Source organism: Paraburkholderia domus, assembly GCF_905220705.1.
Classification (GTDB): Bacteria; Pseudomonadota; Gammaproteobacteria; order Burkholderiales; family Burkholderiaceae; genus Paraburkholderia; species Paraburkholderia domus.
In genome coordinates this window covers 1-57,671 of sequence record NZ_CAJNAT010000025.1, presented here as the reverse complement: position 1 = coordinate 57,671, position 57,671 = coordinate 1, and the positions used below count along the sequence as shown (strand labels likewise).

51 protein-coding genes (1 of these 51 running past the window's edge) are annotated in these 57,671 nt (G+C 61.3%); 35 read left to right on the top strand and 16 right to left on the bottom strand.

From position 1 onward, the window contains the following. From ligK to KHO31_RS29995, 3 genes are all read left to right on the top strand, one after another. Nucleotides 1-223: the final stretch of a 4-carboxy-4-hydroxy-2-oxoadipate aldolase/oxaloacetate decarboxylase gene (gene ligK, locus KHO31_RS30005; RefSeq protein WP_201139046.1), read on the top strand. Its footprint begins 461 nt before the window's first position; the window shows 223 of its 684 coding nt (coding positions 462-684); the start codon falls outside the window, past its left edge; it ends in the stop codon at nt 221-223. Nucleotides 224-236: 13 nt separating this feature from the next. Continuing rightward, nucleotides 237-944 (top strand): substrate-binding domain-containing protein, encoded by a 708-nt coding sequence (locus KHO31_RS30000; RefSeq protein WP_201085311.1) that lies wholly within the window; start codon nt 237-239, stop codon nt 942-944. Nucleotides 945-1,252: 308 nt separating this feature from the next. After that, the gene (locus tag KHO31_RS29995) at nt 1,253-3,022 is read left to right on the top strand and encodes a tannase/feruloyl esterase family alpha/beta hydrolase (protein ID WP_201139045.1); all 1,770 of its coding nucleotides are present in this window, start codon (nt 1,253-1,255) and stop codon (nt 3,020-3,022) included. 102 nt (nt 3,023-3,124) lie between these two features. Here the strand turns inward: KHO31_RS29995 and KHO31_RS29990 are convergent, their stop codons facing one another. Then, a complete protein-coding gene (locus tag KHO31_RS29990; RefSeq protein ID WP_115777973.1) occupies nt 3,125-3,316 on the bottom strand; it encodes a hypothetical protein in 192 nt (63 codons plus the stop codon). A gap of 233 nt (nt 3,317-3,549) precedes the next feature. Between KHO31_RS29990 and KHO31_RS29985 the strand changes: the two genes are divergently transcribed. After that, nucleotides 3,550-5,379, top strand: a complete 1,830-nt coding sequence (locus KHO31_RS29985) for an ABC transporter transmembrane domain-containing protein (RefSeq protein ID WP_201085317.1) — start codon at nt 3,550-3,552, stop codon at nt 5,377-5,379. A gap of 25 nt (nt 5,380-5,404) precedes the next feature. Here the strand turns inward: KHO31_RS29985 and KHO31_RS29980 are convergent, their stop codons facing one another. From KHO31_RS29980 to KHO31_RS29965, 4 genes are all read right to left on the bottom strand, one after another. Further along, entirely contained in the window at nt 5,405-5,848 is a 444-nt protein-coding gene (locus tag KHO31_RS29980) for a cupin domain-containing protein (RefSeq protein ID WP_201085318.1), read from the bottom strand. 222 nt (nt 5,849-6,070) lie between these two features. Then, a complete protein-coding gene (locus KHO31_RS29975; RefSeq protein ID WP_201073578.1) occupies nt 6,071-7,090 on the bottom strand; it encodes a MerR family transcriptional regulator in 1,020 nt (339 codons plus the stop codon). Between the two features lie 110 nt (nt 7,091-7,200). Further along, nucleotides 7,201-7,599: a CopM family metallochaperone gene (gene copM, locus KHO31_RS29970; protein WP_201085319.1), complete on the bottom strand. Its 399-nt coding sequence runs from the start codon at nt 7,597-7,599 to the stop codon at nt 7,201-7,203. Between the two features lie 84 nt (nt 7,600-7,683). Continuing rightward, the gene (locus tag KHO31_RS29965; protein WP_201085320.1) at nt 7,684-7,881 is read right to left on the bottom strand and encodes a heavy-metal-associated domain-containing protein; all 198 of its coding nucleotides are present in this window, start codon (nt 7,879-7,881) and stop codon (nt 7,684-7,686) included. Between the two features lie 303 nt (nt 7,882-8,184). On the opposite strand from KHO31_RS29965, the gene KHO31_RS29960 reads away from it, so the two are divergent. The 10 genes from KHO31_RS29960 to KHO31_RS29915 all read left to right on the top strand — a co-directional run bounded on the left by KHO31_RS29960 (nt 8,185) and on the right by KHO31_RS29915 (nt 16,126). Then, nucleotides 8,185-9,144: an O-fucosyltransferase family protein gene (locus KHO31_RS29960; protein ID WP_201073571.1), complete on the top strand. Its 960-nt coding sequence runs from the start codon at nt 8,185-8,187 to the stop codon at nt 9,142-9,144. A gap of 175 nt (nt 9,145-9,319) precedes the next feature. Then, nucleotides 9,320-9,439, top strand: coding sequence for a potassium ABC transporter ATPase (locus KHO31_RS29955; RefSeq protein ID WP_201073569.1), 120 nt, complete (start codon nt 9,320-9,322; stop codon nt 9,437-9,439). After that, entirely contained in the window at nt 9,436-9,531 is a 96-nt protein-coding gene (gene kdpF, locus KHO31_RS29950; RefSeq protein WP_028193906.1) for a K(+)-transporting ATPase subunit F, read from the top strand. Before KHO31_RS29955 ends, kdpF begins: the two co-directional genes overlap by 4 nt. After that, a complete protein-coding gene (gene kdpA, locus KHO31_RS29945; protein WP_201085321.1) occupies nt 9,528-11,336 on the top strand; it encodes a potassium-transporting ATPase subunit KdpA in 1,809 nt (602 codons plus the stop codon). The genes kdpF and kdpA overlap by 4 nt, the downstream gene beginning before the upstream one ends. Nucleotides 11,337-11,421: 85 nt before the next feature. Continuing rightward, entirely contained in the window at nt 11,422-13,485 is a 2,064-nt protein-coding gene (kdpB, locus tag KHO31_RS29940) for a potassium-transporting ATPase subunit KdpB (protein WP_201085353.1), read from the top strand. Nucleotides 13,486-13,503: 18 nt separating this feature from the next. Beyond that, a complete protein-coding gene (gene kdpC / locus KHO31_RS29935) occupies nt 13,504-14,085 on the top strand; it encodes a potassium-transporting ATPase subunit KdpC (protein WP_201085322.1) in 582 nt (193 codons plus the stop codon). 117 nt (nt 14,086-14,202) lie between these two features. Further along, nucleotides 14,203-14,901, top strand: coding sequence for a response regulator (locus KHO31_RS29930; protein WP_201073564.1), 699 nt, complete (start codon nt 14,203-14,205; stop codon nt 14,899-14,901). Between the two features lie 117 nt (nt 14,902-15,018). Next, on the top strand, nt 15,019-15,234 hold the full coding sequence (locus tag KHO31_RS29925; protein WP_201073562.1) for a hypothetical protein: 216 nt from the start codon (nt 15,019-15,021) through the stop codon (nt 15,232-15,234). Nucleotides 15,235-15,261: 27 nt separating this feature from the next. Continuing rightward, a complete protein-coding gene (locus KHO31_RS29920) occupies nt 15,262-15,588 on the top strand; it encodes a hypothetical protein (RefSeq protein WP_201073560.1) in 327 nt (108 codons plus the stop codon). 121 nt (nt 15,589-15,709) lie between these two features. Next, nucleotides 15,710-16,126, top strand: coding sequence for a universal stress protein (locus KHO31_RS29915; RefSeq protein WP_201085323.1), 417 nt, complete (start codon nt 15,710-15,712; stop codon nt 16,124-16,126). A 1-nt stretch (nt 16,127) separates the two neighbouring features. On the opposite strand, the gene KHO31_RS29910 is transcribed toward KHO31_RS29915, so the two are convergent. Further along, nucleotides 16,128-18,101: an APC family permease gene (locus tag KHO31_RS29910; RefSeq protein ID WP_201073557.1), complete on the bottom strand. Its 1,974-nt coding sequence runs from the start codon at nt 18,099-18,101 to the stop codon at nt 16,128-16,130. 255 nt (nt 18,102-18,356) lie between these two features. After that, on the bottom strand, nt 18,357-18,980 hold the full coding sequence (locus KHO31_RS29905; RefSeq protein WP_201073555.1) for an ABC transporter ATP-binding protein: 624 nt from the start codon (nt 18,978-18,980) through the stop codon (nt 18,357-18,359). 256 nt (nt 18,981-19,236) lie between these two features. Between KHO31_RS29905 and KHO31_RS29900 the strand changes: the two genes are divergently transcribed. Beyond that, nucleotides 19,237-20,598, top strand: a complete 1,362-nt coding sequence (locus KHO31_RS29900; RefSeq protein WP_201073553.1) for an MFS transporter — start codon at nt 19,237-19,239, stop codon at nt 20,596-20,598. Between the two features lie 26 nt (nt 20,599-20,624). On the opposite strand, the gene KHO31_RS29895 is transcribed toward KHO31_RS29900, so the two are convergent. After that, entirely contained in the window at nt 20,625-21,662 is a 1,038-nt protein-coding gene (locus tag KHO31_RS29895) for an AraC family transcriptional regulator (protein WP_201073551.1), read from the bottom strand. A gap of 292 nt (nt 21,663-21,954) precedes the next feature. On the opposite strand from KHO31_RS29895, the gene KHO31_RS29890 reads away from it, so the two are divergent. The 8 genes from KHO31_RS29890 to KHO31_RS29855 all read left to right on the top strand — a co-directional run bounded on the left by KHO31_RS29890 (nt 21,955) and on the right by KHO31_RS29855 (nt 33,050). Beyond that, on the top strand, nt 21,955-22,239 hold the full coding sequence (locus tag KHO31_RS29890; protein ID WP_201073549.1) for a hypothetical protein: 285 nt from the start codon (nt 21,955-21,957) through the stop codon (nt 22,237-22,239). A gap of 718 nt (nt 22,240-22,957) precedes the next feature. Further along, complete coding sequence (locus KHO31_RS29885; RefSeq protein ID WP_201085326.1) at nt 22,958-24,862, top strand: AAA family ATPase; 1,905 nt, start codon at nt 22,958-22,960, stop codon at nt 24,860-24,862. 524 nt (nt 24,863-25,386) lie between these two features. Continuing rightward, nucleotides 25,387-25,938 carry a hypothetical protein gene (locus KHO31_RS29880; protein ID WP_236061596.1) on the top strand — a complete coding sequence of 184 codons (552 nt, stop codon included), beginning with the start codon at nt 25,387-25,389 and terminating at the stop codon, nt 25,936-25,938. Between the two features lie 145 nt (nt 25,939-26,083). Beyond that, nucleotides 26,084-26,911: a helix-turn-helix transcriptional regulator gene (locus KHO31_RS29875; protein WP_211624809.1), complete on the top strand. Its 828-nt coding sequence runs from the start codon at nt 26,084-26,086 to the stop codon at nt 26,909-26,911. Between the two features lie 146 nt (nt 26,912-27,057). Continuing rightward, nucleotides 27,058-28,179 carry a polyamine ABC transporter substrate-binding protein gene (locus KHO31_RS29870; RefSeq protein ID WP_211624807.1) on the top strand — a complete coding sequence of 374 codons (1,122 nt, stop codon included), beginning with the start codon at nt 27,058-27,060 and terminating at the stop codon, nt 28,177-28,179. Nucleotides 28,180-28,284: 105 nt separating this feature from the next. Beyond that, the gene (locus KHO31_RS29865) at nt 28,285-29,826 is read left to right on the top strand and encodes a DUF3138 family protein (protein WP_201085329.1); all 1,542 of its coding nucleotides are present in this window, start codon (nt 28,285-28,287) and stop codon (nt 29,824-29,826) included. Nucleotides 29,827-29,845: 19 nt separating this feature from the next. Continuing rightward, nucleotides 29,846-31,282 carry an amidase gene (locus tag KHO31_RS29860; protein WP_211624805.1) on the top strand — a complete coding sequence of 479 codons (1,437 nt, stop codon included), beginning with the start codon at nt 29,846-29,848 and terminating at the stop codon, nt 31,280-31,282. Nucleotides 31,283-31,313: 31 nt separating this feature from the next. Beyond that, nucleotides 31,314-33,050, top strand: a complete 1,737-nt coding sequence (locus KHO31_RS29855) for an amidohydrolase (RefSeq protein ID WP_211624803.1) — start codon at nt 31,314-31,316, stop codon at nt 33,048-33,050. 10 nt (nt 33,051-33,060) lie between these two features. On the opposite strand, the gene KHO31_RS29850 is transcribed toward KHO31_RS29855, so the two are convergent. The 3 genes from KHO31_RS29850 to KHO31_RS29840 form a co-directional block, all read right to left on the bottom strand. Beyond that, nucleotides 33,061-33,297: a hypothetical protein gene (locus KHO31_RS29850; protein ID WP_201073539.1), complete on the bottom strand. Its 237-nt coding sequence runs from the start codon at nt 33,295-33,297 to the stop codon at nt 33,061-33,063. Nucleotides 33,298-33,392: 95 nt separating this feature from the next. Further along, nucleotides 33,393-34,187 carry a sulfite exporter TauE/SafE family protein gene (locus KHO31_RS29845; protein WP_201073911.1) on the bottom strand — a complete coding sequence of 265 codons (795 nt, stop codon included), beginning with the start codon at nt 34,185-34,187 and terminating at the stop codon, nt 33,393-33,395. Between the two features lie 191 nt (nt 34,188-34,378). Beyond that, nucleotides 34,379-35,563: an acyltransferase family protein gene (locus KHO31_RS29840; RefSeq protein WP_201085332.1), complete on the bottom strand. Its 1,185-nt coding sequence runs from the start codon at nt 35,561-35,563 to the stop codon at nt 34,379-34,381. Between the two features lie 358 nt (nt 35,564-35,921). Here KHO31_RS29840 and KHO31_RS29835 point away from each other — a divergent pair, with 358 nt between their 5' ends. The 5 genes from KHO31_RS29835 to KHO31_RS29815 all read left to right on the top strand — a co-directional run bounded on the left by KHO31_RS29835 (nt 35,922) and on the right by KHO31_RS29815 (nt 42,229). Next, nucleotides 35,922-37,028, top strand: coding sequence for an OpgC domain-containing protein (locus KHO31_RS29835; protein WP_201073535.1), 1,107 nt, complete (start codon nt 35,922-35,924; stop codon nt 37,026-37,028). A gap of 104 nt (nt 37,029-37,132) precedes the next feature. Next, a complete protein-coding gene (locus tag KHO31_RS29830; protein ID WP_236071538.1) occupies nt 37,133-38,725 on the top strand; it encodes a tannase/feruloyl esterase family alpha/beta hydrolase in 1,593 nt (530 codons plus the stop codon). 205 nt (nt 38,726-38,930) lie between these two features. Then, entirely contained in the window at nt 38,931-39,857 is a 927-nt protein-coding gene (locus tag KHO31_RS29825) for an ABC transporter ATP-binding protein (protein WP_201073531.1), read from the top strand. Further along, nucleotides 39,854-40,615, top strand: a complete 762-nt coding sequence (locus KHO31_RS29820) for an ABC transporter permease (protein WP_093633049.1) — start codon at nt 39,854-39,856, stop codon at nt 40,613-40,615. Before KHO31_RS29825 ends, KHO31_RS29820 begins: the two co-directional genes overlap by 4 nt. 225 nt (nt 40,616-40,840) lie before the next feature. Beyond that, nucleotides 40,841-42,229: a purine-cytosine permease family protein gene (locus KHO31_RS29815; protein ID WP_211624799.1), complete on the top strand. Its 1,389-nt coding sequence runs from the start codon at nt 40,841-40,843 to the stop codon at nt 42,227-42,229. A 41-nt stretch (nt 42,230-42,270) separates the two neighbouring features. On the opposite strand, the gene KHO31_RS29810 is transcribed toward KHO31_RS29815, so the two are convergent. Further along, nucleotides 42,271-43,860, bottom strand: a complete 1,590-nt coding sequence (locus KHO31_RS29810) for an IclR family transcriptional regulator (protein WP_211624797.1) — start codon at nt 43,858-43,860, stop codon at nt 42,271-42,273. A 140-nt stretch (nt 43,861-44,000) separates the two neighbouring features. On the opposite strand from KHO31_RS29810, the gene KHO31_RS29805 reads away from it, so the two are divergent. The 7 genes from KHO31_RS29805 (at nt 44,001) to KHO31_RS29775 (ending at nt 52,432) form a co-directional block, all read left to right on the top strand. Beyond that, entirely contained in the window at nt 44,001-45,221 is a 1,221-nt protein-coding gene (locus KHO31_RS29805) for an ABC transporter ATP-binding protein (protein WP_211624795.1), read from the top strand. A 1-nt stretch (nt 45,222) separates the two neighbouring features. Then, complete coding sequence (locus KHO31_RS29800; RefSeq protein WP_211624793.1) at nt 45,223-46,176, top strand: ABC transporter permease; 954 nt, start codon at nt 45,223-45,225, stop codon at nt 46,174-46,176. Next, nucleotides 46,173-46,988, top strand: a complete 816-nt coding sequence (locus KHO31_RS29795) for an ABC transporter permease (RefSeq protein WP_211624791.1) — start codon at nt 46,173-46,175, stop codon at nt 46,986-46,988. Before KHO31_RS29800 ends, KHO31_RS29795 begins: the two co-directional genes overlap by 4 nt. A gap of 43 nt (nt 46,989-47,031) precedes the next feature. Further along, nucleotides 47,032-48,069, top strand: a complete 1,038-nt coding sequence (locus KHO31_RS29790) for an extracellular solute-binding protein (RefSeq protein WP_211624789.1) — start codon at nt 47,032-47,034, stop codon at nt 48,067-48,069. A 166-nt stretch (nt 48,070-48,235) separates the two neighbouring features. Next, entirely contained in the window at nt 48,236-49,672 is a 1,437-nt protein-coding gene (locus KHO31_RS29785) for an amidase (protein WP_211624787.1), read from the top strand. 24 nt (nt 49,673-49,696) lie between these two features. Then, nucleotides 49,697-51,085 carry an aspartate aminotransferase family protein gene (locus tag KHO31_RS29780; protein WP_211624785.1) on the top strand — a complete coding sequence of 463 codons (1,389 nt, stop codon included), beginning with the start codon at nt 49,697-49,699 and terminating at the stop codon, nt 51,083-51,085. Nucleotides 51,086-51,289: 204 nt separating this feature from the next. Next, on the top strand, nt 51,290-52,432 hold the full coding sequence (locus KHO31_RS29775; protein WP_211624783.1) for a porin: 1,143 nt from the start codon (nt 51,290-51,292) through the stop codon (nt 52,430-52,432). Nucleotides 52,433-52,608: 176 nt separating this feature from the next. On the opposite strand, the gene KHO31_RS29770 is transcribed toward KHO31_RS29775, so the two are convergent. The 4 genes from KHO31_RS29770 to KHO31_RS29755 all read right to left on the bottom strand — a co-directional run bounded on the left by KHO31_RS29770 (nt 52,609) and on the right by KHO31_RS29755 (nt 57,453). Next, nucleotides 52,609-53,481 (bottom strand): helix-turn-helix transcriptional regulator, encoded by an 873-nt coding sequence (locus KHO31_RS29770; RefSeq protein ID WP_211624781.1) that lies wholly within the window; start codon nt 53,479-53,481, stop codon nt 52,609-52,611. A gap of 125 nt (nt 53,482-53,606) precedes the next feature. After that, a complete protein-coding gene (gene speB, locus KHO31_RS29765; RefSeq protein ID WP_211624778.1) occupies nt 53,607-54,578 on the bottom strand; it encodes an agmatinase in 972 nt (323 codons plus the stop codon). Between the two features lie 808 nt (nt 54,579-55,386). Further along, on the bottom strand, nt 55,387-56,556 hold the full coding sequence (locus KHO31_RS29760) for an IS91 family transposase (RefSeq protein ID WP_211624776.1): 1,170 nt from the start codon (nt 56,554-56,556) through the stop codon (nt 55,387-55,389). A gap of 21 nt (nt 56,557-56,577) precedes the next feature. Continuing rightward, nucleotides 56,578-57,453 (bottom strand): site-specific integrase, encoded by an 876-nt coding sequence (locus tag KHO31_RS29755; RefSeq protein ID WP_211624774.1) that lies wholly within the window; start codon nt 57,451-57,453, stop codon nt 56,578-56,580. Nucleotides 57,454-57,671: the final 218 nt, after the last annotated feature.

Sequence of the window (57,671 nt, the reverse complement as noted above, 5' to 3'; positions counted from 1 at the left end):
ATGCGCGGGTGCGCTGGTGAATCCCGGCGATGTCGTCGTCGCCGACGACGATGGCGTGGTCGTGGTGCCGGCAGCGTCGGCGCCGGAGGTTCTTGAAAGGGCGCTTGCACGCGAAGCCAACGAAGCCAGCAAGCGCGCCAAGCTTGCCTCCGGCGTGCTCGGCCTGGATATGTACAACATGCGCGAGCCTTTGCGACAGGCCGGCCTGCGCTATATCGACTGAAAGGGCAGTCGACATGGTCATCGATCAAACCATGAGCCAGGCAATTAGCGGTATCTCCTCGATGGCGACCCGCAATGTGCTGGCCGACCTGGTCAAACAATACGCGCGGCATTCGCAGCGCCTGGTGTCGATCGAATCGGTCGGCGGGGTCGAGGCGGCCCGGCGCGTTCAGGACGGCGAGCCGTTCGATATGGTCGTGCTGGCGGCGGATGCGATCGATCGGCTGGCGATAGCCGGCCGGATCGTTCCGGGCAGTCGTGCAGACCTGGCCCGCTCGGGCGTGGCGGTTGCCGTGGCAGCCGGGGCTACGCAACCCGGGATCGGTAGTGAAGCGGCGGTTCGCGACGCGGTTCTGGCCGCGCGCAGCATTGGCTACTCCACGGGGCCCAGCGGTTCGCATCTGTCGCGCCTGTTCGAGCGCTGGGGCATCGTCGAGTCGATCACGCCGCGCATTGTGCAGGCTCCGCCCGGCGTTCCAGTGGGCTCGCTGATTGCGAGCGGGGATGTCGAGCTAGGGTTCCAGCAATTGAGCGAGTTGATCCACTTGCCGGGCATCGATGTCATTGGGTCACTACCGGCTGATATCCAGGCCGTGACTGTTTTCTCGGCTGCGGTCTGCACGGAGTCCAGGCACGCTGGCGACGCACAGGCACTGATCTCATTCCTGGCCTCGCCCCAGACGGATTCGGTCAAGCTTGCGCACGGGATGGAGCCGGCGTGAGGTAAGCCAAGGCACGAGGCATTGCAGTAAGGTGTGTTGCCATGGTTTATTGTGTGAATAATTAGAATTACTAATGTAACGAAAAAATCTATTGAAAGCATGTACGCGTCGTGCCATGAGATGACGTTGATGTCGAGCATCGAAGGACGCGCTTTGAGAGCCGGAGCATGCCAAAAAAGGAGGCATAAAGCCATCATATAAATAACGAATGTTAATCAACTGAACCGTCATCGCGGAAGCGTCGTGTGCTAACGGCGTACAGCGACGGTTTTGATATCCGACAGAAGAGATAAGTTAAGGAGGCAAGAATGAAAACTCGGCATCCCCTCGGGTTGCTCGCGCGCACACGTGCACGCGCAGGCTCGCTGCTGGCAGTGTTCGCCGTCTGCGTGACGGCGGCCATTGTCGCCGCTTGCGGTAGCGGCAGCGTCGGTTCCGCCGACGCGACCCCAACCGCGCTATCCGTCGTTGCACCGGTCGTCGATTGTTCCAAGCTGGCTTCGCTGGACATCACCGACATCGGCGGTGCGGGCAGTTCGATTACGTCGGCTACCGTCACTAGTGCCACCATCAATGGCGCCGCCGTCAGCTTTTGCACGGTGAAGGGCGCGCTTGCACCCTCGAATACCTTCGAGGTGGCCCTGCCTGTCAGTACCTATACGCAACGTTTCGCGGAACTGGGCTGCGGCGGCCTGTGCGGCAACCTGAGCGATCCAACGCAGCAAAGCTCCTTTAGTTTCAGCTATACCTGCCCGCTGGTGCAGAAGGGCGGCTTCGTGACGGCTGCCACCGACATGGGCCATTCCGGCCAGGATTCCAGTTGGACCACGGATACGCAAAAGCAGGCTGACTTCGCCTACCGCGGCCAGCACATCACGACGCTCGCGGCGAAGAAGCTGATTCAGGCCTATTACGGGCAGGCGCAGAAGTATTCGTACTTTGTGGGTTGCTCTGACGGTGGCCGCGAAGCCCTGATGGCTGCGCAGCGCTACCCGGCCGACTACAACGGCATCGTCGCCGGCGCCCCAGCCGCACACTTCCAGATCCAGAACTCGCTGTATCACGGCTGGAGCGTGGAATCGAACAGCACCACCGGCACGAGCACGGGCAATGCCGTGCTCTATGCCGACAAGGTTGCCGTGCTGCACAAGGCGGTCGTTGCTGCCTGCGGCGGTCAGCCCGGCGTGCCTGACGGCCTGCTGACCGATCCGCGCATGTGCAATTTCGACGCGGCATCGATCCAGTGCCCGAACGGCGCGACGAACACCAGCAGTTGCCTGACCGCGGCCGAAGTCGCCACCGCCAGCAAGATCTACGGTGGCCCGACGGATGCCACTACCGGTGAACGCATGCTGGGCGGTTCGCCGCAACTGGGTTCGGAAATCAACTGGATCGGCGTCGAAGTGCCGACCACGAACTCGACGGCCGCGCCCGTGCCTGTGACCGGTCTGTTCAGCTACTCGATCGTGACCGGTGCTTACAACCTGATCTTCACGGGTTCACCGAGCATGCCGAACATCGACACCTTCGGCTATCGGGACGCGAGCTTCTATCCGAACTTCCTGCAGGCTAACCACCCGCTCATGGATGCGACCAGCCCCGACCTGTCCGCTTTCCAGAAAGCGGGCGGCAAGCTGATCCTGTGGCACGGCTGGGCCGACCAGCACATCTCGCCGCTCTTCACGATCAACTACTACGAGGCCATGCAAAACACGATGGGCGCGTCGAACGTGGACGCATTCGCGCGGTTGTACCTCGTGCCGGGCGTTGGCCACTGCGGCGGCGGCGAGGGCTTCCCCAATATCGACCTGGTGACGCAGATCACGGGCTGGGTCGAGCAGGGCAGCGCGCCGAATGCCGTCATGACGTATCAGACCAATTCGGCGAATGCCGTGACCGCCTCGCGCCCGGTGTACCCGTATCCGGCAGTGCCGCAGTACACCGGTACCGGCGACTGGCACGACGGCGCCAACTATACCCAGGGCGCACCGCTGTATAACGCACCGACGCCCACCTGGGCCGGCATTAGCTTCTACTCGCCGTACACGGCGAAGACGCAGGGTGTCGCGGCCCCGTAAGCGGATTGCTGCTAACGGGCTGAGTGGCCGGCTCTTCGGGGCCGGCCTGCCTCTCACGCGCAATCGCCGTGAGTCTGGAGAAAGCAGGGGTAAGCTCGCCGCCTAGCGACGCCCGCTACGGCCCCACACGTAACGCACCCAACGTTGCCACCTGCTCCGCTGCGGAGCGATAGCGTTGCGCGATGCCTGCTCTTCGCGATCGCGCTCGACGCTCTTTTGCACCTGTTCGTGGATCTGGCGCAGCGTCAAGCCACCGGGACCTTTCACTTTGTCGGGGTCGGAGTCGTCTGTCATGGGAATGGCCTCGTCCGGATGAGTCGACTCGATCTTGATACAGATGGACAGTTGCGGCAAGCATGCGGAAGCAGTCTTCCACACAGCGTGTTCTGGATAGACGGCGGTCCTTCACGACGGTGCGTGGCGACACAGAAGCATGCATGGATCGACACCACGCTTTTACGTGAGCCGCCCTCGAATCCGCAGGACTGGCACAATCTGGATGACCTCCGATTCGCTTGGGAATCTTCATGCCAGACGCTGTCCCGCTTTCACCACCCACGTCGCCTTCGTCACGTGTTGGCCCACTGTTCGCCCTGTTTCCCTTTCTGCGTCCCTATGCCGGCCGCTGGGCGCTCGCGTTCCTCGCACTGGTCACGTCCGCGGGCGCCACCCTGGTGTTGCCGGTCGCGTTCAAATACCTGATCGATCGTGGCTTCGCGGGGGGCGACCGGGCGCACATCGATCGCTATTTCCTCGCGCTATTCGTCGTTTCGCTGGTACTGGCCGGCGCGACGGCGCTGCGCTTCTACCTCGTGTCCTGGCTGGGCGAGCGGGTCACGGCTGACTTGCGGCGCGCGGTCTACGACCACGTGCTAGGGATGAGTCCGCAGTTTTTCGAAACCACGCAGACCGGCGAGGTGCTGTCACGCCTCACCGCCGACACCACCTTGATCCAGACGGTGGTGGGCACCAGCCTGTCGCTGGGATTGCGCAACTTCTTCCTGCTGACCGGCGGCGTGACGATGCTGGCGGTGACGAGCCCTGTGCTATCCGGCTACATCATCGCCACGCTGGTCGTGGTGGTCGCGCCCATCGTGATTTTCGGCCGGCGCGTGCGGCGGCTCTCGCGCGCGAGCCAGGACAAGATCGCGAACACGAGCGCGCTGGCGGGCGAGGTGCTCAATGCCATGCCGACCGTGCAGTCGTATACGCAGGAGCCGTATGAGGCGCGGCGGTTTGCCGGCGCGGTGGAAGCGGCCTTTGAGACAGCGCTCACGCGCATTCGCGCGCGCGCCTGGTTGACCGCCGTGGTGATCGTGCTGGTGTTCACCGCGATCGTGTTCGTGTTGTGGCTCGGAGCGCAAGCGGTGCTGGCCGGGCGCATGACGGCGGGCCAATTGTCCCAGTTCATCCTCTACGCGGTGTTCACGGCCGGGGCCGTGGGAGCCGTTGCCGAAGTGTGGGGCGATCTGCAGCGCGCTGCCGGTGCCACCGAACGGTTGCTGCAGCTGCTGGCGGCGCGCTCGCCGGTGGTGCAGGCCGGGACCACGGTCGCGCTGCCTGTGCGAGGGGAGGGCATCCGCTTCGACAACGTCAGTTTCTCGTATCCATCGCGCCCAGGCATTGCTGCGCTTTCCTCACTCTCGCTCGATGTCCGTCCGGGTGAACATGTCGCATTGGTCGGCCCATCCGGCGCGGGCAAGACTACGCTGTTCCAACTGCTGCTGCGTTTTTACGATCCGCAGTCCGGCAGCATTCTGATCAACGGCGTCCCGACGCGCGACGTGCCGCTCGTCGATTTGCGCAAGGAAATCGGCGTCGTGCTGCAGGAATCGGTGATCTTTTCAGGGAGCGTGCTGGACAACATCCGCTACGGCGCGCCGGAAGCCACACTGGCGGAGGTCCAACGGGCTGCCGACATGGCCGCTGCGGCCGGCTTCATTGAAGAGCTGCCGCAGGGCTACGATACGTTTCTCGGCGAGCGCGGCGTGCGACTGTCGGGCGGACAGCGTCAGCGCATTGCGATCGCTCGCGCGATCCTGAAGAATCCGCCCATCCTGCTGCTGGACGAAGCGACCAGCGCGCTCGATGCCGCCAGCGAACGGCTGGTACAAAAGGCGCTCGACAATGCCGCGCAGAACCGCACGACACTGGTCATTGCGCACCGCCTCGCGACGGTGCAACAGGCCGATCGCATTGTCGTGCTGGAACAAGGACGCATCGTCGCGCAGGGCCGTCACGCCGAGCTTCTTCTGAGCTCGCCGCTCTATGCCCAGCTTGCCGCCTTGCAGTTCGGCGAGCAGTTGGCGCCGACGGTGCGAGGAGGCGCTTTGAGCGATCCTGTTGGGTCAGCGTGAAGAAGCGATTCTGGCCGCAAACCTTTCATTGCGGTGGCGCTGGCACGAGCCCATAACTGGTCATGACGCCGATCATCTTCTCGCGGTCGGGCGGGCCGCCTGCATTGACGATTGCGCCGACATCGCGAAAATACTGAGCACCAATGTCCGGCGTAAGGACGATCAACGCGCGGGCTGTGTCAGCGTGCGGATTGCTAAAGTGATGGACAGATCCTCGTGGGGTGAACACCCACTCGCCTGGTGTCAGGTCTCGGACTACCCCATCCACCGAGTATCGAAGCATGCCCTCGAGGACATATGCGCATTCTTCGTTACTGGTGTGGCTGTGTGGCGGCGGAACCTGTGAGTTAGAGGGCACGGTCAATTCGAAAACACCCATCCCGCCTGTCACCGTTCCATCGATCAGGTACCGAATGCTCAGCTGACCAACTTTTATGGGCTCGCCTGTCGCCTCGCCGCTGAGAGTCATTTTTAACCCCTTCAGGTGAAGAATTCTTTTCAGTCCTGCGACCGCAGGGAACTCAATGCAAGCTGGATTATGCGCCTCCTGGGAGCGTGTAGCGTCAAGTAGAAAAGGGTGGTGGGCATTAAGCGGTCGATGATATCCGTGAGGATGATGAGAACCGTGGCGCATATTTCGATGTGAAGTTCGTGCGCATAGCCCCCACGGCGAATCATCAACCGCACCGCATCATTGCGGCTGCGTCGCCTGCAGCGCCTCGCGGAGGTACGCGAGCATTTCCAGGTCGATCCCCGTGCCCGCCAGTATTTCGGGCTCGTTCTCGTAGGCTGCCTGGAGTTTCCGGTGAGTCTCCGGGTTCGTACCGACATACGAGTTGAACAGATCCATCCAGCGCTGCGCGAGCTTTTGAACCGCCGGGTCATCAACGGCCAGGCGGTTCTCCATGGCGCGCCGGACTTCCGCGACGAGCCCCGGCCATTCAGACACGTAGCGCTCGTCCCCGTCACGCATGCGCTGCAGTTCCTGTGGCGACAGATATTTCGCGTAGAGCGCGAACTTCGAATGCCTGACGGCGCGTGTCATGTAGGCCAGCATCTCAGTCGTGATGCCGCTCTTCACCTGCAACGCCGGTTCGTTGCGGTGCATGGTGTCGAGCTTCGAAAGCAGGCGCGGATCGCCACCGGTGTAATCAGCCACCAGCGACATCCAGCGGCTCGCCAACGCCTGGGCTTCCTTACTTTCGACGGGCGTGCCGCGATCCATCAGTGCATGCACCGCCTGAATCAGTGCCGGCCAATCGGCCGCCCCGGCAAGCTTGTTCGACCGAAGCTGGCTCTGTTCGTCCTGCGTAAGATATTTATCTTGCATGGTCATCAACTCCAACGTGGTTAGCCAGTCAGCAAGATCGGGTTCTTCTCCCGTCAACAACTGGCCACGCAAACGATGAAGCCTGTCGCGCAGGTCGGTTGCACGATCGATCCGTCGAGTCAGCGCTGCTATCTGCTGCTCGATGACCGTCGAGAGGGTGGAGTCCGGTCTTGCCAGCAAGGCCCCGATGTCGGCCAACGACAGATCCAGCTGCCGCATCGCCTGGATCTGATGCAGCCTGGCGATGTCGTCGCGGTTGTAGAGCCGGTAGCCCGCATCGGAGCGGGCAGAAGGCGTGAGCAATCCGATCGCGTCATAGTGATGAAGCGTGCGTACCGTAATGCCGGATCGCCTGGCTAGTTCACCTACTTTCAGCAGCATCGAAATCGCTCCTTTCTTCATGCCTGCATGGAGACTAGAACCTTACGTTGCGTGAGGGTCAAGCGCGGCGTTAAAACCTCAAAGACTCAAAGCGGTGCGGTTGCCCGTGGTCACTTCACACCGTGCTTCGCCTGCCAGCGCTGCATGAACGCGATCTCATCGTGTTGCGCCTTGATGATGTTTCGGGCCAAGCGTTTCAACTCGGGATCTTTACCGTATTTCAATTGCACCTGCGCCATTTCGACCGCGCCTTGATGATGCGGAATCATGTGGGCCACGAAGTCCTTGTCGGCATCGCCCGTGTAGGGCGGCGATTCCATGTCTTGCATCATTTTCTCGTCGACGGCCTTGAACGCTTTCGTCGATGCGCTCGCCCCGGCGTCGGCTGAACCGGACATGTTCATGCCGGGCATCGACGCACCCTGCTGGGCGTAGACGGGTGCAGCCGCGAGAGCAAACGTAATGCCGCTGAAAAGGCAAAGGGCACGGAATGCGCGAAGGTTTTTCATATCAGGTTTTCCGTTGGGGAAAAAGTTATTTCAGACGAACAGGGCGCCCCGCTCGATCGACAGACACAGCCTGATGCGATCGGGTTAGCCCTTGAGCGAAGGATGAAAGCCCGCCGCCTCGATGGCCTCAATGACGCGTGCGGGCGAAAGCGTCGAGGTGACCGTCACGATTTTAACGGGAACGTCGACATCGACCCGCGCCGCGGGGTCGAGGCCAGTCACTGCACGAGTAATGGCGTTGGCGCAGCCGCCGCATGACATATCCAGGATTTCGAGTTCCATTTCTTACCTTCGATGAGAAATCAGAACTCAAGCGTGGACGTTCCCACGGTGGGAAGGTCAAGCGTTTACGCCGATGTTCATGCTGCCGCCAACCGTAGCAATGGGATTCATCAATGCGCTGAACGTCGGGTATCCACGCATCCATCCGAGGAAAGCCTTACCGGTCTTTTGTGCGATAGCTCACGAAGACAAGCCAAACTTACTTGGCCAAACCTTTTGAGATGTTATGCTGGGCCGTTCCTTCCTTCGCGGAAAACAGGTGCGTGCCATTTCAAAGAATACCTAATTAATTAGGAGTCGGGCATGTTGAGAAGGGTGGTCGATCGGGCGAAACAGATCCGACGCAGCGAGGGATTCAAGCATTCCGTGGCCATGCCGCGCCGGATTTCGCTTCATGCCAAGCAGCGTTTGAACAAGGGCGTGTTTTCCATCGAGATTCAGGAGAACTCCGGGTTTTTCTCCGTGATGCAGATGGTCCTGTTTATACTGATGTATTGCGACGAGAAATGCCTCACCCCATGCATTAGCGCTCGCGGTGGGCTGTATGGCGACGCCGAAGGAAAACTGGACTGGTTCTCGGCTTGCTTCGAGTCTGTGCATACCGCACCGGGAGCCGCGCTCACGCATAAGGTAAGAACGTCGACAGTTCGCGATCTGGTCCAACTGGGCTTTCGTCAGCGCTATGAAGCCAAGCTTCAACTCGACAGCGCAAGCGAACTCTTCTTCGCGTACTATCGGCCGGCCACGCATATATATGAAGAGGTCGAGTCGATCTGCCGGAAGCTCGGGCTTGGCACGTCGACGCTTGGCGCGCATTTCAGAGGGACCGACAAGGCGCTGGAAGCCGTGCCGGTTTCATGGAGAAGCTTTTGCCAGCAGGTGGAATCGACGCTGGCAGACAACCCGCACTTGACCCGTATTTTCATCTCGAGCGACGAACAGGCGTTTATCGATTTTTTTATCGCCTGGCCATTCAGCAAACCGGTCAAGGTGGCACCGGCAAAACTGCTCGCATGCGGCAGCACGCCTGTCCATTTCAGCGGCTATCCGGGACTCGAAATCGGCCACGAGGCGCTGGTTTCCAGCCTGCTTCTAGCCAATTGCGGGTTTCTTGTGAAGACGCCGTCCTATCTGTCGGCATGGTCGAAGATATTCAATCCCTCCCTACCGGTGAGGCTCGTATCGCCCCCGCGTCCGGACGCCTTCTGGTTCCCCGATAGCCAGCTGTGGCTCGAACAGGCCGCGCACGATAAAGCGGCATAAGTCCCGGCCGTTTTTAAACGGCAGTTCGAATACCTGAAAGTCTCCCGGCAAGACCATGCCGCCGCGTTAGTCCGGTGGCCTCCCGCATCACGTCCATCGTTTTTACGAAACTCCGCAAAGTATTAACGCTGCGTTTACGCGGATTTTCCTAAATTTCACGGTGCAGGAGTCCCTCGTGGGAGACCAGACCATGGATCTGCTTTACCTCATCGCAATCATTGCGTTCAGCGGCCTCGTCGCGGCCTTCGTGATTGGCTGCGACAAGCTTCGCCGCGCGCCCGGAGGCCGTCCATGACCACCTGGATGACCTGGCTCGCGGCGGCCTCGACGCTGATTCTGTTTGCTTACCTCGTGTACGCCTTGCTGCGCGCGGAGGCTCTCGAATGAACTTCAATAACCTGTTTCAGCCCGGCTTGTACATCGTCGTGCTGATCGCGCTCGCCATACCGCTCAGCCGTTATATGACGGCTGTGGTGGACGGTTCTTCGGTCGTCGTGCGCCGGATAGGGCGGCCGATCGAAACCGCGCTCTACAAGCTCGCCGGGGTCGACCCCGGCGCCGAAATGTCGTGGAAGCACTATGCGCTGGCCGTGCTGGTGTTCAACACGCTCGGCGTGCTCGCGGTGTATGGATTTCTGCGTTTGCAGCAATGGTTGCCCGCGAACCCGCAGGGCTTCGGCCCGATGACGCCCGACGCCGCCTTCAACACGGCAATCAGCTTCGTGACCAACACGAACTGGCAGGACTACACGCCGGAATCGACCGTCAGCTATCTGACGCAGATGGCCGCGCTGACAGTGCAAAACTTCTTTTCGGCCGCCACCGGCATTGCCGTCGTGGTCGTGTTGATTCGTGGTTTCGCACGCCATACTACGGCGACGATCGGCAATTTCTGGGTCGATCTGACGCGTATCACGCTGTATATCCTCATGCCGCTCGCGACGGTCATCGCGCTCGTCTTCATCAGTCAGGGCATGATTCAGAACTTCAAGTCGTACGAAGACGTGCCGACGCTGCAGGTGACGACCTATCAAACTCCGAAGACCGATGCCCAGGGCAACCCCGTCAAGGACGCCAAGGGCAATCCTGTGATGGTGGACAACAAGGCCGACAAGCAGACCCTCGCCATGGGGCCGGTCGCGTCGCAGGAGGCGATCAAGATGCTCGGTACGAACGGCGGCGGCTTTTTCAACGCCAATTCCGCGCATCCGTACGAGAACCCGACGCCGTTCTCCAACTTCGTGCAGATGATAGCGATGCTCGTTATCCCGGCTGCGTTGTGTCTGGTGTTCGGCCGGGTGGTGGGCGACCAGCGCCAGGGTTATGCGGTGCTCGCGGCGATGACGATCGCTTTCGCGGTTGCCTGCTGGGGCGAGATTTCGTCCGAGCAGAACGGTAATCCGCTGTTTGCGTCGCTGCATGTGGATCAAACCGCGTCGGCCACGCAACCGGGCGGCAACATGGAAGGCAAGGAAACCCGTTTTGGCATCGCGCAGTCCGGCATCTTCACTGTGGCGACCACCGCGGCATCATGCGGCGCCGTTGTCAACACGCACGATTCGCTGACGCCTATGGGCGGCTTCGTTCCGCTCCTGCTGATCGAACTCGGCGAGGTGATCTTCGGCGGGGTTGGCTCGGGTCTGTACGGCATGCTCGTGTTCGCGTTGCTCGCGGTATTCGTGGCCGGCCTGATGATCGGGCGAACGCCGGAATACATCGGCAAGAAGATCGAGTCGTACGAGATGAAGATGGTGTCGATAGCCGTGCTGCTCACACCGCTGCTCGTGCTGGTCGGTGCCTCGATCGCCGTGCTGACGGCAGCCGGTGTGGCGGGTATCGCCAATCCCGGTCCGCATGGATTCTCCGAGATCCTCTATGCCTACAGTTCGGCCGCCAATAATAACGGTAGCGCGTTCGCGGGCCTCTCGGTCAATACGCCGTTCTACAACGGGACGCTGGCCGTCGTCATGTGGTTCGGCCGCTTCGGCTCGATTGTGCCGGTGCTGGCGATCGCCGGATCGCTGGCAGCAAAAAAACGCATCTCCGCTACCGCCGGCACGCTGCCGACGCATGGCCCGCTGTTCGTCGTGCTGTTGCTCGGCACGGTGGTGCTGGTCGGCGCACTGACTTACGTGCCGGCGCTGGCGCTCGGCCCCGTCGTTGAACATCTGATCATGGTCGCGGGACATTGACTGAGAGGACAGCATGACTAACGGACTCCAACCGCCGGTTCATCAGCCTGGCAACATCGGTCAGGCACGCAACGCCGCGCGCTCGATGTTCGACCCGGCGATTGCGCGGCCGGCGCTCGTCGATTCGTTCAGGAAGCTCACGCCACGCCATCAGCTGCGTAACCCGGTGATGTTCTGCGTGTACGTCGGCAGCATTCTGACGACCATTCTATGGATCGCGGCGCTGGGGGGGCAGGCCGAGGCGCCCGCCGGTTTCATTCTCGCGATCGCGCTCTGGCTGTGGTTTACCGTGCTGTTCGCCAACTTCGCGGAGGCGCTGGCCGAGGGTCGCTCGAAGGCGCAAGCGGCTTCGCTGCGCAGCGCGAAGCACAACGTGATGGCGAAGAAGCTTCAGGAGGCGCATCCCAAGTCGCCGATCCTCATGACGACCGCGACTGATCTGCGCCGTGGCGACGTCGTACTGGTCGAAACCGGCGACGTGATCCCGGCGGACGGCGAGGTGATCGAAGGCGTCGCCTCGGTCGACGAGTCGGCGATCACGGGAGAATCCGCGCCGGTGATCCGCGAATCGGGCGGCGATTTTTCGTCGGTGACGGGCGGTACGCGCGTGCTGTCGGACTGGATCGTCGTGCGGGTCAGCGTGAATCCTGGCGAGGCCTTTCTCGACCGGATGATCGCGATGGTGGAAGGCGCGAAGCGTCAGAAGACGCCGAATGAAATCGCCTTGACGATCCTGCTGGTCGCGTTGACGCTCGTGCTGCTGTTCGCTACCGCGACACTGCTACCGTTCTCGATGTTCTCGGTCGAAGCCGCGAAAGCAGGGCACGTGGTCACGATTACGGCGCTCGTCGCGCTGCTGGTGTGCCTGATTCCGACGACCATCGGCGGGCTGTTGTCGGCGATTGGCGTGGCCGGTATGAGCCGGATGATGCAGGCGAACGTGATCGCCACCTCGGGCCGCGCCGTGGAAGCGGCCGGTGACGTCGACGTGCTGCTGCTCGACAAGACCGGCACGATCACGCTCGGTAACCGCCAGGCTTCGGCTTTTACGCCGGCACCGGGCGTCACGGAGGAACAGCTTGCCGATGCCGCGCAGTTGTCTTCACTGGCGGACGAAACACCGGAAGGTCGCAGCATCGTCGTGCTCGCGAAGCAGCGCTTCAATATCCGCGAACGCGACATGCACGCGTTGCAGGCAACCTTCCTGGCCTTTAGCGCACAGTCGCGCATGAGTGGTGTCGATCTGCCCGACCGTGAGATTCGCAAGGGCGCATCCGATGCGATCAAACACTATGTCGAGGCACACGGCGGCCGTTTCCCCGCGGAGCTGACGGCTGCGGTGACGGAAATCGCCCGGCGCGGCAGCACACCGCTGGTCGTCGCGCAGCAGGCTCGCGGCGAGAGCGGTGCACGCTGCCTGGGCGTGATCGAGTTGAAGGATATCGTCAAGGGTGGCATCAAGGAGCGCTTCGCAGAACTGCGCAAGATGGGCATCAAGACCATCATGGTGACGGGCGATAACCGGCTGACGGCAGCGGCAATTGCAGCAGAAGCAGGCGTGGACGATTTCCTCGCCGAGGTGACGCCTGAGGCGAAGCTCGCCACGATCCGCACGCATCAGTCCGAAGGGCGGCTTGTGGCGATGACCGGCGACGGCACCAACGACGCCCCGGCGCTTGCGCAAGCGGACGTGGCGGTGGCAATGAATACCGGCACGCAGGCGGCGAAAGAAGCCGGCAACATGGTCGACCTCGATTCGAATCCGACCAAGCTGATCGAGATCGTCGAGATCGGCAAGCAGATGCTGATGACGCGCGGCTCGCTCACCACGTTCTCGATTGCCAACGACGTCGCCAAGTACTTCGCGATCATCCCGGCGGCGTTCGCGACCACCTATCCGCAACTGCGTGTGCTCGACGTGATGCATTTGAGCTCGCCATCGTCGGCGATTCTGTCGGCGGTGATTTTCAATGCGCTGATTATCGTCGCGCTGATCCCGCTTGCGCTCAAGGGCGTGAAGTACCGGCCGCTGGGCGCGGCTTCGCTGTTGCGCCGCAATCTGCTGGTCTACGGGCTGGGCGGCATTCTGCTGCCGTTCCCGTTCATCAAGCTGATCGATATGGTGCTGAACGTGTTCGGCTGGGTCTGACCCAATAGAGTGAACATCATGAAAACGCTGCTTCGACCACTACTTGTCCTGTTTATCCTGATGACCGTGATCACCGGGGTGATCTATCCGATCGTCGTGACCGGAATCGGTCATGCCGCTTTCGCGGCACAAGCGAACGGCAGTCTGCTCGAGCGGAACGGTAAGGTGGCCGGCTCCGCGCTGATCGGCCAGCAGTTCGATGCGCCGTACTATTTCTGGGGGCGCCTGTCGGCCACCACGCCGCAGCCCTATAACGCGCAGAACTCGGGTGGTTCGAACCTCGGCCCGACCAATCCCGCGCTTGCCGACGAAATCAAAGGCCGTCTCGACGCGTTGAAAGCGGCGGGTAACGACATGTCGCAACCGGTGCCGGTGGATCTGGTGACGTCGTCAGGCAGCGGCCTCGACCCCGAGATCAGTCCGGCGGCTGCCGCCTATCAGGCAGCGCGTGTGGCGAAGGCTCGCGGCCTGCCGATCGATCAGGTGACCGATCTTGTCGCGCGTAATACGTCGGGGCGGCAGTTCGGCATCTTCGGCGAGGCACGCGTGAATGTGCTGAAGCTCAACCTGGCTCTGGACGATCTCAAGCCGATGCATTGAACCCGTTGTTGCTTTGCCGGCGCGCGCATGACGCGCGCTGCTGGTCCGATAATCTATGGAGACCCCGCCCGGACGTTGGCCGCTACCTCAACGGGGTGCTGCCGACGTGGCACATTCATGAGCGATCCCACCGTAAAAGTCGTTGTGATCGACGCTGACAAAGCCATCCGCCGCTTCGTTCGTACAAGCCTTGAAGCGGCCGGCATGAGTGTCTTCGAAGCGCAGACTGGCGCACAGGGCCTTGCGCAGGCTGCGACGCGGCTGGCGGATCTCGCCATCGTCGACCTGAGTTTGCCCGACATGGACGGTATCGAGGTGATCCGCGAGTTGCGTGGCTGGTCCGCGATGCCGGTGATCGTGCTGTCGGCGCGAAGCCGTGAGGAAGACAAGGTTGCCGCGCTCGATGCAGGTGCCGACGATTACCTCACCAAACCATTCGGCTTACCCGAGCTTAGCGCGCGGATCCGTGCGCATTTGCGCAGGCAGGCCAACGGCGACAGGGTCGGCGTGCCTCGGGTTCAATTCGGCCTTGTCACGATCGATCTCGGCGAGCGCAGGGTCGAGCGCGGCAGCCGGATCGTTCATCTCAGCCCCACCGAATATCGTCTTCTCTCCGCGCTGGTGCGCCATCCGGGGCGCGTCTTGACGCATGAGCAGCTGCTCGGCGAGGTATGGGGCCCCTTGCAAACCGGCAACCACCACTATCTGCGAATCTACATGGGGCATCTGCGCCACAAGCTCGAACGCGATCCGGCACATCCTGAGCACATCGTCACCGAAGCCGGCGTGGGCTACCGGCTGGTCGGCGTGCGGTGAATTTCACAGGATTTTTATATCGTCGGCCGTAATCGTTTCCCGGCCTTTATGGCGTCGTCCGTAGAGTTTGAGGCTGGCGTTCCGCCGTAAAAAGATCTGTGATTGGCTGGAGGGTGTATGGCTTTCAAACAAACGAAGGGAAACGTGACCGTCGAGGCTTGCGTATTTCCCGCACCGGGCAACATGTTCAAAGGCGCACTGCGCGTGACGACCACCCGGCATGACAGGCAGATCCAGCAGGTTACCGGACGTGGCTGCGGCCGGCCGATGCGTGATTCAAGCGAAGCGCTGGCATTGGCCGAGGCCGAAGCGCGCCGCATGCTCGGGGTTTGAGATTCCATGGCCCCATCAAGATCCGCCATGATGTTTAGAGGGATGTGCAAGGTCGTTGCCATCGCCTTCATCACCAATCAGGTTCTCACGACTATTTTTACGTACGTCGCGCAGCAACTTGATGCAGCGGTGCCGCATGACACGATCTGGCTTTTCAGTTGCGTGACATGCGGGCTGCTGACCCTGTGGCTGCAATCCGATGCACGGCGTGCGTTCGGGTTCGCGCGTGAGAAGGGTTTCGTGAAGAAGAGCGGCGACAGGACGCCGGGTCTGCAGATTGCCGAGGATTGCCCGAAGCGGTGGCTGGTGATTTTGCATATCGAGCTGAATCCCGCTGCAATACAGGCATCGTGACGCTGCTTTGCGCCGCCGTGGAATTCATCCGTGCGCTGTCAAACAATGCAGTCGATTTTTACGCGACATTAACGCCACATTGGCTAAGCTTGAAGTACAAGGTAACCGCCCGGAGTTCTCAATGATACGAATGCTGATCCCTGTTCTCGACCACGGCGGCGCGATAGAAGCCGCGCGCTACGCGGCGTTCATGTTTCTGGAACGCGGCATCACCGAAGTCGACTTGCTGGAAGTGCTCGAGCCCGTCGATCAGGGGCGCGCGGCAGCCTTCCATAGTCGAAGCGCATTGGTGCGCCAGGAAAAACAGGCCATGCTGAAGGCGTTGATCGAAGTCCGCACCGTTCTCGAAGAAGCCGGCGTGCCGTACCACTGGAAACGGGTATTCGGCCATCGTACGAAAGCGATCGCTGACTACGCGGCGACCACCCAGCCCGACGTCATGGTGATCGATGCCAGCCATATGGGCTTTTTCCGCAGACTCGCCATGCTAGCCTCGCTGTCAAGGCGCACGGTTACGCCCGTGACGATGGTTCACTGAATCACCCCACGTTCATCGGCAGCAGCACCATCTGTTTGCCTTCCTGATGCAGACGCGTTTGAATTTCCAGTGGCGTGTGATTGTGCAGCCATCGGGTCAGGATATTCACCCGTTTGAAAATCAGTTTGCTGGCGAAGCAAACGCTGTTCGGAAATTCCTCCATCGTAGCCCCGGCCAGCTTGATGAATTCGTCGACGGGGTCGGTGCCAAAATCGATCCGGTATTCGGCAGCTATGCCATGCCGGCGGCAGAACGCAACGTAATAGTCGAGCGATGCTGAAATCGTTTGCCGCAATTGCTCCAGGTGCTCCGTGCCTTCGTAGCTTTGCGCGTCCACTTCACCGACCGCGAGAAATATCACATTCTTGAAATGGTCGGGAAACAGGCGGTTCACCCACAACAGCGCATGCATGCTGGCCCCGCGGTGTTTGCCGACGAGCAGAATAGCGGTCGGCTGGGACGGGTCCGGTTTGAGGGGCGTCTCCATGTCGCCGACCGCGGGCGGCGCGCCGGCAAAGAGTGCGTCCTCCTTCGCTATCAGTGTGCGGGTTTCGCTGTAATGCCGTTTGATGGCGAAGCACAGCGCCACCACCGCGCCGGTCACCAGTACGGTGAGCCAGCCGCCCGCCGTAAATTTTTCGATCAGCGTAATCACCAGCACGGTGCTGGTGACCGACAGCCCAAGCGCGGATAGCGCAAAGTGCGTCAGCCAGTTTTCGCCGTCACTGCGATGGCGCCACCAGTAAATGCACAGGCCGAGCAGGGAGAGGCTGAAGGTCAGAAAAACATTGATGCTGTACAGCACCACCAGGATCGACACGTCGCCGTGCGTCCAGATGAGAATGGCAAGGCTTGCGAGCCCCATTACGACGATGCCGTTCTGTCTGACCAGGCGCGCGGACAGATCGCGGAAATGACGCGGCACCCACGAATCCGACGCCATGTTCGACAGCACGGCTGGCCCGTCCAGAAAGCCGGTCTGTGCGCCCACCAGTAGCAGACCTGCCTCGAAGGCCAGCACGGCGGCAAGCACCGCATGCCTTGCGAACGCCGAGCCGAGCCCGAGATGATCGATGACGCTGCCGAATACCACCGCATTGAGCGTCTGACCTTCCACCGCCTGGGCGTGCCACAACATGTACAGCAGGATGATGCCGCCGGCCGTGAACGCGAGCGACGTGGACATATAAAACATCGTCGTCCTGCCGTTCGGTACGCGCGGTTCAGCCAGCATGTTGACGTTGTTCGACACGGCTTCGAGGCCCGTGTACGTGCCGCCGCCCAGCGAAAACGCCCGCATGAGCAACGCCGCCACCACGAGAGGGCCGACAGCGTGCGACATGCCGCGTGCTTCGCCGATGGCGCCCGGCACGACGGCGGCCAGGTGATCGCCATGCACTGCTACGCCGTACACGATCAGGCCGAGATGCAGCACTACGAAGCCGAGGAAGATCGGCAGCAACACCATGATCGACTCGCGCATGCCGCGAAAGTTGAGACCTGTCATCAGGACGATGAGCGTGAGTTCGGTTGTGAGCTTGACGGCCTGCGCGCTCACCGGCAGCAAGCTGAAGAATGCATCGACGCCGCTTGCGAGCGACGTGGCGATGGTCAGCACGTAATCGACCAGCAGCGCGGCGCCGGAAACCAAGCCAGGGTGCGGGCCAAGTAACGCTGTCGCGACGCGATAGCCGCCGCCACCCGTAGGAAACAGCTGGATGACCTGGTTATACCCGAGCGCGATGATGAAGACCGTCGCAGCGGTAGCCACGGCGAGAAACAATGCAAGTGAGGTGTGTTGGCCGAGCGCCAGGAAGGCTTCTTCTGGCCCGTAGCATGACGATGACAGCCCGTCGGCACCGAGGCCTACCCAGGCCAGCAGTGGCGTGACAGCGATCGCGTGGCGAGTCCGGGGATCGAGCGGATCCAGCGGCTTGCCGACAATCAAACGCCAAAAGTTAGCGAAGACGGCCATGTCCCCTCCAAACCTGGTCAGACGCTGCCGGCGTGAAAGCCGTTTTCGACAGTTCGACAGTTCGACGGTTTGGCGCCGCAGTGGCCCGGGCCCAAGGCGAATGACAATCAGCGACCGCTGCTGCGATCATTGGCAACCGACTACGAAAATGTAGGGCAGTTTTGCGCGCTGTGCCAGTGGACGATACCCGGGGATGATGTCGTCATGGAATCGAAAGATTGTGGCTTGCGCAAGACCGCGTCGCGCGGAAATCTTCTAGCCGCGCGCACCCAGATCCGCAAAGCCGATGGTTCTCGCCTCGCAAGCTTGTGTGAAGGCGGTGTCGTAGCTTGAGAAAAGGACTGTGCGGGTTGCGGCCAGCGTTCTGAACAGGTCGACCAGAACCCCGCGCGCCGAGGCGTCGAGTCCACCGACCGGTTCATCCGCGATCACGACTTTCGTCTCGCCTAGTACGGCCCCGGTCAGGAAGATTTTCTTGCGTGTGCCAAACGACATCTGCTCGAAGCGCTTGTCGAGATGCGGTTCGAGTCCGAAGCGCCTGGCAAGCTCGAGCGCGTCGCTGCCGACCGTTGTCTTTCTCTCCGACGCCACACGATTCAGATAATCACGACCGGTCTGGTCCGGATACGTCATGCAGTCTTCGGGCACATACGTGAGCACGGATTTCGCCTCGAGCGGCGCAGTGCGCAGCGAATGACCGCCGAGCCAGACTTCGCCGGCGTCGGGTTCGATCGTGCCGGCGAGGATGCCAAGCAAGGTCGACTTGCCGCTGCCGGATTCATCGTTGAGCGCCACGCATCCTGCAGCCGTGTCGTAATGCAATCCCTGAAAGATGGTGCGTTCGCTATAGCGCTTGCTGAGGTTCTCGAATCGAAGCATGGAGTGCGGAGTGTGTCAGCCGAAGAATGTGCCGCGCGACGCTCACGCAGACTGCGATCAGCACGATGCCGGGCGGCGAGGATTCTTCGGCAAGTTGGCGGTGTGCAAGTGTAGCAGCGCGCTCGGGTGCGCTCCCGGCGTCCGGCAATGACACCACCCTCACACCACCCGCCACGCGAACATCTGCTTGCGAGTGTAAAGTTGCGCATCCTGGCGCCGTTAAAGAAAAGAGCTTTACCTCGATTCTGTCAATCTATTGAAACCATCAGCGTCCCCCCGTAAAACGCAATCCACGCAAACTGCTGCCCACAAAGCGGCCCAGCCGTCCCGCGCCGAACTCAGGCGTATCGTCACGGCAATTGTTATCGGTAACGGTTTCGTGGCGTACGACTTCACTGTCTACAGCTTTTCCGCCGTCATCATCGGTAATTTGTTCTTTCCATCGAGCAATCCCGTGTCGTCGCTGCTACTCTCGCTCGCCACCTTCGGCGCGGGTTTCGTGATGCGCCCGCTCGGCGCGATCATGATCGGCCACATCGCCGACAGCCGCGGCCGCAAAGCCGGCCTCACGGTATCGCTCGCACTGATGACGCTAGGCACATGGCTGATCGCGTGCCTGCCGGGCTATGCGTCGATCGGCCCTGCCGCGACGGTGTTGATGGTGCTCGCGCGCCTGATGCAGGGACTCGCGGCAGGCGGGGAGATCGGGCCGGCGTCGGCTTCGCTGATGGAGTCAGTCGCCTACCGGCATCGCTGTTTCATGGTGAGCTGGCGCGGTGCGAGCCAGGGCGCGGCCGCCTTCGCCGCCGCGCTGGTCGGGGCGGGCACGACGGCGCTGTTGTCGCCGGCTGCCATGCATGACTGGGGATGGCGCATTCCGTTCGTGCTGGGCGGCCTGATCGGACCGGTCGGCTGGTATTTGCGTCGCCGGATGCCGGTGGCCGAGCCGCTGCAGCGTGCGCGGCTCAGCCCGAGGCGCATGTTCACAGAATACCCACGTCCGTTCGTCTGCGGCCTCCTGATGATGGCGGCGCCTTCGGTGGGCATTTACCTCACCGTCTTCTATATGCCGGCCTACCTGGTTCGTACGCTGCATCGGCCGGCCGCGATCAGCCTGTTGACGGCCTGCCTGTCAGGCCTTGTGATTCTCGTGGTGACGCCACTCGTGGCGCGCGCGGCCGACCGCTTCGCGAGTCGCAAGACGCTGCAGTACGCGGCGCTTGTGGCGTCGCTGGCGGCCGCCTGGCCGGCATTCTGGGCGCTGACCCACGGTGTGGGCGACGTTGCCGCGCTCGTCATCATCACGGCGTACGTGGCGCTTGCAGTCAACAACGCCGGTCCGAGTTCCGTGCTGATGATGGAAGCGTTGCCAGTGCATCGGCGCGCGGCCGGGCTTGCGGTGATTTACAGCTTCGGCGTTGTTCTGTTCGGCGGATTTTCGCCGTTCCTCGTGACGTGGCTGATCAACGTAACGGGCGATCCGATGGTTCCGGCGTGGTATCTGATGGCCGCGACCCTGCTCACGCTCGTCGCGTTGATGGCATTTCCCGAGGCAGATGCTCCCGAGGCAGATGCGAGGGATGCGCGCGTTGCCGGTGTTTCGCAGCCGCCGGCTTAAACGCTTACCGCGCGCTTACCCCGCGCTTACTCCGCGTTGTGCTGCCGCAGATCCCACGCGCGCACCCGCATGTCCTGCGGGCTCATGTCGAAGGTGCGGCGAAATGCGCGGGTGAAATCGGACGCGCTCTGGAAACCCAGTCCATAGGCGATTTCCGTCACCTGAAGATGCGGGAAACGGACTAGTTCGTCCGCCGCTTCCCGCAACCGGCGATTGCGGATGTAAGCGCCGAGCCCGCCGTCGTGCTCGAACCAGCGATAGATGGTCGCGCGTTTCAGTTGTAACGCCTGAACCACGCTGGTCGGCGTGAGGTCGCTCTGATGCAGGTTGGCTTCGATGTAGCGCCGCACCTGTCCCATCACGGCAGCCTGTATCGCCGCGCGGCCCGTGCCGGTCAGACGCGCCTCCTTGCGGAAGGCGGCGACCAGCAGTTGGGCGCCGGCATGGAGTGCCTCCGTCGCGGCGGCGGGGTCGAGCGTGGGGATTTCCCGGGCGACTGCTGAGAGGTGATCCAGCACGAGGCCGGTCAGCGGCGAACCCTGCTGGACAATCCTGCCGTGAATCGCCGCGCCGTCGCGCAGTTCCTCGTCCACGATCGCGGACGGTACGAACAGGCTCAGAAGCCGGCATTCGGGCCGTTCAGCCCGGAACGGCTGGTTCAGGTCGAACGCGACGATGCCCTGCACCGAAGCCGGCGCGCTGCGTTTCTTGTGCATGCCCGTCACATGGCCGATTTCGCCTTCCACGAACAGTTGAAAGACGTAATCGCGCCGCGAGTCTGTGGAAACGCGCGCGACCGACCGTTCCAGCCGCAGCGCTTGCGTGCTGCAGTCCGTAAACACCATTCCGCCGACTGCATATAGATCGATCTCACCGCGAAATCCCCCGGCGATCTGCTCCTTCGACGGCGGCGCGTCGACCACATGCCCCACGCGCTGGCGCCACGCCAGAAACTGTTCCCCGGCTGCGAGCGCATGCGTGCTGAAGCGGCTCGTGGAGATGGCGGAGCGCGATTCGGCTGCGGCTGCGGCGGCCAGGTGGGGCGGCAATGTGCGCTGATTCATGGATCGGTTACTGCGAACTAGGAATGCGGTTCCGGCGGGGAAGCCGCGGTAACCAAGTATTTAACACGCCGTCGTCCAAATTGAGACGTATGGTAAAGCCAAACAAAAAACCTGCGGTATCGTCGGATGATTAGATGCAGATCGCTTTCGTCGACGGCGCAATGAGTCCAGTTATAACAGGCCCCGTTCTGAAATCGCAACTGCGCGCAGAAAGAGCGCCGTTCCGGCATTCGCGGCGCAATGAGTGAGAGGGTCCAAGCTTTGCCGGCTGGTCAGGCACGGGGTATGAAAGATGAACGGCACGAACAGGCAACCGACCGCCCAGCGCGGCGGGCGGCATCCGTCCAGTCTGGTGGATAGCCAACTGGAGCATCTTGAGAACATGGTTCAGTACGTGACGCGTGGGGACGCGGTTAGCGTGCTGGTCCCGCTAGACCATGAGTATTGGGAAAAACGCATTCGCGCGCTGGAAGAGACTTACGAGTTGATTGCCAGCCAACGCAAACGCGTCATCAAGCTTCTCGACCGGCTCGGGAGTGAAGCGCAGATGAAGCCGGGGCGGCGTACCGCTGCCTGAGTCTTAATCTGTCGAAGGGAAGAGTTGCAAAGATCGGGGGTAGTTGCAGGAGAGCAGACTGATGTCACGAGGCATCGGCAATAAAAAGAAGGACCTGAGAGTGCGGCAATGATGCGGACGGGCACATAGAGGCCCGCCGCACAGCCGCGAAAACGTTGGGCGCCTTGCCCATCGGACGTTTGGGGGCGTAGTGGTACGCGCCTCTGAACTTGGCCGAGCGACCGGTCGAGGATTGCCACGAAAGTGTTGTCCTTGCCGGGCGCTCGCTCGGCTAACCACTTGTGTCACGCCTTACATCAGCCTATCGCCACCAGCCTGGATTGATGGGCGACTTCAATATTCCGCGAATTACTGCAATTTTGACCGCTTTCAAATAGGGTGCGGTTGCTTTCAGGTATGCAGAATACGTAGTGAATATAGCGCTGATAAACTGTGCGCCGGAGCAGCGGGCATCGCCTTCAAGGCGCTGATCGCTCCCTGAAATTCGACGATATGGATCGCCGGATAGACGGTAGAAACAGGCCTTTTCTGCAATTTGGAAAGCGTGGCCCCCTGGCATACTGACCGGTGTGCGGGCTGCTAAAAGGGACGTATGGTTGGGTGTCCTTCTTTCCGTGCATGCATGGTGTCGCGTCAGCCGATTCCCTCCCGCCAGCCTCTACCACCTGATTTTGACCAGTATTGAGGGCCTGCCTTGGCCCGTTTTTGGAAGTGACTCATGAAGCCGGGAAAGAATTCGCTTGGGAAAAGACGCGTGCGCAAGATCGCCATTGGGGTCAGTGCGGTAGTCATCGCGGTGGTGCTCGCACTGAGCGCCTGGTTTTATCAGCAGCACGACGGGCAGGCAAAGCCGGCGCTTACCGGCATCGCGAGTCAGATGCGTCACGATCCTTCTGCGTGGACGCGCGAAGAGAAAGACGCATCGCAAATGTTGCGTGACATTCGCGACGCCAACGTGACCGCGATCGGCGTAAGCCCCAACGCGATTCTGGTGTCGAAGCGCGATGGCGCGAAATACTTCGTCACCGACCATAACGCGACGTTTTCGCACGCGCTGTTGCTTGGCGAACCCAAAGCTGACCAGGCTGCCTCTTATCAGCTCGTATGGCTGCCCGATGCCGACATCCGGACCGGCGGGTCCCGCTGGGTGACGGTGTTCAACCAGGTGCGCGACGCGATCAGCTTGCTGCTGCCGCTGTTGCTGATCGGCGGCATGGTGTGGTTCATGCGCCGCGAGATGCAAGGCGGCGCGTCGCTTCTCAGCAAGGCACCCACACTGCGTTTCGACGACGTGATTGGCGCGGGTGAGGCGAAGGCCGCGCTCGCGGACATTCGTGGCTATTTGTCCGATCCGAAGCAATTCACGTCGATGGGCGTACGCGCACCGTGCGGCATTCTGATGGTCGGCGGCCCAGGCGTCGGCAAGACGCGGCTCGCACAGGCGCTCGCCGGCGAATGCGGCGCGAACTTCATTTCGATTACCGGCAGCTATTTCAGTGCGAAGTACTACGGCGTCGGCATCCAGAAGGTCAAACACCTGTTCGAACTCGCGCGCAAGAACGCCCCCACCGTCATCTTCATCGACGAAGCCGACGGCCTCGCCAAGCGCACGGATACCGGCGGCGGTCCCGTCGAAGCCGAGAGCAATCGCATCATCAACCAGCTGCTGGCGGAAATGGATGGCTTTGCTTCCAATGAAGGCGTCATCATCGTCGCGGCCACCAATCATCCCGACAATCTGGACGAGGCGTTGCGCCGGCCGGGCCGGTTCGATCGCACCGTGCAGGTCCGTTTGCCCGACCGTGAAGACCGCGCGAAAATTTTCCGCTTCTATGCGCAGAAGCTGAAGTCGAAGGCCGCCGATATCGACTACGACCAACTCGCTCGCTTGACCACGGGCCTTTCTCCGGCAACGGTCGCGATGGTCGTGAATCAGGCGGGGCTGGTCGCACGCAAAGCCGGCGAGACGGAGATCGCTTCGAAGCATTTCATGGAGGCGATCAAGATAGCGCGCATCGGCGACGTGAGCGGCGCCGAGCGGGCGCTGAGCGAGGACGAACGCACGCGCATCGCGGTGCACGAGGCGGGGCACGGTCTCGTTGCCGCGCTGCTTGGCACCGGCGTACTGGAAGAGGTCACGATCTTGCCGCGTGGCGGCGCTTTAGGTGTTGCGCTCATCACGAAGGCGCAGGACAAACACCTGTACCGCGAAACTGAAATCCGCAACGAAATTCAGGTCCTGCTCGGCGGACGCAACGCCGAAATTCTCACGTTCTCCGAAGCGTCGAGCGGCGCTGCGTCGGACCTGCAGGAAGCGTCGCGCATCAGCCTCGACATGGTATCGAAGTTCGGCTTCAACCGCGACGGCGATCTGTTCAGCCTCGCGGCGCTGCCGTCACAGTACGCGGGCCTGCAATTGAAGAGCGCCATCGAGCACGCCAACGTACTGCTCAAAGAGTTGAACGAGTTGTGCTATGGATTGCTGCATGCCTACGAGCCCGTGCTGCGCGCCATTGCCGGCGAGTTGCTCGAACAGGAAACCGTTCCTGGCGAAACGGTTTACCGCTTGGTCAAGGAGCACAAGAGCGCGTTGCAGATCGTCCACGAGCCGGCTGCTGCCTGATCCGCCTTGCGCCAGGAGCGTGCGAAGACGCGCGGCGGTTTTCCTTGTTGCACTGATTGGACGCGCGGGAAACAGCAGCGCCGTCGTTATAATCCGCCGCGCTTTTGTCCGATTTTTCCGGGTACGCGGCCTATACTGAATCTCGCAGCGCAATCTTAATGCGCCGCCGACTCACGAAGTCAGCCAATGCGCGGATTTCCGTGCGACTCCTCCGCACGTATCCGCCGGCACCGGGCTACCGATCATTTTGCCCGGTGAAGCAATTCACCAATCACTATCTTCAACTATCGGCTTCCCGGCATCGCTCGCCTGCGCTGCTCGAATCGCCGACGACACCGCGCCGTATTTCCACTGGACGCAATCCGGTTGACGGGCTTCGTCCTTTTATCGCTGGCTCCGCGAACAGCGTCGGCCGTGAATGGCTGTACCTGTTCGATCGCTTTGAATGGCTCACTCAATTCAGTTAGGTAGCCGAAGTGTATGAATTGAATTGAGCGTCTGATTTGCTTACTAAGGAGATGAACATGAATAGCAAGCGTATAAGCGTTCTGTCGGCCACGGCTTTGGCACTTCTGGCACTCAGTGGCGCGGCAAAAGCCGCCGATAGGTGCTCGCTCGCGACGCTGAACGGCGCGTACGGGTTCAGCGCACAAGGAAAACTGATTGGATTGCTGGATTCCTCAAATGGCGTGCATCCGTTTGTCACACAACAGCTACTTAACGACGTTGCTCTCGTGACTTTCGACGGGTCGGGCCACTTTGCGCGGATCGACACCGGTACCGTTGGCGGCGCACCCAAGGGCGGCCAGACTGATTTCGTCGGAAATCAGAGTGGCTACTACACGATGAAATCCAATTGCACCGGAACGATGACGATCCAGTACGACAGCGGGGTGGTGCTCCTCCTCGAAATGGTCGTGACCGATGATGCCAGAGTGATCAAGGCCGTGATCATCTCCGAGACGCTCCCGAGCGCGGGACCCACCGTCGACGGCACGCCCTGCCAGGCACCCTGCGCCGAGGCGGTTGAGGTCAGTCTCGAGGGGCGGAAGGTCGTGTCCTTCGGGTTCCGTTAACTGGCGCATGGATTTCTATAAGGGCTTTCAAGGCGAAGTGAGGCCGCGAACCGTGGCGTGACACGAAAGAGGGGGTGCGAAAACACGCAAAGACGCCGACTTTTTGATGAGGTAGTGTGCTCCGATCACAAGAATCGAGACGGACATGATCGAATCGCACCACGCTTTGCCTGTTCGCGCGCCGCTGGTTCAGGTCGAGCCGAAGGCCTTGGGTGACCTCGTCCACGCCGTTGGCACGGCGGACTTCTTGCCGAGCCTGAGCGCGTTTCTGGAGCGCAGCGTCTTCGCCGACGCCGTGCATCTGGAGCGCGTGCGGCTCACGCCGGGCTTCGGCAAGGGCTATGTCGCCGAGTGGCTCGGCAGCGGCGGTCCCACGCGCATTCCGATGATCGTTCAGTTGATGGAGCTTTACTACGAGCGCTACTACGAACGGGATCCGTTGATCGCGTCGATGCGTGGAATCGTTGGCACCCAGTTGATTCAACGCGACGTTTGCGCGATCGCCGACGAAGATTTCCGCCGTGCCCTGTACGACGTCGCGGATGCGAGGCAAGAATGCTTCCTCGTGCGCGGCTCGCGCAACGTCCAGTATTCGCTGGCATTGATCCGTACACACGAGCGGCCCACGTTTTCTTTCGCCGAGCTTACCTTGCTGCGGCAAATGGGCGAATTCCTGTTCCCCTTGTGTGAGTTGCACGCGAGTACGGCGGCCGTGCGGCGCTGCACCTCGCCAGACTCCGCGATCAAGCCGGCCTCGGGTTTCGAGGAGCGGCTCGCCTCGAGCGAGATTCACCTGTCGCGGCGCGAGCATGAGATCTGCAAGCTTTTGCTGGCCGGCAAAACCGTGCCGGAAGCGGCGACGCGTCTGGAGTTACGCGTCTCGACGGCCGAGTCGTATGTCAAACGTGCCTTCGCCAAACTCGGCTTGCGCACCAAGGGTGAACTGTTCGCCTGGGCGCACGGCGAGGTCTGAGCCTCGCGTTTACCCGCGCGCCGATCTGCAGTTTGGCCCCCCTCAGGCAGGGCAGACCGGCGGTTTTCCTCCGGATACAGTCGCTTCAACGCTTCTGCACCGACGGTGCGAGGCGCTTGAGACGCATCCATTCGGAGGAAACGTAGATGGCAACAGCAGCATCGGGGCGCTGGCTCAAACGCGTTCTTGCAGCACTGGCGATGGGCGGGGCGGCTTACTACAGTACGCCGTCCGTGCAAGCCGACGAGCAGGTTGTCAACGTGTACAACTGGGGCAATTCGATCGGCAAGGACACGGTCGCGAATTTCCAGAAGGCAACCGGCATCAAAGTCGTGTACCAGGAGTTCGATTCCAACGAAACGCTCCAGGCGAAACTGCTGTCGGGCAGTTCCGGTTTCGACGTGGTGGTGCCGTCCGACGCATTCTGGGCGCGCCAGGTACAGGCCGGCATCTTCCAGAAGATCGACGCGTCGAAGCTCCCTAACGCCGCCCATCTGGACCCCGAGATCATGAAGATTCTCGCGGCGGAAGATCCTGGCCATCAGTACGGCATGCCCTGGTCGTGGGGCACGGACGGGCTCGGCATCAACGTCGAAAAAGTGGCTGCCGCGCTCGGCGCCAGTGCGCCGCTGAATAGCTGGGACCTGCTGTTCGATCCACGCAATGCGCAGAAGCTGAAAAGCTGCGGCATATCGATGATCGATTCTCCCGCCGACGCATTTGGTCTCGCGCTGCTCTATCTGAAGAAGGACCCGAACAGCCATAATCCGGCCGACTATCAGCAGGCTTATGAGCTGCTCAAAAGTATTCGCCCGTATATAGCGCAGTTCAATTCGAGCAGCTATATCAACGATCTGGCGAACGGCGACATCTGTATCGCGTTCGGGTGGTCGGGCGACATCAACACCGCGCGCCTTGCCGCCCTCGACGCGAAGAAGTCCTATCACATCAAATATGTCATTCCAGATACGGGTGCTCCAATCTGGTTCGACATGATGGCCGTTCCGAAAGACGCACCGCATCCAGAAGCCGCATTGAAATGGATCAATTTCGTGTTGTCCGAAAAGGAAAGTGCCAACCTCACCAACGACACGGCTTATCCGACGGCGATACCGGGCGCGAAACCGCTGATCAGACCTGTGGTGCTGGCCGATCCTTCGGTCTATCCGCCGCCGGAGGTCTTCAAGAAGCTGTTCTCCGTGCAGCCGCTGCCTACCGATCTCCAGCGCCTCGAAAACCGGCTCTGGAGCAAGCTCAAGATCGATTGATCTCCCGCTGATCTCCCGCTGATCTCTCTCTGATTTCACCGACCAGCAGTGCCGTCCCGCGTGCGAACGCGGCGGGACGCGCTCGCCCTGGAATAGGCCCACACCATGAAACTCACTCGTGTTGCAGCGTTATGTCTGCTCGCGTTCAATAGCGTCGCCGTGCTGGCGGCAACGCCGGCAAGCGGCAGATCCGACGCGGCGCAACTGGACGCGTTGAAGGCTCAAGTCACCGCGCTTCAATCGCAAGTCGATGCACTGCGCGCAAGCATCACCACCGTGTCCGCGGCCGCACCTGCTCCCGCGGCCTCCACGCCCGCCACGCCCGCCGCGCCGCCCATGGCCCTGACGAACGACGACGCGGCACAGATGCGCCAGCAGTTGAACAACATGACGCTCAAGGTCGATTCGCTCGAAGAAGCCGCGACGACGGGGCCGCTTGCGGGCCTGTCGATCACCGGCTATCTCGACCCGGTCTATCTGTACAACCGTGCCCAGCATTCGTCGGGCTTCATGTTCGTCAATCACGATCCGGGTGTCTACGACTACTACAACAGCACAATCGGCGACATCTATCTCGACATCAAAAAGACTTTCGGCGTGGGCCCAATGGCGCCCGCCGCCGAAATCGTGATCCAGCCAAACCGCGGCTTCGGTTCGGTTCTGAGCAACGAGCGCGGCGGCCTCGGCAACAACATCCTGACGCAAGCAGATGTCACCGTGCCGCTCAATGCGACCACCACGTTTGCCACCGGCTTGATGACAAGTCTCGCCGGCTACGAAGGGCAGCCTTCGAACCAGATGTTCACGCTGACCCACGGGCTGCTGTACGACTTCAGCGAGCCGGGCAACATGGTCGGCATCGGGTTGAAGGGCGCTAACTCGACCTACAACCATCTCTGGCAGGTGCTGTTCGGCAACGAGCAACTGCGCACCTCCGGGGCGATCGTCAACGCCGCGAACAACACCACCAAGAGCAACTGGACCCCCACGCTGACCGCGCGTTTCGACGACGTTCTGTCGACTGCGCTCGATATAGGCATTTCCGGAACCATCGGGCGGCAAACGCTGTTCTCGTTGTGCCCGGACAGCGGCGGCTATGGATATCAGTGCAATGCATCGTCGCCGTTCGGCATGTATCGCTACGTGGAAAGCGATCTGACCTACACGCGCGACAAGCTGCAGTTGAACGCGCAGCTTGACTATGGCGAGTTGCAGAAGGGCGCCTGGAACGGCGGGACGGCGCGCTGGTACGGCTTCTCGCTGCTCGGGCATCGCAAGTGGACCTCCGACTGGCTCGGCCATATGGGCGCGACGTTGCGCTTCGACTATCTGAACGACACCGCCAACGGCGGCGGTGGCAGCAACATTCTGTACGGCGCCACGGGCGGCAATCCGGCGGTCAACGGCACGAGCGGCTTCGGCGTCGATCCTGCCTGCCTGCAACGATCGGCAAGCAACGGCAGCGAATGCAAAGGCAGCGCGCACTACGACATCACGGCCGATCTGCTGTTCTACCCGACCGCTCAGATCATCGTGAAGTTCGAATACCGGCACGACCAGGCAAGTCACGCGGTATTCCTCAACAGCGACGGCAGCTATTCGCGCAGCAACGATATCGCAGCAGCGCAATTCATCTACTCGTTCTAATTCTTTCTACGCAACGCTTATGAATCGAGAACTTTGCTACCTGTCAGCCACCGATGCGATTCGCCGCTTTCGAGCGGGCACGCTCTCGCCGGTGGATTTGATGTCGAGCGTACTGGAGGCCGCTTATGAACAGCAGGCCACCGCCAATGCGACGACCGTGATCCATGCTGACGCCGCGTTGGAACGTGCGCACCTTGCCGCACAGCGCTACCGTGAAGGCAACGTGCGGCCGCTGGAAGGTATTCCGGTGGCCATCAAGGACGAAAGCGCGGTGGCCGGATGGACCATCACCAATGGGTCGACGGTGCGGGAGTACGTCGCCGATAAAAATCATCCGATGGTCGACCGGCTCGTCGACGCCGGCGCGATTCCGCACGTGCAGACCACGACGCCTGAATTTTCCTGTCTTGGTCAAACATGGAGCCGCCGTTGGGGCGTGACACGCAATCCGTGGAACCTGCACTACACCTGCTCCGGTTCGAGTGGCGGCACCGCGGCGGCGCTCGCCGCCGGCTGCGCGCCCATCGGCACGGGCAGCGACATGGCGGGCTCGATCCGCTTGCCGGCTGCGTTTCAAGGGCTATACGGATACAGGCCGCCGCTTGGGCGCGTACCGACCGCGGCCGGAGACGAACTCTTCGCGTTCGCTACTGAAGGGCCGCTGGCGCGCAGCTTCGACGATCTGGTTGCAATGCAGAACGCTATCGCCGGGCCGCATCCTGCTACCTACGCGGCGTTGCCCGCCGCACCGTTGCCCACGCAATACGACGACCTGAGCGGCTGGAAAATCGCCTTCAGCGCGACGCTCGGCAGTCCCGCCATCAGCGCCGATGTCGAAGCGAATTTGCATCATGCGCTCGATGGCTTGCGCCGCCGCGGCGCGATCATCGAACCTGTCACGATCGATTGGGATCTCAAGGCGATAGGCGACACCTTGATCGAAGGTATCTTCGGCATTTACTTCGGCGACCACTTCCGTTCATTACCGGGCGATGCATATGGACAACTGAACTCGTATGTACGGATGTTGTGGGACAAATATCGTGATCGCCGTGCTTCGCTCACACCTGCCGCTCAATGCGCCGCGAAACTACAGCAGGACATGCACGCGAAAGTCTGGTCTCAGGGCTATCGCGCGTTGTTGTGTCCCACTTCATTTACGACGGCACTGCGTGCCGATTTCGATCCGTCCGTCGAGCCGGAAGTCGAGATTGCAGGCAGGTCGGTCGAGAGCTATCTCGGCTGGGCCGCCACACCGCCGTTCAATCTTCTCAGCCGGTCTCCCGTGATCTCCGTGCCGACCGGCTTCGGCGCAAATCACGTGCCGACGGGCATGCAAATCGTCGCGCCTGCGTATCAGGACGAAGTCGCTTTCCAGATCGCCGCCAATCATGCGGCTGCCGACCATTCTGGCCTGTACACCAGCGTGTTTCCGGATTTTCGCAGCGCGCCGTGAGCCGCTTTCACGTGATCGCAGAAGGAAAACTATGAATCAGCACACAGTGAGCATGAATACAGAGGCAGCCGATTATGTGTTCGTCAACGCACGCGTCTACACAGTCGATCAGCAGAAGCCGTGGGCCGAGGCTGTTGCCGTGCGCGGCGATCGAATCATTTGCGTCGGCGATGAAAGCGCGGTGAGCGCGTTCATTGGAGAGCGGACCCGATGCATCGACGTCGGCCAGAGGTTGATGCTGCCGGGTTTTGTCGAATCGCATTGGCATTTTTCGACGACCGCTTTCGCGTTTCAGGCGTTCGTGAACTTCGAAGACCCTCAGAAGGTGCTCGACGCATTGCGCGACTATGTGATCGGCCATCCGCATGAGAAAGCGATCAGCGGCATGGGCTGGGTCCAGGCCACCATGCCCGCGCATATGCTGCGGAAGGAGACGCTCGACGAGATCTGTCCCGACCGCCCCGTCTGCCTGCTCTCTACCGATTTCCACACCATGTGGGCCAATTCGAAAGCGCTGGAGATCGCCGGTATCGATCGGGACACGCCGGTGGCGGAAGAGGGCGCGAGCTGGTTCGAGAAGGACCCGGTGAGCGGCGAACCGACCGGCCTCGTCGTGGACGGCGCGGCCTATTCGCTGCTGATGCGCAGATTGAGCGACGCCGGCTATTTTCCGCAAGGCATCGACCTTTATCTGCAATCGTTTTCTGTCTGGCAGGAAAAGCTCGCTGCGGCGGGCATCACGACGGTTTTCGACGCGGGCTTTCTCGACCCGAGCGGCGATCAATCGCTACTCTATGAGACTTTGCAGCAGATGGAACGCGAAGACCGCCTCAAATTACGGGTGGTCGGCAGCTATGCGGCGCTGGGCGCGGTGACCGATCCGGTCGCGACGCTGCTCGATTACCGCTCGCGTTATCACTCGCCCTTGGTGAAAGCACAGGTGCTCAAGCTATTCATCGACGGCACCGAAATGAACCATACAGCGTATCTGTTGGCGCCGTACGCGGATCAGCCGCATACGTGCGGCGACACGACGATGCCGGAGGAGGATTTCAGGCGGCTGCTGCTCGAAGCGGACCGGCACGGCATCGACGTGATGATGCATTGCGTGGGTGACGCCGCGGTGCGGCTCGCATTGGATGGTCTGGAGCAGGTGAATGCGACGAATCCGTCGCGCGAACGGCGCCACGTGATTACCCACGCATTCCTGACCCATCCCGACGATATTCCGCGCTTCCGGCGGCTCGGCGTGCTCGCCAACACCCAATTGCAATGGGGCGTGGTGGATGCGTATAGCGAGTTGATTCGGGAATACTACGGCGAAGAGCGCTGGAGCAATATGTACAAGTTCCGCACCTTCATCGATCAGGGCGTGACGGTTTCGATCGGTATGGATGGACTGGCGTGTCAGTGCCGTTGCCAGCATCGGCCAGTCGAGCATATCGAATCGGGGCACACGCGTCAGTTAGCGGGCGAAGCCGATGCGCCGGTGTTACCGGACCGCAATGAACGCTTGAGCATTCCGCAACTGATTGCGGCTTACACGATCAATGGGGCGTACCAGTTGCGCATGGAACACGAGATCGGATCGGTCACATGTGGCAAGCGGGCTGACTTGATCGTGCTGGAGAGCGATCTGTTTGAAGTTGCACCGCACGACATCGGCCGCATGAACGTGGCGCTGACGATGATGAACGGTGCAGTCACTCATGGTTCGGTGGACGCTCTGGCCGTATCACAGCCCTCCTGGCCACGACGTCCGCGCTAGCGGGCCGTGGTTATGCAAAGTCGGAGGGGCCGGGCGGCGGCACGCCGGGAGGCGTGTCGGTTTCGCCCAGGGCGTCGTTGGACTTTTCTTCAGGCGGTGGCGTCGTTCCCTTTTTTGGCAACGGCTGATCGAGACCCGGTTCGACCGGCGTGGGAACGGCGTCGCCGATGGGCTTGGATACCTCGGTAGGCGGGCTGCCCGGATCTTCATCCGGCTTGGAGTCTTGCTCGTTCGGGGGATTTGCCATGATTGCCGGGACGGCTCTCCGGTTGATTGCTGTAGGCAATGACCAGCAATGCGCGTTCCACGACTTGGATTGACCGGCGTGCCCCGCCCCAACGCCTATAAAACCCCGGATTTCCAAACCATCTGCGCAGCGGCTGCCAGAACGAACACCAGAACCAGAACGCGAAACGCCGCGGGCGGCAACCTGTCTCTAAGCGGCCGCACTAATATCATTCCCACGATCACCGGCACACTCGCGCAAGCCGAAATGGCCAGATCGCTCAAGCTGGCATGCGCGCCGCCGCTAAACGTGGCGACCAACGTGATAATCGAAACGACGAGAATGATGGCGATCTGCTTCGTAAAGACTTTCCCCGTGGCGCCCGTGGCGATCAGATACATCGCCAGTAATGGCCCCGGCACCGAAGCGATGCTCTCCATCACCGCCGCACCGAATCCCAACACGAACCCTGCCGGCTTGGCCCATGCCGGTGACAGCGTAAGCCGCGGCGAAAGCAACAGGAGCAGCGCCGCAACGATCAGCAATATGCCCGCGGCAGCCTGTGCGCGATGGGGCGCCAGCGAGATCAATACGCTCACGCCGACGATGTTGCCGATCACCGTGCCGATCAACGGCGCGGCAATGCGCCGGATTGTCGGCAGCATGTCGCCGCCTTCCAGCGCCTGTGGAATATTGCCGAGAATGATCGGCATCGACAGCAATAGAACGGCCTCCTTGATCGGCATGAACTGGCTGAGAATCGGCATCGCCACCAGCGGCACGCCGATACTGACCACGCCCTTGACCATCCCGCCCAGCAACAGCGCCGCAATAATGCCAAGCAGCGCGTAGAGGCTGAGCGCCTGCAGGCCCGCGCCAAGCACGCCGTTGAGGAAACTGAAATGAACCATCATTGAAGTCCGCGAGCCAACCGCGCGGACCAGATGGACCGGAATTCGCGCGGGCAGTGGCTTGTTTTTATCGTTCGGCCTGTTCAATGCCCGCGTGTTGCGCAAGGGTCGAAGCGGCCGGCTAAGTGAGGCCGCATGATACCGTGCCCTTACTCAAGCCGCATGAAAGCAGAACGTAATGATTGATTCCTTCAAACGACATCTGAAGCGGCGCTTTCATCTCTCAACGCGGGCTCGTTGCGAGCGGCAAACGTGGCCGGCGTTTGCGTAGCCGCGGGAGTTGCGGTGTCCACCGGTGCGCGCCGCGTTTTCAAGCGAAGAATCGGTGCCTCGATCAGCCGCCAGGACAGCACGGCCATCGCCAGCGAAATTGCAAACGACGCGGCAATACCGGCGATGTGCGCCCATAGCGGCACGGTGCCGCCGAAGAACGCGGTGGCGTGGTGGTTGCGGGTCAGGTCGGGAATCAGATTGTGATAGAGATAAAAGCCGTAACTGATGCGCCCGAAGCTCACCAGCCAGCCGGTTTCAAGCAGACCGATCACTGCCGCGTTGCGGCAGCACGCAATTGAACACACAAGCGCCGCGATAGAGACGCCATACAAGGCACTGACCGTCGTGAAGGCAAGCGAACTGTCCAACTGACTCCACCTTGGCTCAGTCGCACAAAACCCCACCAGGCAAACACTCAACACCAGAAGCGTCATGCCATGCCCGAGCATGACTCGCAAGCGGCTCTCTTCTCCTGCGATCATCAAGCCGCCAATCCCGCCCAACGCCAGCAGCCAGAAGTTGGTCAGCGGATGCGTATAAATCGTGATTTCCTGCCACTGTGCCGCTCGCATCGCCAGCAGCGAAACCAGTCCAACCGCGACGATCGTGAGGCACACCGCGCGATGCCGCCGCGCCGCAACCAGCAGCAATAACGGCGCAAACACGAGATAAAACTGCTCTTCGATCGCGAGACTCCAGAGATGCGAGTAACGCCCCGGCCAGTAATGGAGTACCGAGCCGATCCAGAGGTTCGACAGATAAGCGAAATGGTATGGCATGCCGCCAGCCAGTTCGGGACTCGCCATCCCGAGTGCCATCAGCACGCACATCACCACCAGCATCAGGTAGTAAATCGGAAATATGCGCAGCGTGCGGCGAAACAGGAAGCGCTTCAGCTCCGCGCCGAACCGGCTGCCGTTTCTTTCGATGCGCGTGCGTTGCGCGGACAGAATGCCGATGATCAGAAAGCCGCTCAGCGCGAAGAAGGTCCACACGCCGAGATGGCCAATCTCGCCGATGTCACCGAATAGGCGGTGCTGAAAAAATACCATTAGGACTGCAATCGCGCGCAATCCGTCGAAGCCGGCAATCCTGTTGTTCATGTGGTCGTCTTCCAGTGCGGGTCCATCCTACGATGAAAAAAAGCGAAAGAAATCGCGCATCACAATCGGCTATTTTTTTCCGCAGCCCTTACCGATCGTGCTCACGCCGGACGCATTAAAAGCCGCAAAACTTGCCGCGAATCGAAGGTGCGATGACTCAGTATTACTGCATGCCGACATCTGAATTTCAGATTGCTGGCGCCCCACATGCATTTAAAGGGCGGTTGTCAGCGCGCGTCGACCTGCTGCACGGTATCGATGGGAACGTTTTATTGTTATGGAGTTCCTACGGTAAACAACGGTACATAGCCGCTTTTCACAGCGCATTGCATGCACGCGCCACTTTGCGAGAACCTGAATGGACACGCGCCGCGGACGCTCGATCGAAGTGGATTTCTTTCGCGGCGTCGTGCTGATTGTCATCGTGCTGGACCACATTCCCGGCAGCACGCTGTCGCATCTGATGTTGCACACGTATGCCTTGTGCGACTCGGCCGAAGTGTTCGTGTTCCTCGGCGGCTATGCGTCGGCGGCAGCGTATACGGCGGTGCTCGCGGGCCGCGGCGAGAGTGCGGCGAAGATGCGCTTCGTCTGGCGCTGCTGGGAGATTTACCGTGCCTATCTATTGACGGCTGTATTGACGCTGCTGTCCGGCGCCGTCCTCGCGCAATTGCATCTGAACCCCCCGATGGTCGACCTTAGCGGCTGGCAGCCGTTCGTGGTTCAGCCACTGCGCGCGGCGTTCGATATTGCCGTGCTGCGACGCCAGCCGTATCTGTCGAGCGTGCTGCCCATGTACGTGGTCTTCGCGTTATGCGTGCCGTTCGTGGTGCCGCTGGCGCGCCGTTCGTCGCTCGCGGCGCTGGGCCTGAGCGTGTCGATCTGGGCACTGGCCCGGCCGCTGGCCGGACTATTCAGCATTGACGACGTGGCCGACTGGGCTTTTAATCCGTTTGCATGGCAACTGATGTTTGTGCTCGGTATTCTGTGCCGGGTGCAACCCGTCAGCGAGCGCTTTCACGCGACCCGCACCGCGCGCTGGTTCACGCGCGCCGCGGTGGTTGCGGTGCTGGCATTTGCCATTGTCAAACTCTTTGTGCTGACGCAGCCGCTGCCTGGCGTGCTTAAACAGAATCTTTCCGTGGAACGTGTGATCAACTTCGTCGTCATTGCCTGGCTTGCTGCGCAGTTCGTGCGCCAGGGCCACGTCGCACGGCTTGCAGAGCGGTTGCCGGCTGTGGTGACGGTCGGCCGTACCGGGCTCGTGTGTTTTGTCGCCGGCACACTGGTGTCGTTGATTGTCGATACGGCGACGCCGCATACGTTCCACGGTTTTCGCGGCACGCTGGTCGGACTCGGTGGCGATCTGGTCGCCATCGGCTTGGTGCTGATGATCGCGCGCGGCTGGAACGACTGGAAAGGGCAGCCGCAGCGCACGGCTGCCAACGGCGCGGGTTACGGATGAGGGCGCGTGTGCGCCATAAGCGTTATCGGCGCCATGCGCGTTCTACGCGAGGTTCACGCACGATCGCCACGGTCGTCACGGTTGTCGGTTCGGCGCTATGGCTGATGAGCGCCTCGGACGCATTTGCCGCGCCCAAGGAAGATCCGCTCGCCATGCATTGCGCGGAATTCGCGGGCGCCGTATTACCCCCTGAACTGATTGCCTTGCCGACTGCGGGTGTGCAGATCGAAAGCGCGGCAATGGTGGCCGCCACGGCGCCCGGCAATCAGCAAGGCGGCGAATATTGCCGCATCACAGGCCGCATCAAGGCGCTCAGGGCCAGCACGCCCGATATCCGCTTCGACCTGAATCTGCCGCGCCGCTGGAACGGCCGCGCGCTGCAGATCGGCGGCGGGGGCTATAACGGCGTGGTGGTGAGCGGCACGGGTGTGATGCCGTTTTCTCCGGATCGCGCACCGCTCGCGCAAGGCTATGCGACCTTCGGTGACGACTCCGGGCATGTGGGCGATTCGTCGCTCGCGGTCTTCGGCCTCGTCGACGAAGCGGTGACGAATTTCGGCTACGCGCATCTGAAGAAAACGCACGACGCCGCGCTCGCCCTCATTGCGCGCGCTTACGGCCGGCCGCCGCAACGGATGTATTTCGCCGGTGGCTCGACGGGCGGGCGTGAAGGCTACACGGTGATGCAGCGCTATCCCGACGATTACGACGGTGTGATCGCCAATTCGCCCGCGCTCAACTTTACCGGCGTGCGTTTGATGGGGGTGAAGATCGGCCAGGCGGAATTTGCAACGCCGGGCGGTTTCATTCCACCGCTGTTGCTCGAGCACGTGGTTCAACGCACGCTGGCGATCTGCGACCGGCTCGACGGCGCGGCGGACGGCATCATCAGCGACGTCGCCGGCTGCCGGGAACACGAAGCGGAAATCATCGCCTCGTTGCGCTGTGCCGGACGGGCGCCCTCGCACGACGAATGCCTCACCGATGCGCAATTCTCCACCTTGCTGGTGATGCGCGATGGCCTGTCGTTGCCGTACACGCTGGCGTGGGGCGTCACGGGCTATCGCGGCTACAACGTCTTTCAGGGTACGCATCTGAGCGGCATGCTCGGGCTGGCGCATCAACCCGAGCGCCTGCCGGTGCCGACTTTCTTTGCCAACGGCTACCTGTTCGCGCAGGGCGACGGCTACATTCGCTATTTCGTGACGCGTGACGCGGAATTCGACTCGCTCAGGTTCGACCCGCTGCATCCCGGCAAATATCGTGCACAGCTTGTCGCGCTGTCACAGACGATCGGCGCGATGAACCCCGACCTCGCACGCTACATCGCGCGCGGCGGCAAGCTCATCACGCTGCAAGGCCTCGCCGACGAAGTCATCAGCCCGAACCAGACGATCGCCTACTACGAAGCGCTGATCGATCGCTTCGGCATCGACCAGGTCGATGCGTTCATGCGGCTGTACATGGTGCCGGGCTTTCAACATGGCAGCGGAGTGTTCATCCCGTCCGTGGACCTGCTGGGCGCGCTCGATAATTGGGTCACACGCGGCGTGGCGCCCGAAACCTTGACCGCTACGGATATCGCGGCAGCAACCAATGGACGCTCGCGTCCGTTGTGCCGTTACCCGCTGTTTCCCCGCTATGGCGGTAAGGGTAATGTGAATCTCGCCAGCAGCTTTGCATGCGCCGAACCGTGACGGAAGCGGCAGTTCCGGCCAGCCCCCAGTTGATGTCGAAAGGCCTGTACGCCATCGCCGATGGGGCCTGATCGGCGCACGAGGCGTTCCTGAGGTCTGGAGCTTGTGCTGCACGCTTTCGTACTTTCAATTACATTGCGGGTGCGGTCGCGCATTCGCACCGCCTCCTTCCAATCAAATACCGGTGTCTGCCATCGTCGAATCCATGCAGCCAATCGTTTCGGTCACGAATCTGTCGAAAACCTATGCCACGGGTTTTCATGCACTCAAAAACATCAATCTGGCGATCAACCGCGGAGAAATCTTCGCCTTGCTTGGGCCCAACGGGGCGGGCAAAACCACCCTGATCAGCATCATCTGCGGCATCGTCAAGGCCAGCGTTGGCAGCGTGACGGTGGACGGCCGCGACATCGCGACGGACTATCGCGGCGCGCGCTCTCTGATTGGCCTCGTGCCGCAGGAGCTCACCACCGACTCGTTCGAAACCGTCTGGGCGACCGTCTCGTTCAGCCGCGGGCTGTTCGGCAAGCCGAAAAACCCCGCTTACATCGAAAAGGTGTTGCGCGATCTGTCGCTGTGGGACAAACGCAATAACAAGATCATTACGCTGTCGGGCGGCATGAAGCGCCGCGTGCTGATCGCGAAGGCGCTCTCGCACGAACCGCGCGTGCTGTTTCTCGACGAACCCACGGCGGGTGTCGACGTCGAATTGCGCCGCGATATGTGGAAGCTGGTGCGCTCGCTCACCGCCAACGGCGTGACGATCATTCTCACCACGCACTATATTGACGAAGCCGAAGAGATGGCCGACCGCATCGGCGTGATCAATGCGGGCGAAATCATGCTGGTGGAAGAGAAGACGGAGTTGATGCGCAAACTCGGCAAGAAGCAGTTGACGCTGCAACTGGAGAGTTCGCTCGCGGAGGTGCCTGCGGCGCTGACCGGATATGGGCTGGATGTCGCCAAGGGTGGCAACGAGTTGATCTACACCTATGAAGGCGAGGGCGGGCGCACCGATATCATCGCGCTGCTCAAAGCGCTCGACGACGCGGGCATCCGCTTCAAAGACCTGCATACGACGCAAAGTTCGCTCGAGGACATCTTCGTCAGCCTGCTTCGAGGTAACCAATGAATATCTATGCAATTCGCGCGATCTATAAGTTCGAGATGGCGCGCACCTGGCGCACGCTGATGCAGAGCATCATCGCGCCGGTGATTTCGACTTCGCTTTACTTCGTCGTGTTCGGCGCGGCAATCGGTTCGCGTATCAAGGAAGTGGACGGCATCAGTTACGGCGCGTTCATCGTGCCGGGTTTGATCATGTTGTCGCTGCTGTCGCAAAGCATTTCGAACGCGTCGTTCGGCATTTACTTTCCGCGCTTTACCGGCACGATCTACGAGTTGCTGTCGGCACCGGTGTCGTATCTGGAGATCGTCGTGAGTTATGTGGGCGCGGCGGCCACCAAATCCATTCTGCTCGGGTTGATCATTCTGGCTACCGCCGGGCTGTTCGTGCCGCTGCAAGTGCAGCACCCGTTCTGGATGATTCTGTTTCTGGTGCTGACCGCGGTCACGTTCAGTCTGCTCGGTTTCATTATCGGCATCTGGGCGGATAGCTTCGAGAAGTTGCAACTCGTGCCGCTTCTGATCATCACGCCGCTCACATTCCTCGGCGGCAGCTTCTATGCGGTCAATATGCTGCCGCCGTTCTGGAAGGTGGTGACGCTGTTCAATCCGATCGTCTATCTGGTTAGCGGATTTCGCTGGAGCTTTTATGGGCTCGCCGATGTGGATGTCGGTGTCAGCCTGGGGATGACCGCGCTGTTTCTGGCCGTGTTTCTCGTGATCGTGGCGTGGATCTTCAAGACCGGCTATCGGCTCAAGAGCTGATATGTGCTCTTCAAAACCGGTCGGCACGCCGACCGCGTTCACGCCGATCTCCTCCACGGCATAACCGCCTTCCCAATCGTTGAGCCGCTACGCCACTCTATGCATCGCTGCAAAAATATAGGTAAAACCAATTCAATGGAAAGCTAATTTGTTCTTTCCGAGGCTTTTTTGTCGTTGAACAGTCGGGCTGTGAATCCCATTCGACGAACCTCGAGGAACAAGGCGATGAATCAGGAAGATACGATTGGCCGTCTGGAACAAAGCACGATCCAACCCATTCCTGCCGCCGAGCGGCACGGCAAGGCAAGCGATCTGTTCACGATCTGGTTCGGCTCGAACATCATGTTGCTTACCATCGTCACCGGTGCGTTGGCCGTTACGGTGTTCAAACAGCCATTCTGGTGGGGCGTGCTAGGAATCGTGATCGGCACGCTGGTAGGGGCGGTTTTTATGGCCTTGCACTCGGCGCAAGGGCCGCAACTGGGCGTCCCTCAAATGGTGCAAACGCGTGGCCAGTTCGGCTCGATCGGCTCGCTACTGGTGGTGGGCCTCGTGGTCATCATGTATCTGGGCTTCTTTGCGTCGAATCTCGTACTCGGCGGCCAGGCGTTGCGCAGCCTGACACCTGCCGTCAGCGTGAATGATGGCGTGATCGGCGTGGGCATACTCAGTCTGGTGGCGACGATCTTCGGCTACAAACTGATTCACGCCTATACGCGTTTGATGACCTGGTGTTCCGGCGCGGTGCTGGTGCTCGCCTTTGTGTGGATCATCTTCGTGCATGGCCTGCCGGCTGATTTCTTCGCGAAGAACAGCGCGAATCTGACGGGTTTTCTCGGCACAATCTCGGTCGCCGCGCTCTGGCAAATCGCGTATGCGCCTTACGTGTCCGACTATTCACGCTACATGCCGGCCGACACTGGCTCACGCGTCGCGTTCTGGGCGAGTTACTGGGGCTGCTCGCTCGGCTCCATTTTCCCGATGGTGCTGGGCGCCGTGATCGGGCTGATGGTTGCAGATGGAGATGTCGTCAACGGCCTCACCACGCTTACCCATGGCATTAGCACGCTGGTGGTGATCGTGCTGTCGATCGGCATTGCCGCAACCAACGCGATGAATCTGTATTGCGGCGCGCTTTCCACCATCACGATTCTGCAGACGTTGTTTCCCTCGTGGTCCGGCAAAGCTCGAGCGCGTGCCGTCACTGCCTTGGTGCTGTTTGGCATTTCTCTGACGATTGCGTTGTTCGGTCAAAGCAATTTCCTCGCGGCGTACACGAACTTCATTCTGTTGCTGCTCTACGTGCTGGTACCCTGGACGGCGGTGAATCTGATCGATTACTACCTCGTTTGTCACGGCCAATACGACGTCGACTCTTTTTTCCGGCAGGACGGCGGCATTTATGGACGCTTTAACGGTATTGCGATTTTCTCGTACCTGTTCGGCATTGTCGTGCAACTGCCCTTCGTCGCAACCGACCTGTACACCGGGCCGATCGCGAAGAAGCTGGACGGTGCGGATATTTCATGGGTTGTCGGTCTTGCGTTGACCTCGCTGGTTTACTACGTGGGTTGCAAACGGTTTTCCCGCGCGTCGGCTCGCGCGGTAGCCTGATCGTTTCCCCACTGCTGACCGCCGCCGTGAAGACGGTTCTCTCAGGAAAACATCGAACGCGTGTAAGACAGCAAGCGCGGCACGATTTCCTCTTCCAGACGCGCCACCGTCCAGTCGCGCTTCGGAGCAGACACGACCATTGCGCCGAGCACCTGGCCGTCGGCCTCGACGATCGGTGCGGCGACGTTGACTTCAAACATGATCGATTGCTGGTCGGTGAACGCAAAGCCCTTTTCGCGCGCGGCGACGATGGCTTGTTGCAGCGTGTTTTTGTCGGTAATCGTGAACGGCGTGATCGGCTTGGGCGAGCTGTTCGCGAGCACGGTATCGAGCCGCTTATCGTCCAGCGTCGAAAGAATCGCGAGGCCGCCCGAGGTGCTGAGTGCGGGTAGCCGGCGCCCGACGAACGCAGTGTGGTAGTCAGCGTGCGGATGGCTTTGTACGTGCAATAAGTGAACGATGTCGTTTTCCGCCAGTATGCAAAACGAACAACGCAGGCCACAGTGGTCACGAAGCTGAACCAGACGTGGCCATATCGTCTTGATGATGCGGTTGCTCATCTGAAAGTTGAACAGCATGTCGAGCGTCTTCACGGTCAGCCGGAAGGTTTTGTGCCGCGCATCTTTCTCGACGTAACCGCATGCCATCAGCGTGTCGACGATTCGCTGGACGGTTGCGACCGGGAGCCCGGTCAAGCGGTGCAGGGCGGTCAGCGTAGGGACCGAGTTGGCGGGCGTGAACGCTTCCAGCACCCGGAAGCCGCGCGCGACCGACGCGATGAACAACGGATCGTCCTCGTCTTCTTCGGGGGCCGCCAACGCGTCCTTGCCTTCGGCCGGGCGCGATACCGCGCGCGACCATGTCTGGATCCTGAGATTGGAAAGCGCGCGCGCGGTGGCCAGCACGGGCTGCACAAACTGGCTGACCAGATCGTCCTCGCTCACTTCGCCAAGCCACCCCGATACCGATACCGCAGCGAGACACTCGCCGTCCGCGTCGAGCACGGCAGCGCTGATCGTCGTCAGGTCATTGACTGTGCTGCCGGTTTCGAGGACATAACCCCGCGCCGCTGCGTCCGCCAGCGAGCGTTCGCAGCTAGCCCGTTCGTCGGGCGTCAAGACAGGATCGGAGACCTCCGCTAACTCCGCGATCCGCTCAATCAGAACCTCGGCAGGCAGGCGTGACAGCATCGCGCGTCCGGGTGCGTAAGCGAGTGCCGGCAAGTGTTCGCCGATCGGCGCCATAGCGCGTGAATCGGCGGCAGACGGCACGCGCGCGATGTTGACGATGTCCGCTCCCTGCATCACCCATAGGTCCGCGCGCAGATGCGTGCGCGCGCTCAGGTCGACCAGTTCGGGCATGGCCAGATCGATCAGGTGATTCGTGCTGATGAAGGTGTGCGCGATGCACGCACTTCGGTACGTCAGCGACAGCGCCGACGAAACCTCGTCGCGTTGCAGATACCCGCAGCGCACGAGCGTATGCGTGATGCGTTGCGCGCTGCTGCGGTTCATGCCGGTCAGTGCTGCGATTTCAGCAATGCGCAGATCCGGCGCCGCCGGGCCAAACGCCTCGAGCACCGTCAGCGCTTTGTCGAGTGCTGCGATCCGGGAACGATGGTCTTCACTCATTAGGGGTTCCTCTAGGCGCGGCAAAAAGTCATTGACATCGACTTTTGGTCGAACAATGATTGCGTTAATCGATTAACAGTAATAGTAATCGTATTGCGGTAAAACGTCAAGTGTTCACAGCAAAGCCAAGGAGCAACACAGTGTCGACGTCCATCAACAGGGTCAACGAACCGGCCGCGCATCCAGGCGTGCGGATCATCGGCGGCTCCCACGCCGGCAGCCATCCGGCGCCGGCTGTCGGCGCGGCAAGCGCGTCCAATGTGCATGGCACGCCCATTATCGACGTGCGCGCCGCCCACAAGATCTATCCCGGCGACGCGTCCGGGGTTGCCCACGCACTGAAAGGCGTGTCGGTATCGATCAACGACAACGAGTTCTTCACGCTGCTGGGACCGTCAGGGTGTGGCAAGACGACACTGTTGCGCCTCCTCGCCGGGTTCGAGCAGCCTTCATCTGGCGAAATTCTGCTGGCCGGTGAGCCCGTTCATGCATTGCCGCCGTATCGCCGCCCGATCAATACGGTGTTCCAGCACTACGCGCTGTTTCCGAACATGACGGTGGCGCAGAACGTCGCGTTCGGACTGCGCATGCTCAAGCGCAGTCCGAGCGAGGTCAAGCAGCGCGTCGCCGACATGCTGGCGCTCGTCAAGATGGAAAAATTCGCCGACCGGCGCGCCAACCAGCTCTCGGGCGGGCAGCAGCAGCGCATCGCACTGGCCCGGGCGCTCGCGCCGCAGCCTCGCGTGCTGCTGCTCGACGAACCGTTGTCCGCGCTCGACCTGAAGCTGCGCCAGGCGATGCGGCTCGAACTGAAGAGCTTGCAGGAAAAGACCGGCATCACGTTTGTCTTCGTCACGCACGATCAGGAAGAGGCACTGGCGATGAGTGATCGCATTGCCGTGATGTCGGAAGGGCTCGTCCAACAGATTGGCACACCTGAAGACATCTATGACCGGCCCGCTACGCGCTTCGTTGCCGACTTCATCGGAGAAAACAACATGCTCGCCGGCCGTATTGCGGAACAGGGCGCGGGATTTGTGCGAGTCGCGGTGCCGGACGTTGGCGATTTCGTAGCGGACCAGCAAGACGGTTACGCACCAGGCGATCCGGTCACGGTGGCGATCCGTCCCGAGCGGCTTTCCTTTGCGACGGGATCGGTATCAGTCGGTCCGCGGATCAAAGGCGAGATTGCCGCCACGGTCTATCTTGGGACCGACACGGCCTGTCACGTGCGGCTCGGTAACGGACAGCGCATCGTGGTCCGCGACATGACGGCCGGCCGCGCCGCTCATCGTCCGCAAGTCGGCCAGCCGGTCTGGCTCGACGTCGCCGTCAACGCCGTCAACCTGCTGAGGGACTGAGATGCTGCAGCCAGACCTTCCCCAATCGATTCCGCTGATTGCCGAGCCCGGACCCCTGGCGCGCCGTGAACGGCGCCTGCAACTCGCCAGTTTGCTGCCGGCGCCGCTGATGATCGCGCTGTTCCTGGTCGCGCCGCTGCTACTGGTGGTTGCTTATTCCTTTATGGAGGCGAATGGCTACGGCGGCGTGCTGCACAAGTTCAGCCTCGACGCGTACATCCAGTTGCTGTTCGAACGCAATCTCGACGATAGCCTGAGCTTCACCGACGCGTATCTGATGATCGCGCTGCGTTCGATATCCGTAGCCGGCATGACGACGCTGATCACCATGCTGGTCGGCTTTCCGGTTGCGGTGTATATCGCGTTGCAGCCCGCTGCCCGGCGTAACCGGCTCATCCTGTGGATCACGATTCCGTTCTGGACCAACCTGCTGGTGCGCACCTATGCGTGGATCCTGCTGCTGCGCGATACGGGCGTAGTCAACGGCGTGCTGCAGGCGCTCGGGATCATTCACCATCCCGTCTCCATGCTCTACACCGATGGCGCGGTGCTGGTGGGCCTCGTCTATACCTACGCGCCGTTCATGGTGCTGCCGATCTACTCGAGTGTCGAGAAGATGGACATTCGCCTGATCGAGGCCGCGCATGACCTGTACGCGTCGAAAACCCAGGCGCTGCTGCGTGTCGTGTTGCCGGCGGCGGCGCCGGGCATCATCGCAGGCTGCATGCTGACGTTCATTCCCTGCCTCGGCGCGATGATCGCCCCCGAATTGCTAGGCGGCGGCAAGAAGCTGATGCTCGGCAATCTCATCTACCGGCAGTTCACCGAGGCGCGCGATTGGCCGTTCGGTTCGGTATTCGCCGTGGTGCTGCTGATCGCCATCGTCACAGCCGCCGCGTTGATTACGCTGATCCGATCCAGTCTTACCGCATCTCGTGCACGGAGGCCGCAATGAGTTTCCTTCGACGGCCAACCGTATTCAGCGCCAACCATTTCAGCGGCTTCGGCGCGATTACCGGGGCCTTTTACCTGTACCTGTATGCGCCGATCGTCGCGCTGGTGGTCCTGTCGTTCAACGGCAGTACGTCGGCCACCGTCTGGAAGTCGTTCAGCCTGCAGTGGTATGAGGTGGTGCTCCAGAATGCGGCGTTGCGCGATGCAGCCCAGAACAGCGTCGTGATCGCGCTGACAGCGGCGTCGCTCTCGACGATGCTCGCGACGATGGCCGCGCTTGCCATCGCGCGCCGGCAGCGCACCCGTACCACCGCGATGTCCGAGCGGCTCATCATGCTGCCACTCGTGCTGCCCGAGATCGTGGTTGGCGTGGCGACCTTGGGATTCTTTAGTGCGATCGGCCTCTCGCTCGGTGCGGGCAATCTGATCATCGCGCACACGGTGTTCTGCATTCCGTTCGCGTATCTGCCGATCCGCGCGCGTCTTCAAGGGATGGACACACGGCTCGAACAGGCGGCGATGGATCTCTATGCACGCGAATGGGCCACATTGCGCTTTGTGACGCTGCCGCTGTTGATGCCGGGCATCGTGTCGGGTCTGATGCTCGCCTTCGTCGTCTCGCTCGATAACTTCATCATTTCAGTGCTCGTCGCGCAGGCCGGTTCAACCACCTTGCCGATTTTCATTTTCAGCCTGATGCGCATGGGCGTCACACCCGACGTCAACGCCGCATCGACCATCATTCTCGCGGTCTCGGTGGCGCTGGTCGTTGCCGCGCACCTGATCGGCAAGGGCGGCCGTAAGCGTTCGTAGTCCATTTCCACACGTCAAGACATCACACCCCAACGGAGAGGTCATGAAGAAATTCCTGCGCACCACCGGTGTCGTTCTCGCCTGCGTTGCCCCGTCGATCGCTGCCCATGCAGCAGGCACGTTGAATCTGTACAACTGGTCCGGCTATATCGCGCCGGATCTGATTGCCCAGTTCCAGAAGCAGACCGGCATCAAGGTCAACATCGACAACTACGATTCCGAAGAGACGTTGCTGGCGAAGCTCAAGCAGGGCGGGGCGGGCTATGACATCGCCGTGACCAACCAGGCAATGATCCCGGTGTTCGTGCGCGAAGGCCTGATCGAGAAAATCGATGCGGCAAACATTCCCGGCTACAACAACATCACCGCGCGCTTTCGCAAGCCGCAATGGGATCCGACCGGCGAATACTCGGTTCCCTATCTGTGGGGCACGATGAACTTTGCCGTCGACACCAGCGTATATAGCGGCGACATCAACACGCTGAAAGTGCTGTTCAATCCGCCCGCGCAACTGCAGGGGAAGATCAATATGTTCGACTCGGCGGACGATGCCATCTCTCTGGCGGCGATCGAAGCCGGTGTGCCGGCGTGCAGCGAAGATCCCAAGCAGATGCAGAAGGTGCTGAACGTACTCAAGCAACAGAAACCCTTCGTGAAGACGTATAGCTCGAAGGCCGGTGCGATTCGCGAATCGATGGTCTCCGGCGAAATTGCGATGTCGGCGATATGGAGCGGCACGGCGCAGCGAGCGGGCGAGCTCAAGCATTCGATCCGCTATGCGTACCCGAAGGAAGGTTCGCTTGCGTGGGTCGACAACATCGTCGTGCCTAAGGGCGCGCCGGATATCGACAATGCGAAGAAGTTCATTGCCTTCCTGCTCACGCCGAAGGCGGCAGCCATGAATACCAACTTCCTCAAGTATCAGAACGCGGTAGACGGCTCCGACACCTTTGTCGCCGACGATGTGAAGCGGGCTCCGGAACTGACTCCGCCGGCAGGCGCCAAGCTGGTGTTCAAAGAGACCTGCTCGACTGCGGCGATCCGTTTGCACGACCGGGTCTGGACGGACCTCCTCAAGTAAGACATCGGGTATTGACAACAACACTGCATGGCATTGGCTCCGTGCGCGCAATCGCGTTATTGCGTTATTGCGCGGGGCCCGCAAACATGCACGCTATCCGGAAGGAGCGGCGCCCGTTAGCGGCGCATCCGTTTCTTTGCGAATTTTATGGAGCAAGTGATCAACTATGAGCGTCGATTCCACCCTTATCGATCGATCTGCCTGCGAGGTGGTCGACATGCTGCGTCGCGAAGCAGTCAGTCCGCACGATCTGCTCGACACGTTGGCCGCGCAGGTGGAACGCGTCGAGCCGCATGTCAACGCGTTGCCGACGGTGTGCTGGGAGCGCGCGCATGAGCATGCCGACGTACTGCTGCGCAAGCCGGTCGCCGAGCGCGGGGTGTTGTGCGGGCTGCCGGTGCCGATCAAGGATCTCTCTGCTGTCGACGGTGTGCGCACGACCTACGGATCCCGGGTATACGAAGACTTCGTGCCGGACACGACGGACGTGACGCCCGCGCGTATCGAAGCGAGCGGCGGTATTGTCTACGCGAAATCCAACTCGCCGGAATTCGGTGCTGGTGGTCATACGTACAACGACGTACTGGGCTTGACGCGTAACCCGTGGAAGTTGTCGCGCTCCGCCGGCGGGTCGTCGGGTGGTGCGGCGGCCGCGCTCGCATCGGGCACGGCGTGGGTCGCGCACGGCTCGGACCTTGCCGGCTCGCTGCGCACGCCGGCTGCGTTCTGCGGCGTGGTGGGCCTGCGGCCGACGCCGGGACGCGTGGCAACCGGTCCGGCGCGCGATCCGTTCGACACGCTATCGGTCCAGGGACCCATGGCGCGCAATGTGGCCGACACCGCGTTGCTACTCGACGCGATGTGCGGTTTCGAACGTCGCGCGCCGTTGTCGATGTCCGCGCCGGCCACCACTTTTCTCGATCACGCGCGACGCCCACGGCTACCGGCGCGCGTTGCATATAGCGCTGGACTCGGCATCGCCGAGCCCGAGGTGGACATCCGCGCGATCTGTGACTCGGCAATGGACCGGCTCGCCGCCCAGGGCATCGGCATCGAGCAGCCGCGCATCGATCTTTCGGCTGGCGTGAAGGCATTTCATGTGCTGCGCGGCGTGTTGTACGCGACGAACCATGCCGACGTGCTCGCTAAGCACCGCGAACTGCTGAACCCGAACGTCATCGGCAACATCGAGTACGGGTTGTCGCTCGACGGCCCGTCGATTGCCGATGCGCGGCGCACGCGAGGTGAACTGTCTCACGGCATGACGGCGTTACTCCAGACGTACGACGTGGTGATCTGTCCGGCTTCGATCGTTCCTGCCTTTCCCGTCGAACAGAAGTTCGTGGCGAGCGCGGCGGGCCGACAGTTCGATACCTATTTCGACTGGCTCGCGATCACATACGGCCTGACCCTGCTCGGACTTCCCGTGATCACGATTCCATGCGGCATGACCCGCGATGGCTTGCCCGTCGGCATTCAGATCGTGGGCAGCGCGCGCGGCGAAGCAGCCTTGTTGTCGGTCGCGGCCGCGATCGAAGCGATCATCGGCACGTGGGCCACCTGCGAGCGCGAACTGGACGTGCTCGTGCGTGCGAACGCCTGACTTTCAACCCTACAGGAGCAAGACATGACATTCCAATCCGGGACGAACTCGGCGCGCGACGTCGCGAATTATCTGCATCCCTATACGAATCTCGCCGTGCACGAGCAGGAAGGGCCACTCGTCATCACGCGCGGTGACGGTTGCTACGTGTACGACGAAGCAGGCAACCGCTATCTGGAGAGCCTGTCGGGCCTGTTCTGTGCGTCATTGGGTTTCAGCGAAAGGCGTCTTGCGGATGCGGCGGATCGCCAGATGCGCAAGCTGCCGTTCTATCACGCGTTCGGCCAGAAATCGACGGACGTGGGCATCGAACTCGCGGAAAAGCTGATATCGATGGCACCCGTGCCGATGTCGAAAGTGTTCTTCGCCAATTCCGGCTCCGAGGCGAACGATACCGCGATCAAGCTGGTCTGGTACTACCAGAACGCCGTGGGCAAGCCGCGCAAGAAGAAGATCATCTCGCGCGAGAAGGCGTATCACGGTGTGACGGTCGCCGCAGCGAGTCTCACGGGCTTGCCCTATGCGCATCGCGAGTTCGATCTGCCGATCGAGCGCATCGTGCACGCGGACTGCCCGCATTACTACCGCGCGGCGCAACCCGGCGAAAGCGAAGAGGACTATGCGACGCGCTGCGCCGACGCGCTGGAACAATTGATCCTGAAAGAAGGCCCGGATGAAGTCGGCGCGTTCTTCGCAGAACCGGTGATGGGATCGGCTGGCGTAATCGTCCCGCCGCGCACCTACTTCGAGAAAGTGCAGAAGGTGCTGAAAAAATACGACGTACTGTTCATCGCCGACGAGGTGATCTGCGCGTTTGCTCGCACCGGCAATATGTTCGGCAGCCAGACGTACGACCTGCAACCGGACATGATCACGCTAGCCAAGCAACTGTCTGCCGGTTATCAGCCGATCTCCGCGCTGATGATCAACGACCGGATCTATCGGGCGCTGGTGGAGCAGAGCAGGAAGGTGGGCACCTTTGGCCACGGCTATACCTACACCGGTCATCCGGTAGCGGCTGCCGTCGCCCTCGAAACGCTCCGGATGTATGAAGAACTCGATATCGTCGCGCGCGTGCGCGAACTCATGCCTGTTTTTCACGCCCATCTGCAACGGCTGGGCGAGCACCCGTTGATCGGCGAGGCACGCGGCGTTGGCTTGCTGGGCGGTCTTGAAGTGTCGATGAATAAGGCTCGTCGCGAAGCGTTCGCCCCGGCCGCGGGCGTCGCCGCCTATGCGGCCAGGCGCGCGCTGGCACACGGTGTGATCACGCGCGGCCTGAACGACACGGTGACGCTGTGTCCGCCGCTCATCATCACGCGCGAGGAACTCGACGAGATGTTCGACGGCATCGGCCGGGCACTGGACGATACCTATGCATGGGCAAACCAGCAAGGTTTGATGGCCGCATGAGCCGATCCGTTCGCCCTCACGTTCCGGCTACCGGCGGGAGTGGGGGCGCCATGGTTTCGAGGCGTTCCTCGAGATCAAATCGATGATCCGGTATTAGCGGGGGAGTGGCGCAGGAGGCGGGTAGGTCTGTGAATTAAGCACCAGGCTGTCCGCCTCCGCAAAATTGTTTCAGGTTGGCTTGATTATTATATTTAGGTATACAAAATGAAAGCAGGAAAGGTCTGGAGTTTCGGTATGCTGGCCGGAGTGATCGCGGCATCACCGCTCAGCACGTTCGCACAATCGAGCGTCACGTTATACGGGATCATCGATGCGGGCGTGACCTATGTCACGAACGACGGCGGCAGCCACAACATAAAGATGGACGACGGGGTGTTGGTTCCGAACCGCTGGGGACTGAAGGGTAAGGAGGATCTGGGTGGCGGCCTGTCCGCGATCTTTCAACTCGAGAGCGGATTCAGCGTATTGAACGGAAAGCTGAACCAGGGCGGTGCACTGTTCGGCAGACAGGCCTATGTCGGGTTGAACGGCAACTTCGGCAAGCTCACGCTGGGAAGGCAATACGACTTCACACATGATTACCTGTCTTCGTTCAATGTGGGTGGTTGGGACGCGAGCGGTTACGGCATTCATCAGGGCGATTTCGACCGCGAAGGGGGAGACCGGATGAACAATGCCGTCAAGTACAGGAGCCCGGACTTCAGCGGGTTCAGCTTCGGCGGCATGTACTCGTTCAGCAATCAGGCGGGGAACTTCCACGACGGCAGCGGCTGGAGCGTCGGTGCATCGTATGCGCATGGACCGCTGACGCTAGTGGGCGCCTATACCTATGTCGCAACGCCTTCGCTGGATCCCTATGGAGCGATTGGCGTGTCGACGTTCCTCGGTCAGACAGTCGCCACACATGGCGCCAATGGCGCGCCGACCGATCTGTTCGGCGACGGTTCGTTTGCATTGAGATCGCTGGCGACGTTCGGCCTCGGTGCGCAGTATCAGATCGGCCCCGTTGCGTTGCTCGCCAACTTTACGGATACGAAGCTCAAGGGAACGGGCGTAACAGAGGGGCAGTCATCGACCATGCGCGTGTATGAAGTCGGCAGTACCTGGCAGATCAATCCCGCATGGTCGGCGGCGGGTAGTTACCAGCACACCACATTCGAATCACACAACTGGAACGAAGTGTCTCTGGGACTCGACTACGCGCTATCGAAACGGACGACCCTGTATGGCACGGTGGACGGGTTGATGGCTTCCAGTGGCGTCGACCCGGTTATCGGCTATAGCTTTGCACCGGCATTGTCGAACAAGCAGGCTATTGTCCGGCTGGCAATGGTCCACACGTTCTGATCGTGAGGCAGCCGGCCGGTGCAACACTGCACGACGCAAGCTCGGCGCGTTGATACGGTGTTTGCAAGCGACCTGGCTGCCGCGATCGTGTACGGTTCATAACGTTTTGCTGTACTTGGCCCAACGCAGATGGTGCTGCCCGTTCGCCACGAGCATGCGTGTGTTCGGCCATGAGGTCAGGGTGTCTCGTGCAACCACGCGAGCAGATCACGGCGTGAGCTCACGCCGAGTTTGACGAGCGCGCGCCTCGCATAGGTTTCGACGCTGGATTTCCTGACCTTCATCGCATCGGCGATTGCCGCGTAGGTATCGCCGCGCACGATCGCCGAGCAAACCGCGCGTTCGCGTTCCGACAGCGCAGCGCCAAACTGTGCGAGGCGCGCGGCGAGTAGATCGGGTGTATCCGTATGCACGCGTGACGGGCTCGGACCCGTGACCTGTTGCGCATGGAGGGCTGCTAGCGGAAGAAGGACATCGCCCAGAAGTCGGATGCGCGCCATTTCGCTCAACGAAAAGGACGGCAAACGGCGCGACCGGCTCAGCGAAATCGAGTAGTGCGCGCCGGACACGGTTCGTAGCATGACGCACTCTTCGCGAAACTGCCTTGGCTCAAAAATCGCCTCGCGCAGTTCGCGGTCGTTCGTGTGGTCGGCCGAGCGCTGAATTACCTCTACTGAATCGAGTGCCGGCACACGTGTCATGACCGGATCGCGCTCGGCGAATCTGCGCATATAGAGCCGCATGATTTCCCGCTGATGGGCCTGCTCGCGGGCGTCGACGTGACTGCCGATCCATTCGGCATGCGGCTTGCCTCGTGCGCAGTGCTGCGCGCTCAATCTCAGGACGTGGAGCGAATCGAAGGCGGCGAAGCGCTGGATGAATTGACTCAGAGCCGCGAGGAAATGGGGCGTGCCCACGCGTTCGATGACGGGGCCTAACCGCTCGAACGCGGTCCGGTCGGAGACGAAAGCCTGGTCCAGTGATTCAGCGAGGAGGATCATGATCGCAAGAAAGTGAGCGCTTCGATCCGTTGCACGTCGATTCGTCATTCGATTCGTGGCGTGCCGGATCGTTACTCTCGATGATACGCGCGGTGCACTTGCGATGCATGCTGAAAACGGGTCCGCGCGTGTGTCCGCAGACCGGGGTGAACGCTCTGGCTTTGCGGAAACGGCTATGCGCCGCGATGCCTCGCGCATTGACGGAACAGGCAAATGAGGTCGGCTGCGATATGAGCGCCAGCCAGTGCCGTGATATCAGCGTGATCGTAAGCCGGCGCCACTTCGACGACGTCCGCGCCAACCAGATCGATGCTGCCGAGACCGCGAACGATCGCCAGTGCCTGTGCGGTCGAAAGTCCTCCGGGTACGGGTGTTCCCGTTCCGGGGGCATAGGCGGGATCCAGACAGTCGACGTCGAACGTCAGGTACGCGGGCCGCGTGCCCACGATAGTTCGGATCTTGTCGAGCACGGCAGATGTTCCCTGTGTATGGACCGAGGGCGCGTCAAGGATGTTGAAATTCATGAAGTCATCGTTCCACGTTCGAATACCGATTTGAACAGAGTGCGACGGATCGATGAGACCTTCTTTTACGGCCTTGTAGAACATCGTTCCGTGGTTCAGGCTGTCGGGGCGGTCGTCGGGCCACGTGTCGCAATGCGCGTCGAAGTGGATCAGCGACAGGGGACGTCCGTATTTCTGCGCGTGGGCGACCAGCAACGGATAGGTGATGTAGTGATCGCCGCCCAATGTCAGCATTTTTGTGCCAGCGTTCAGGATAGTCTGGGCGTGCTCCACAATCGTTTGTTTGATCGTTTGTGGATTGTGCACATCGAGCCAGCAGTCGCCGTAGTCGACAACGGCGTAGTCGTTGAACGGATTGATACCCCACGGGTAGGGCAGCAAGGTTCCGAGTTGGGCGCTTGCGGCGCGCATCGCACGCGGTCCTAGTCGCGCACCAGGGCGGAAGGTCGTGGCGAGGTCGAGCGGTACACCGGTTATCGCCAGATCGACGCCGTCCAGATCATGCGTGTATTTGCGCCGCATGAAGGACAGCACGCCCGCATAGGTATTTTCGCGCGATGATCCATACAACGACTGCCGGCGAATGGCGCCGTCGCCGAATGCGGTGTCTCTGGTATCCATACAGATAGTCCCCTTCATTGGAGGTGGCGGCTGATTACACGAAACACGCATACCTTATGCAATCTTGTGATCGTGGTCTGCCATGCAAAGAGGGGACAACCAGAAGAATTGCCTCAATACCGGCGGAGCTTCTATTTCGGTGACGCAATTGGGGATTCAGGTGCGGTGGCGGTGTTCGCTTAAAGGGCGGTCGCACCGGCTGCGTCTCTGGAGGAATGCGGAAGGGCGACACGATAGCATCTGTTTTCGAGGCAAACGCGTTGTGGCAATGGAACGGGTCGAGGGGGGCAGTTGGACGCGTTGTCTCGACTAGGGCGCCTGACGGCACCCTCGACTCTTGAACGAGAGCTTACTGTGCCACGGGAGGACCGCAGTTCGGCCATTGCGGACATTCGTCGTTCAGTTGCAATGCCAACGATCGTCCGTTTCCGGGTGGTTCAGTGGAAGGCAGTAGCCGTTAAGGGTTATTCGATGCCTGCCATCAACCACAGGCATGCGACGGGCCTCTGCGCGTGTTGGCAGGCGTCGAATAAGCCCGATGGAGGAAACCGCGGAGTGCCCCGACGCGGTTAGGGGTTTCGCGGCTATGGTGATTGATAGGCCGGGGTGGTCAGTGATGTCGGATGCGGGACGGTCAGGCGGGGTGGCGGACGGGCACTGACGCCGTAGCGAAGCGGCGCAGCCGTGCATTGGCGATGATGGAGCGGGCGGCCGAAGCGCTTCGCGAAGAGACACGCACAAACGTCCCCCCTTGGGCCGCGTTGCCGCAGAGCCAACGTTCGACAGGCAGGTCGAGGAGTTGTGGAGTTCATGTCTGATCCCGGCGCATTGGCGGTGCGCGGATCGGGGCGCTGCGCGCGAGGATATCGATGACGATCATCGGTGCACCGCAGTGCCGGCAGATGAACACGGGGCGGGTTTCGACGACGGCGTCGTCCGGTGACGGGCTGATCGCGGGTGCGAGGTGCAGCAGATCGCGCACCTTCGCGAGACTGGAGCGGCGTACCGGGTTGGCGAGCAGCCCGTAGTGACGGATCCGATGGAAACCACCGGGTAACACATGGAGCAGGAAGCGGCGTATGAATTCGCCGGTTTCAAGGGTCATGGTCTTGTAGCGGGTGTGTCCCTTCGCGCGGTAGTCCTTCCAGCGGAACGTCACGCCACGCTCATCGAAGGCGACGAGGCGCTGGTTGGAGATGGCGACCCGGTGTGTGTAGCGTGAGAGATACTCGAGCACTGCTTCCGGTCCGGCGAACGGGCGCTTGGCGTAGACCACCCATTCGCAGCTACGTAGCGGCGCAAGCCACCGGGCAAAGGTGGAGGAGTCAGCGAGCCCGCTGTATTCGCCGAAGAACTGCAGGTCGCCACGGTGATGAACCGACTGGAGCGCCTCGAGGAAGCGGCGCCGGAACAGGCGTGACAGGACACGCACGGGCAGGAAGAAGCCGGGGCGGCAGGCGATCCAGCGTTCGCCGTCAGGCGACAGTCCGCCACCGGGGACGATGCCGTGCACATGCGGGTGATGTGTGAGAGCCGAGCCCCAGGTGTGCAGCACAAGCGTGGCGCCGATCCGGGCCCCGAGGTGTCTGGGATCTGCGGCGATCGTGCGCAGCGTGTCGGCGGCGATGTCGAGCAGCAGGCCGTAGATGATCCGTTTGTTGTACCAGGCGATCGCACTGATGGGCGCGGGCAGCGTGAAGACGATGTGGAAATACTCGACAGGTAGCAGATCGGTCTGGCGTGCCTCCAGCCAGCGGTGTGCGGCGCTGGCCTGGCACTTTGGGCAATGCCGGTCCCGGCACGAGTTGAAGGACACTTCAGTGCCTGCGCAGCCGGAACAGCGCAGCACGTGTCCGCCCAGCGCCGCCGTGCGGCACTGTTCGATGGCTGACATGACCTTCAGCTGCCCCAGGCTCAGGCGTGTCGTGGCTCGCCACTCTGGCCCGTGGCTGCGGAAGATGTCCGCAACCTCCAGCATGAGATGCTGCGGGGTATGGGCTTATCCAGGAGGCAGGCGGTCCAGTGGACTGGTGACTTCATGCAGCAGGTCGGTGGCCACCTGCACATAAAGTGCGGTGTTCTCAAGCTTGGCGTGGCCGGGCAGAACCTGGATCACGCGGATATCCACCTTCTGTTCGAGGAGATGCGTCGCAAAACTGTGGCGCAAAGTATGCATGGATACACGCTTGTCGATGTGCGCGGCTTCGGCGGCGGCATGAATGGCGCGGTTCAACTGTCGCGTGCTTAACTGGTCGAGCGGATCGAGCCCGGGAAACAGCCACCCGCCGTCAAACATCTTGCCCTGCGCACGGGCCATGCGCCACCATACGCGCAGACGCCCGAGCAGCACCGGCGAGAGCATGGCGTAGCGGTCGCGGCGGCCCTTGCCCTGCTCGATATGCAGTGTCATGCGTTCGCTGTCGACGTCGGTGACCTTAAGCGCTACCACTTCACTCGCGCGCAGCCCGGCACCGTAGGCGACCGACAGCGCAGTCTGGTGCTTGAGGTTGCCGGCTGCCTCGATCAGCCGCCGCACTTCGTCGGGACTGAGCACGACGGGCAATATGCGGGGAACGCGCACCGGTTGCATCCTGACCATCAGCTCGGGCCGGTCGAGCGTGACCGTGAAGAAGAACTTCAGGCCGGTGATCGCGTGGTTCAGCGACACGGCCGATGTGCCGTGATCGACCAGATAGAGCTGGTAGCGGCGCAGGTCCTCGACGGTGGCCGTGTCAGGTGAGCGCCCGAGAAACCGGGCAAACTCACGCACGATGTGTAAATAGATGTCCTGCGTCTTGGGGGCTAGCTGGCGCATGCGCATGTCGTCGATCATGCGTTGGCGCAATGGGCTGACGTTTGCCGGTAAGGAGGTCATGATTCGGCTCCTGTTGAAGAGCGAGGCGGATTGCCTCGTTCACCAACATAAACCGCGTGACCGGCTTGACCTTCACCTCCAGCGTCGGATCGTAGCCCCTACCGCGTGAGCGGTTTAGGCAGTATGACTTTCCGTGAGTCAGTGGCTGGCCCGCCACGAGGAATCAGACGCGGGTTAGCATTACTGCCAGAGCCGCATGGTGTGCACAGGGGCACACC

What these genes read in the sequence shown, in the direction of transcription:
- KHO31_RS30000 (WP_201085311.1), top strand. Translation starts at nt 237, where the DNA reads ATGGTCATCGATCAAACCATGAGCCAGGCAATTAGCGGTATCTCCTCG.
- KHO31_RS29995 (WP_201139045.1), top strand. Translation starts at nt 1,253, where the DNA reads ATGAAAACTCGGCATCCCCTCGGGTTGCTCGCGCGCACACGTGCACGC.
- KHO31_RS29990 (WP_115777973.1), bottom strand. Translation starts at nt 3,316, where the DNA reads ATGACAGACGACTCCGACCCCGACAAAGTGAAAGGTCCCGGTGGCTTG.
- KHO31_RS29985 (WP_201085317.1), top strand. Translation starts at nt 3,550, where the DNA reads ATGCCAGACGCTGTCCCGCTTTCACCACCCACGTCGCCTTCGTCACGT.
- KHO31_RS29980 (WP_201085318.1), bottom strand. Translation starts at nt 5,848, where the DNA reads ATGACTCTCAGCGGCGAGGCGACAGGCGAGCCCATAAAAGTTGGTCAG.
- KHO31_RS29975 (WP_201073578.1), bottom strand. Translation starts at nt 7,090, where the DNA reads ATGCTGCTGAAAGTAGGTGAACTAGCCAGGCGATCCGGCATTACGGTA.
- copM (WP_201085319.1), bottom strand. Translation starts at nt 7,599, where the DNA reads ATGAAAAACCTTCGCGCATTCCGTGCCCTTTGCCTTTTCAGCGGCATT.
- KHO31_RS29965 (WP_201085320.1), bottom strand. Translation starts at nt 7,881, where the DNA reads ATGGAACTCGAAATCCTGGATATGTCATGCGGCGGCTGCGCCAACGCC.
- KHO31_RS29960 (WP_201073571.1), top strand. Translation starts at nt 8,185, where the DNA reads ATGTTGAGAAGGGTGGTCGATCGGGCGAAACAGATCCGACGCAGCGAG.
- kdpF (WP_028193906.1), top strand. Translation starts at nt 9,436, where the DNA reads ATGACCACCTGGATGACCTGGCTCGCGGCGGCCTCGACGCTGATTCTG.
- kdpA (WP_201085321.1), top strand. Translation starts at nt 9,528, where the DNA reads ATGAACTTCAATAACCTGTTTCAGCCCGGCTTGTACATCGTCGTGCTG.
- kdpB (WP_201085353.1), top strand. Translation starts at nt 11,422, where the DNA reads ATGTTCGACCCGGCGATTGCGCGGCCGGCGCTCGTCGATTCGTTCAGG.
- kdpC (WP_201085322.1), top strand. Translation starts at nt 13,504, where the DNA reads ATGAAAACGCTGCTTCGACCACTACTTGTCCTGTTTATCCTGATGACC.
- KHO31_RS29930 (WP_201073564.1), top strand. Translation starts at nt 14,203, where the DNA reads ATGAGCGATCCCACCGTAAAAGTCGTTGTGATCGACGCTGACAAAGCC.
- KHO31_RS29925 (WP_201073562.1), top strand. Translation starts at nt 15,019, where the DNA reads ATGGCTTTCAAACAAACGAAGGGAAACGTGACCGTCGAGGCTTGCGTA.
- KHO31_RS29920 (WP_201073560.1), top strand. Translation starts at nt 15,262, where the DNA reads ATGATGTTTAGAGGGATGTGCAAGGTCGTTGCCATCGCCTTCATCACC.
- KHO31_RS29915 (WP_201085323.1), top strand. Translation starts at nt 15,710, where the DNA reads ATGATACGAATGCTGATCCCTGTTCTCGACCACGGCGGCGCGATAGAA.
- KHO31_RS29910 (WP_201073557.1), bottom strand. Translation starts at nt 18,101, where the DNA reads ATGGCCGTCTTCGCTAACTTTTGGCGTTTGATTGTCGGCAAGCCGCTG.
- KHO31_RS29905 (WP_201073555.1), bottom strand. Translation starts at nt 18,980, where the DNA reads ATGCTTCGATTCGAGAACCTCAGCAAGCGCTATAGCGAACGCACCATC.
- KHO31_RS29895 (WP_201073551.1), bottom strand. Translation starts at nt 21,662, where the DNA reads ATGAATCAGCGCACATTGCCGCCCCACCTGGCCGCCGCAGCCGCAGCC.
- KHO31_RS29890 (WP_201073549.1), top strand. Translation starts at nt 21,955, where the DNA reads ATGAACGGCACGAACAGGCAACCGACCGCCCAGCGCGGCGGGCGGCAT.
- KHO31_RS29885 (WP_201085326.1), top strand. Translation starts at nt 22,958, where the DNA reads ATGAAGCCGGGAAAGAATTCGCTTGGGAAAAGACGCGTGCGCAAGATC.
- KHO31_RS29880 (WP_236061596.1), top strand. Translation starts at nt 25,387, where the DNA reads ATGAATAGCAAGCGTATAAGCGTTCTGTCGGCCACGGCTTTGGCACTT.
- KHO31_RS29875 (WP_211624809.1), top strand. Translation starts at nt 26,084, where the DNA reads ATGATCGAATCGCACCACGCTTTGCCTGTTCGCGCGCCGCTGGTTCAG.
- KHO31_RS29870 (WP_211624807.1), top strand. Translation starts at nt 27,058, where the DNA reads ATGGCAACAGCAGCATCGGGGCGCTGGCTCAAACGCGTTCTTGCAGCA.
- KHO31_RS29865 (WP_201085329.1), top strand. Translation starts at nt 28,285, where the DNA reads ATGAAACTCACTCGTGTTGCAGCGTTATGTCTGCTCGCGTTCAATAGC.
- KHO31_RS29860 (WP_211624805.1), top strand. Translation starts at nt 29,846, where the DNA reads ATGAATCGAGAACTTTGCTACCTGTCAGCCACCGATGCGATTCGCCGC.
- KHO31_RS29855 (WP_211624803.1), top strand. Translation starts at nt 31,314, where the DNA reads ATGAATCAGCACACAGTGAGCATGAATACAGAGGCAGCCGATTATGTG.
- KHO31_RS29850 (WP_201073539.1), bottom strand. Translation starts at nt 33,297, where the DNA reads ATGGCAAATCCCCCGAACGAGCAAGACTCCAAGCCGGATGAAGATCCG.
- KHO31_RS29845 (WP_201073911.1), bottom strand. Translation starts at nt 34,187, where the DNA reads ATGGTTCATTTCAGTTTCCTCAACGGCGTGCTTGGCGCGGGCCTGCAG.
- KHO31_RS29840 (WP_201085332.1), bottom strand. Translation starts at nt 35,563, where the DNA reads ATGAACAACAGGATTGCCGGCTTCGACGGATTGCGCGCGATTGCAGTC.
- KHO31_RS29835 (WP_201073535.1), top strand. Translation starts at nt 35,922, where the DNA reads ATGGACACGCGCCGCGGACGCTCGATCGAAGTGGATTTCTTTCGCGGC.
- KHO31_RS29830 (WP_236071538.1), top strand. Translation starts at nt 37,133, where the DNA reads ATGAGCGCCTCGGACGCATTTGCCGCGCCCAAGGAAGATCCGCTCGCC.
- KHO31_RS29825 (WP_201073531.1), top strand. Translation starts at nt 38,931, where the DNA reads ATGCAGCCAATCGTTTCGGTCACGAATCTGTCGAAAACCTATGCCACG.
- KHO31_RS29820 (WP_093633049.1), top strand. Translation starts at nt 39,854, where the DNA reads ATGAATATCTATGCAATTCGCGCGATCTATAAGTTCGAGATGGCGCGC.
- KHO31_RS29815 (WP_211624799.1), top strand. Translation starts at nt 40,841, where the DNA reads ATGAATCAGGAAGATACGATTGGCCGTCTGGAACAAAGCACGATCCAA.
- KHO31_RS29810 (WP_211624797.1), bottom strand. Translation starts at nt 43,860, where the DNA reads ATGAGTGAAGACCATCGTTCCCGGATCGCAGCACTCGACAAAGCGCTG.
- KHO31_RS29800 (WP_211624793.1), top strand. Translation starts at nt 45,223, where the DNA reads ATGCTGCAGCCAGACCTTCCCCAATCGATTCCGCTGATTGCCGAGCCC.
- KHO31_RS29795 (WP_211624791.1), top strand. Translation starts at nt 46,173, where the DNA reads ATGAGTTTCCTTCGACGGCCAACCGTATTCAGCGCCAACCATTTCAGC.
- KHO31_RS29790 (WP_211624789.1), top strand. Translation starts at nt 47,032, where the DNA reads ATGAAGAAATTCCTGCGCACCACCGGTGTCGTTCTCGCCTGCGTTGCC.
- KHO31_RS29785 (WP_211624787.1), top strand. Translation starts at nt 48,236, where the DNA reads ATGAGCGTCGATTCCACCCTTATCGATCGATCTGCCTGCGAGGTGGTC.
- KHO31_RS29780 (WP_211624785.1), top strand. Translation starts at nt 49,697, where the DNA reads ATGACATTCCAATCCGGGACGAACTCGGCGCGCGACGTCGCGAATTAT.
- KHO31_RS29775 (WP_211624783.1), top strand. Translation starts at nt 51,290, where the DNA reads ATGAAAGCAGGAAAGGTCTGGAGTTTCGGTATGCTGGCCGGAGTGATC.
- KHO31_RS29770 (WP_211624781.1), bottom strand. Translation starts at nt 53,481, where the DNA reads ATGACGAATCGACGTGCAACGGATCGAAGCGCTCACTTTCTTGCGATC.
- speB (WP_211624778.1), bottom strand. Translation starts at nt 54,578, where the DNA reads ATGGATACCAGAGACACCGCATTCGGCGACGGCGCCATTCGCCGGCAG.
- KHO31_RS29760 (WP_211624776.1), bottom strand. Translation starts at nt 56,556, where the DNA reads ATGCTGGAGGTTGCGGACATCTTCCGCAGCCACGGGCCAGAGTGGCGA.
- KHO31_RS29755 (WP_211624774.1), bottom strand. Translation starts at nt 57,453, where the DNA reads ATGACCTCCTTACCGGCAAACGTCAGCCCATTGCGCCAACGCATGATC.